Raw genomic sequence first — 56,211 nt, forward strand, 5'->3', positions numbered from 1 at the left:
GTGTCCGTGCTGCAAACGGGGGCAGTTGCACGTTACGGCGGTACTCAAAGGGCAGCCCTCGCTACCAGCGCCTGGCCAGCAGGGGTCCGTAGATTGCCGGGGGCCGCCGTGAGGTGTACTGCGGACTTGGATGGCTGGCTGGCTGGTTTACAGGGCACCGCGTGGGTGTTCGGGGTGCTGCTGGGTGCGTTGCTGGCTTAGACGGTGGCTCGGCACTGCGCCCAGGGACGACGCACACGGCAAACCCGGTGGACCCGTCGGTTTGGTGCATGCGTCACAGAAATAGCCACCTGAACGGCCCCCCAATCACGCCATAATTTGCACCATAGGCAGGGGGAGTTTGAGTAATCCCCTATCCCTCTCACCCACTACCAACGGCCATTGCGGGCGTTGGTTTCAGTCCAACAAGGTTTATCCGCCGCGTATGACCAGCGCCATCGTCTCTTGCATCGCTGCGCGGCGGATAAACGCTATTCGTTAGGCGCATATGAGCGAATCGTGGTGGTCTTCCGTTGAGTCAGCTCTAGTCGTCGGCAAGCAGCTGACAACCTCAAGCAGCGAGCTAAATCAAGCTTGCGAGCACATTGTTCGCCTTCTTTGCGATGCTTCTCTGTTGCTCGAATGTGGGTCGCATGCAACCGCCTCTTTTCTGGCTATCACCGCACTTGAGGAGACTGCCAAGGTTCACATTGGGATGTACCGTCGGTCGGGCGTCGACATCAAACGATCCAAAGACCCATTGTTCAATCACACCGAGAAGCATCGGATCGCTGGAAGTCCCACCATTGCCATGGGCGAGCGCTTACAGAAGGCCATAGGAGATCATCGACTTACAGAGCTACTTGAAACTGCACGCGCCGGTGGGCTGATCCCACTGCGCGAGTCATCGCTTTACGTCGACAGAAGGAACGGGACTCTCTCCATTCCGATCAATACTGTGTCCGCCTTGCAAGCGAGGGAGCTGTTGCTGCTCGCCATCGAAGGATTCGACGATGCCCTTGTGGGCTATACAGACTGGACCTTTGATGCCAGCCGGACAACAGATCAAATCTTCGAGCGGTGGGCAGCAAATGCGCCTAACCCCTCCTTCAAGCGGACGCCTGACGGCGCCACTTAAGTCAAACGTTAACCCCCATGCGCAGAACAGCCCTCAAACACCTCGCCCTACTCGGTCTCACCGCTTCGGCGGCATCTCCATCCACGCGGGCGATGCCGTTGGAACCACGGCTGCTCGGCGCCTGGGTTTCGGACCGGGAGAAGACGGTGGCGCTTTGGCGTTTTCGCCCAGAAGCCAGTCCCGAGACACGCGACAAAGTGGCGGCCCTGTTTGGCCGGTTGCGCCTCACCTTCACAGCGACCGATGTCCGTGCCATACAGGACGGTATCGAGACCGTCCACGCCTACCGCGTGCTTGCGTCCGATGCCCGGTCTGTCGTGCTGGAGACCAATGCCGATAGGGATCGCGTGCTGGAGCAGGTCTTCTTCGAGGGCGACTACTGCTACAAGCTGGCCGGGTACAACCTGGAATACTTTCGCCGCACTGCGGCCTAGGCTCCTAGAGCCTCGTACACGGGGTGGGCCCACACCCCCTAATCCAAATCCCCCCCCACAGGCAACATCGCCTGCGCCTCCGCATCCGGCAACGCCTCCACCACCTTCAGGGCACGTCGCATCTGCCGGGTACGGGTATCCGCCTTATCCAACGTATCCGAGGCTTTCTGCACCTGTTCGCGGATGCGGGCGACCCATTCGCCGTAGCGCTCGAACTCGGTTTTCACCGCGCCCAGCACCTTCCATACCTCGCTAGCCTGCTGCTCCAGCGCCAGGGTGCGGAAGCCCATGTGCAGGCTGTTGAGCATGGCCAGCAAGGTGGTGGGCCCGGCCAACGTCACGCGGTAGTCGCGTTGCAGGCTGTCCATCAGGCCGGGGCGGCGCAGCACCTCGGCGTATAGGCTCTCAATCGGCAAAAACAGGATGGCGAAGTCGGTGGTGTGCGGCGGGGCCAGGTAGCTCTCGGCGATGGACTTGGCCTCGGCGCGGATGCGGGCCTCTAGGGCTTTGGCGGATGCCTCGGCCGCCACACCGTCGGCACGTTCGTGGGCATCGAGCAGGCGCTCGTAGTCGTCGCGCGGAAACTTGGCATCTATCGGCAGCCAGACCGGCGCGCCGTCGGCACTGCGGCCGGGGAAGCGCACCGCAAAGTCCACCCGCTGGTTGCTGCGCGGCTTGGTTTCGATCTGCTTGCCGTACTGCTCGGGGGTGAGCACCTGCTCCAGCAGGTTCTCTAGCTGCACCTCGCCAAACATGCCGCGCGTTTTGACGTTGGTCAGCACCCGCTGCAAATCGCCCACGCCCTGCGCCAGCGACTGCATTTCGCCCAAGCCTTTGTGGACTTGCTCCAGCCGGTCGGCCACCTGCTTGAAGCTCTCGCCCAGGCGGGTCTCTAGCGTGGTTTGCAGCTTTTCGTCCACGGTTTGGCGCATTTCGTCGAGCTTGGCGGCGTTGCTTTGTTGGAGTTGCAGCAGTTGCGCCTCCAGCGTGGCGCGCACCTCGCCCATGCGGCGGGCGTTGGACTCATTCAGGGCGTGTAGCTGGGTGCTCAGGGTGTCGCTGACCGAGCGTTGCAGCAGGGCGAGTTGCTGGGCCAGAGCGTCGATCTGGGTGTTTTGGGTGCGCTGGAAGTGGGCGAAGCTGGTGCCCAGCTCTTGGCGGTCGGCGCGGGCGGATTCGCGTTGGCTGTGTTCCAGCCGGTCCAGGGCGGTGGTGTCGGCAGCGGGCGGTTTGCGCAGCAGCAGGGCCAGCAACAGCGCAAAGTTCAGCACGGCCAGCGCTAGCAGGCCCCATTCGGTCAGAGTCATCAATGCTATTTATTTAGTAGCTACTTGCGCAGCGTTTATGGGCGTAAGAGGCTTATTGTTTATAAGAAATCCGACCAAATTGTCGGCCGCCAGCTGGGCCATGGCGGTGCGGGTGGCCACGGTCGCACTGGCGATGTGCGGGGTCAGCACCACATTCGGTACGGTGAGCAAATCCGGGTGGACGCGGGGCTCGCCCTCGAACACGTCCAGCCCGGCGGCGGCGATGCGGCCCTCGCGCAGGGCCACGGCCAGGGCCGCGTCGTCCACGATGCCGCCACGCGCGATGTTGACCAGGGTGGCAGTGGGCTGCATCAGCGCCAGCTCAGTCGCGCCGATGGTGTGGTGCGAGGCGGCGGAGTACGGCACTACCAGCACCACGTGGTCGGCGGTTTTCAGCAGCTCTTCTTTCGACACGAACCGGGCCTTGCAGGCGGCCTCGGTGGCGGCATCGAGCTGGCTGCGGTTGTGGTAAATCACATTCATGCCAAAGCCATGCGCGCCACGTTTGGCAATGCCTTGGCCGATGCGGCCCATGCCGATGATGCCCAGTGTGCTGCCGTGGATTTCGGCCCCGGCGAACATGTCGAAGCTCCACTTTTGCCACAGCCCGGCGCGCAGAAAGTGCTCGCTCTCGCAGACGCGGCGGGCGGTGGCCATCAGCAGGGCAAAGCCGAAGTCGGCGGTGGTCTCGGTGAGCACGTCGGGGGCGTTGGTGGCCAGCACGCCTGCGGCGCTCATCGCGTCCACGTCGAAATTGTTGTAGCCCACGGCCATGTTGGCGCAGATGCGCAATTGCGGGCAGGCGGCCAGCAGTTCGGCGTCAATGCGCTCGCTGCCAGTGGTGAAGGCCCCCACCTTGCCTTGCAGCCGGGCGATGAGCTCGGCCTTGCTCCACACCGTGTCGGTCGGGTTGGATTCGACCTCGAAGTGCTGCTCCAGATAGGCAAGGGTGGCGGGGAAGACTTGGCGGGCAACCAGGATGGCGGGCTTATTCATAGCGGACTTTCAATTTCAAACACTTGGCGCAGGTAGCCCACGTACTTTTCGTCTTCGCACATGTTCTTGCCCGGTGAATCCGACAGCTTGGCCACCGGCTGGCCGTTGCAACGGACCATTTTGATGACGATTTGCAGCGGCACGTGCTCGGGCTGGCCAGGTGCATTGCCCATGTCGTTGGTCAAATTGGTGCCAATGCCAAAGGCCAGCAGGCAGCGGCCCCGGAACTGCTGGTATAGCTGGATGGTGCGCGGCACGGTCAGGCCGTCGCTGAAGATCAGCACCTTGGTGAGCGGATCGACGCGGTTATTTTTGTAGTGCGCCAGCAGGCGTTCGCCCCATTCAAACGGGTCACCGCTGTCGTGCCGCGCGCCGTCAAACAGCTTGCAGAAGTACATGTCGAAGTCGCGCAGGAAGGCATCCATGCCGTACACGTCGCTCAGGGCAATCCCTAAGTCGCCCCGGTACTCTTTGGCCCACATCTCAAAGCCAAACACCTGGCTGTCGCGCAAGCGCGGGCCCAGCGCCTGGCAGGCTTGCAGGTATTCGTGGGCCATGGTGCCCAGCGGGGTGAGTCCTAATTGCATAGCAAACAACACATTGCTGGTGCCCGCTAGCTGCCCCTGCGGGCCTGAACCCAGGCCGTCCACCAGCGTGCGCAGCACCTCTTCATGCCAGGCCTTGCTGTAGCGGCGGCGGGTGCCGTAGTCGGCAATCTTGAGCTCGCCCAGGCCGTCGCCGCGCAGCTGGGCGATCTTGGTGTGCAGCCGCTGGCGGGCCTGCGCCATGTCAGGTGCGGGCTGGGCGTGGCGAAAGTACACCTCGTTGACGATGGCCAGCACCGGAATCTCGAACGGAATCACGTGCAGCCACGGCCCCTGGATGGAGATGTCTATCTCGCCATTCGGTAGCGGGGTGACGGAGATGTACTTCTCGTTGAGCTTGAACAACCCCAAGAAGTCTACAAAGTCGCTTTTGATGAAGCGCATGGAGCGCAGATAGCCCAGCTCGGCTTCGCTGAATTGCAGGCGGCACAGCGCCCGGATTTCGGCCTGGATCTCGGCCACCAGCGGGGCCAGCGCCACGCCGGGGTTGCGGCATTTGAAGCGGTACTGCACCTGGGCGGCGGGGAAGTGGTGCAGCACAACCTGCATCATCGTGAACTTGTAGAGGTCGGTGTCGAGCAGGCTGGTGATGATCATAAAAAGCTGGTCTGGTGGCGCGCAAAGTGTAGGGGATACACCCTTGCGACCACCACCACGGCGCTAAAGCCCGCGCGGCTAATGCGCAAGTGCACCTGAGTTTCGCTATTGTTTCAATAGCTGCCTCCGCTTGTGCAAATTGGGCTAAGTGCACTTTTCATTCATATTTACCCGACTACGACTCGCATAAAAGTACCAGCTTTTTGTTAATTTCCTAGGGTTTTCGATAACTAAAGCAACTTGATTTAGTAAGCTGCGGCGTTTTATAGTCCACTGCCAGCGTGAAAAAATACACATTACCGCTGGCACCCGTTCCCCAACCGAACCCTTGCGTTCACCCCTCTCTAGGAGACAACATGAAAAAATCTACCGCCACCCTGGTGCTGTCTGCATTGGCTTTTGCCGCCACCACCGCGTGCGCAGCAGAGCCCGTAATCGGCCTGATCACCAAGACCGAAACCAATCCGTTTTTCGTGAAGATGAAGGAAGGTGCGCAAGCCGAGGCCAAGAAACTCGGTGCCAAGCTACTCAGCGCCGCAGGCAAGCAAGACGGTGACAACGCAGGCCAGATCACCGCCATCGAGAACATGATTGCGGCCGGTGCCAAAACCATCATGATCACGCCCAATGACTCCAAGGCCATCATCCCCAGCATCAAGAAAGCCCAAGCCCAAGGCGTGATGTTCATCGCACTGGACAGCCCGACCGACCCCGTGGAAGGCACCGATGCGCTGTTTGCCACCGACAACTACAAGGCCGGTGTCTTGATCGGCCAGTACGCCAAAGCCGCTATGGCTGGCAAGCCCGCCAAGATCGCCACGCTGGACTTGTTCCCCGGCCACCCCGTGGGCGCACAACGCCACAACGGCTTCTTGTCCGGCTTTGGCCTGACCGCGCTGGATGCAAAAAGCAATGAACTCTCCAAGCCCGCCGAAGTGGTGTGTATGGCCGACAGCTTTGGCGACCAGGCCAAGGGCCAGACCGCGATGGAAAACTGCCTGCAAAAGAACCCCGACATCAACGTGCTGTACACCATCAACGAACCCGCAGCCGCCGGTGCTTACCAAGCCCTGAAGGCCGCTGGCAAGGAAAAGCAAGTGCTGATCGTGTCGGTAGACGGCGGCTGCGCCGGCGTGAAGAACGTCAAGGCCGGCATGATTGCCGCCACCTCGCAACAGTACCCCCTGAAGATGGCCAGCATGGGCGTGGCCGCTGGTGTTGCATTCGCCAAAGACGGCAAAAAAGCCAGCGGCTACACCGACACCGGCGTGACCCTGATCACCGACCACCCACAAAAAGGCGTGGACAGCAAGGACACCAAGGTCGGCATGGACCTTTGCTGGGGGAATAAGTAACACCCCCAGGCTTGCTCACTGCGTGTAGCAGCGCCAACCCCCTTGCAGGGGGCGATACCTACGGCCCGGCAAAGCCGGTTCCGTGGTATCCCTGGAAGGTGTGCGTTCTGGCTGATGGCTGGGGCGCGACACTTACCCGGTCCAAATAGCATCCGCCGGGGCAACCGCACATACGGGTTGCCCCGTTTTTCAACCCTTTTTCCCCCAAGGCTTTCCCGTGAGCACACTCAAAGAAAAACTACCGCCGATTGGCACGCTCGGGCCGTTTATTGCCCTGCTGATCGCTTGCGTCTTCTTCGCTAGCCAAAGCGACAGATTTTTATCAGCTACCAATTTTTCGCTGATCCTGCAACAAGTTACCGTCGTGGGCGTGATCGCCATCGGCCAAACCCTGATTATTTTGACGGCCGGTATCGACCTGTCGTGCGGCATGGTGATGGCGCTGGGCGGCATTGTCATGACCAAACTGTCCAGCGATTTGGGCCTGCCCCCGGCGCTGGCCATCCTCTGCGGCATTGCGGCTACGGCCTTGTTTGGTTTATTGAACGGGCTGCTGGTCACGCGCATCAAGCTGCCGCCATTCATCGTCACGCTGGGCACGCTGAACATTGCGTTTGCCATCACCCAGCTGTACTCCAACGCGCAAACCATCACCGATGTGCCCCCCATGATGACGGCGCTGGGCAACACCTTTCGCATTGGCGATACCGCAGTGGCCTACAGCACGCTGCTGATGCTGGCGCTGTATGCGGGCATCTGGTTTTACCTGCGCGAAACCGCTGCCGGTCGCCACGTGTACGCCGTGGGCAATAACCCCGAAGCCACCCGCCTGACCGGCATCCCCACCGAGCGCGTGCTGCTGGGTGTGTATGTGCTGGCCGGTGTCTTGTACGGCGTGGCCTCGCTGCTGTCGGTGGCGCGCACCGGTGCCGGTGACCCGAACGCCGGGCAAACCGAAAATCTAGACGCCATCACCGCCGTGGTGCTGGGCGGCACCAGCCTGTTTGGCGGCCGTGGCGTGATCTTGGGCACCCTGGTGGGCGCGATCATCGTGGGCGTGCTGCGCAATGGCCTGACGCTGATGGGCGTGCAGTCGGTGTACCAGGTGCTGATCACCGGCATTTTGGTGATTTTGGCGGTCGCTATCGACCAGTTGTCCCGCAAAGGAAGCCGTTAACCATGTCTACCGACTACAAAATCGTGATGAAGGCCACCGGCCTGGTCAAACGCTACGGCCAGGTGACTGCGCTGGACGGAGCAGATTTAGAGCTGCGCCAGGGCGAAATTTTGGCCGTGATTGGCGACAACGGCGCAGGCAAGTCCTCGCTGATCAAGTGCCTGAGCGGTGCCACCATTCCAGACGAAGGCGAAATTTTGCTGGACGGCAAAAAGATTAACTTCAAAAGCCCGATGGACGCACGCCAGGCCGGGATTGAAACCGTCTACCAAGACCTGGCCGTGGCAGCGGCCATGAGTATTTCGGAAAACCTGTTTCTGGGCCGCGAGATCCGCCGCCCCGGCTTTGCGGGCAACGTGCTGCGCATGCTGGACAAAAAGAAGATGCTGGAAGAGAGCATTTCCCGCATGCAAGACCTGAAGGTCGGCATCCGCTCGATGACGCAGGCGGTGGAAACATTGTCTGGCGGCCAGCGCCAGTGCGTGGCCGTATCCCGTGCGGCAGCATTTGCACAGCACGTGGTCATCATGGACGAGCCCACCGCCGCGCTGGGCGTGAAAGAGGGCAATATGGTGCTGGACCTGATCCGCCGGGTGCGCGACAAGGGCTTGTCGGTGATTTTGATCTCGCACAACATGCCGCACGTCTTCGAGATTGCCGACCGCATCCACGTGGCCCGCCTGGGTAAACGCGGCTGCGTGCTGAATCCGCACAAGATCAGCATGGCCGATACCGTGGCCGTGATGACCGGGGCCATCCGCCCGGACGAGCTGCCCGCTGAATCCCTGGCGCACTGACATGCTCAAAGGTATAGATCCGCTGCTCACGCCCGAGCTGTTGAAAGTGCTGGCCGAAATGGGGCACGACGATGCGGTGTTGCTGGCCGATGCCAACTTCACCGCCCTGCGCCTGGCCGCTGGCAAGCCGGTGTTGTACCTGCCAGGCGTGGGCATGCAGCGCGCCGTGCAGGCGGTGGAATCGGTGCTGCCGCTGGCCGCTGACGTGGAAGCCCCCGTGGCCTTCATGCAGGTGTCTGGCACTACCGCACCCTACCGCTCGGCCTTACAGCGCGAGGTGCTGGACATGCTACAGCCCAGCCTGCTGCCCGGCCAACAGGCCGAGTCGATTGAGCGATTTGCGTTTTATGAACGCGTGGCGAACGTCTACGCCATCGTGCTGACGGGCGAGTTGCAGCCCTTTGGCAACTTCATTCTGCGCAAAGGAGTCATCGGCGAAAATCTGCGCCCATGACCCCACTTGCCCCTCCCCTGCTGCGCCCGCGTGGCTCCAACCACGTCGGGATGCGGCAGTTCAACGAGCGGGTGGTCTTGCAAACCATACGGCAGCACGGCAGCCTGCCCAAGGCCGACCTGGCCCGGCTGACCCACCTCACCGCCCAAACCATCGGCCTGATTACCGCCCGCCTCGAAGAAGACGGGCTGCTGCTGCGCCACCAACCGGTGCGCGGGCGCATCGGCCAGCCCTCGGTGCCGCTGGCGCTGAACCCGGACGGCGCGTTTTCCATCGGCATCAAAATTGGCCGCCGCAACACCGATTGGCTGCTGGTGGACTTCACCGGCCAAGTGCGCCAACGCCTTACCCTGCCCTACGCCTTCCCGGACACCGCCACCCTGCTGCCCGCGCTGTCCACCCACCTGCACACCCTGCGCGATAGCCTGGGGCCGCTGGAGTCCCGGTTGGTCGGCATCGGCGTGGCCGCGCCCTTCCAGATGGGGGGCTGGCACAAGATGCTGGGCCTGTCCGATACGCAATCCAGCGACTGGAATGCGCTCGATCTAGGGGCAGCGGTGCAGGCCATGACCGAGCTGCCGGTGAGCTTTGCCAAAGATGCCAGCGCCGCCTGCGTGGCCGAGCTGGTGGCGGGCCGGGGCCGCGACCTGAAGACGTTTTTGTACCTGTTCATCGACACCTTTGTGGGCGGTGGGCTGGTGATCCATTCGCACCTGCACGGCGGCCTGCACGGCAATGCGGGCGCAGTGGCATCGCTGCCCATGCAACTCCCCGCCACGCCGGGTACTGCACCCGACCAACTGGTGGCCCATGCCTCGCTGTGGGAACTGGAACAGCGGCTGCTGAGCAGAGGCCTGGACCCCACCGCCGCCTACGACGACCGCGCGCTGATGGCCCCCTTTGCCGTGGAGACCCACGCCTGGCTGGCCCAAGCCGCCACCGCTCTGGCGCATTGCGTGGTCAGCGGCACCGCATTTCTGGACCTGGATGCCGTGGTCATCGACGGATCACTATGCCGCCCGCTGTTGCAGCAACTGCTGGAGCGCACCCGCCTGGCCCTGGCCGATTTCAACTGGGAGGGCCTGTGGCGCACCGAGCTGGTCGCTGGCAGCATTGGCTCAGACGCGCGGGCCCTGGGGGGGGCGCTGCTGCCGCTGCACGCCAACTTTGCACCAGACCGGGACTTATTCCTAAAAAGCTAGCAGCCCATCGTCGCGGTGCTGCTCTTCCAGAAAATCCAGAAACCGGCGCACCGCAGGCACCATGCCCCGGCGCGATGGAAACACCGCATGGAACACGCCCGGGTGCGGTGCCCAGCCCGGCAACACCGACACCAGTTGGCCTAGGCGCATCTCTTCGGCGCACATATAGGCAGGCAACACGCAGATGCCTGCGCCGCCCAGCACCGCCAGTTTTAAAGTTAGCAAATCATCGGCTACATAGCGCGGCTGGTGCGGCACGGTACGTACCCCGCCGTCCGGCCCCAGCAAATGCCACACCGCCCGCCCGTCGGTGGCCGACATGCTAATCGAATCCAGCCGGGCCAAATCTTCCACCGTGCTGGCGTGGCCCTGGCGCGCCAGCTGCTGCGGGCTGGCCACCAGCAGCGAGCACGTCATGCCGAAGTTTTTGACCACCAGGCTGCCGCTGTCGTCCAGCGTCAGCCGTACCCGCAGGGCCACGTCTACGCCCTCTTCCACCAAATCGACCACGCGGTTGCTCACCCGCAAGTCCACCTTGACCAGCGGGTAGCGGGCCAGAAACAACGGCATCACCACACCCAGCGTGGTTTGTGCCAGTGTGACGGGGCAGGCGATGCGAATGGTGCCGCGCGGCTCGGTCTGCGCCTGGGCTACAGCATCGCCCGCCGCATCGGCCGCGTCGCGCATGGCCATGCAGTGCCGGTGGTAGACCTCGCCCACCTCGGTGAGCGAGAGCTTGCGGGTGGTGCGCTGCAATAGGCGTACACCCAGCCGCGCCTCCAGCTCGGCCACCCGGCGCGACAGGCGGGATTTGGGCAGACCCAGCGCCCGCCCCGCCGCTGCAAAGCCGCCGCGCTCCACCACCTCGGCGAAATACGCCATGTCGTTCAGATCTTGCATGTGTTGCCCCATTGTCCCGCCAGTAGAACGATGCATCGCATTTTTACCCACTTATCGGCATATTGTGGTGGTGAGACACTCTATTTACCGTCAACACTGTGGCCATACTTTTGGTAAACCTTATGAAAATCTTGCACATCGACTCCAGCATCCTGGGCACAAATTCCGTTACCCGCGCCCTCACCGCCCAGATCAACGCCCAGTGGCAGGCCAGCCACCCCGGCAGCAGCACCGAGTACCTGGACCTGGCCGTCAACACGCCCAGCCATTTGTCTGCCGAGTCGCTGGGCTTTCGCATGCCGCTCACCGATGCCGCTTTGAGCGACGCGCAACGCGCTGAAAACGCTGTGTCCGAGCAACTGGTGCTGCAATTTTTGGCAGCCGACGTGGTCGTGATTGGTGCACCGCTGTACAACTTCACCATCCCCACCCAGCTCAAGGCCTGGATCGACCGCATCTGCCAAGCCGGCCGCACCTTTAGCTACACCGCAACCGGCCCCAAAGGCCTGGCCGGTGGCAAGACGGTCATCGTGGCGCTGGGCCGGGGCGGTGTGTATTCCACCTCCGAAGGTGGCCGCGCTATGGAACACCAGGAAAGCTACCTCAGCGTGGTGTTCGGATTCCTGGGCATCACCGATGTGCGCTTTGTGCGTGCCGAAGGCGTGGCGATGGGGCCAGATGCCAAAGCGGCGGCACTGGCTTCGGCTTCAACAGAAATTGCAGCCCTGGCTGCTTAACGGGCCGTCCAGCGGCGGGCGTATTCCAAGGCCACGGTGTAGGTGTTGATCTGCACCTGCACGGTTTCTTCCATACGCACGCCGTAGCCACCGGCCATAGCAAACGCCAGCGGTACGCGGCGCTGCCAAGCCCAATCAAACACCCGGCGGTCGCGGGCTTGCAGGCCGTCAAAAGTCAGCTTGAGACGGCCCAGCCGGTCGCCCTCAAACGGGTCGGCACCGGCCAGATAAATCACCAGCCCCGGCGCAAAACGCTGCTCCAAATGGCCTAGCGCTGTCTCCAGCGCCTCCATGTACGCGTCATCGCCGCAGCCGTCGGGCAGGGGCATGTCCAGGTCGCTGGCCTCCTTACGGAACGGAAAGTTCTTGTCGCCGTGCAGCGACAGGGTGAACACGCTGGGATCGTTTTGAAAAATATGCGCCGTGCCATTGCCCTGGTGCACATCCAGGTCGATGACCGCTACCTGCAAGGGTGGGCGCTTGGGTCCGTATGTGCGGCCCCACTCGGCCTGCGCCACACGGGCGGCTACGGCGGCATCGTTGAACACACAAAACCCGCCGCCTTTGTCGGCCGTGGCGTGGTGCGTACCGCCCGCCATATTGGCCGCAATGCCGTGTCCGGCCAAAGCATCACGCACCGCCGCCACTGTGGCTCCGGCGGAGCGGCGCGAACGCTCCACCATCGCCTCGGTCCAGGGAAAGCCGATCTCGCGCATGGCCGACGGCTCTAGCTGCTGGATGCTGCCGTCGGCCATCGTTTGGATATAGGCCGGGTGGTGCGCCAGCGCCAGCTCACCATTGCTGGCACGCGGGGCTTCCAGCATTTGCACGCCGGGCAATTCAGCCGCCACCCGGTCGCGCAATAGGCGGTACTTGGCCATAGGGAAACGGTGGCCTTCGGGCAGGGGCAGCACAAAGTGGTCGGAGTAGTAGGCGCGCATACCCAGATTGTGGCGGAGCCATGGCAGCCGCTAGCCCGTAGAGTGCCGAATCTAATAGTGTTTCAGTGCAACAAACCCCCTTGCCAGCGCGGGTGGGCTGCCTATAATTTGTTTCATGCTGCACTGCAACATAACCGCCAAGCGGTCAGATTCAGCGCAGATAGAAACCCTTTTCATTTTTTAAACTGGAGATATCTACATGCTGACTACCGAACAAATCCTGGCTTCCCACAAAGCAACCGTTGAAACCCTGTTTGGCCTGACCACCAAGGCTTTTGAAGGCGTAGAAAAGCTGGTCGAACTGAACCTGACCGCTTCCAAGGCTGCTTTGACCGAAGCCTCCAGCCACTCGCAAGCTGTTCTGAGCGTGAAAGACGCACAAGAATTGTTGGCTCTGCAAGCCAGCCTGCTGCAACCTTTGGCTGAAAAGACCGCCGCCTACAGCCGCCACCTGTATGAAATCGCCCAAGGCACCAGCGCTGAGTTCAGCAAGGCCATCGAAGGCCAATCCGCTGAAGCACAAAAGAAAATCGCGGACTTGATCGAATCCGCCACCAAGAACGCACCGGCTGGTTCCGAGTCCGCTGTGGCCGTGATGAAGAGCGCCGTGTCCGCTGCCAACAACGCTTTTGAATCGGTTCAAAAGGCCGTCAAGCAAGCCTCTGACGCTGCCGAAGCCAACTTCAAAACGGTGGCCGCCCAAGCCGTGACCGCTGCTGGCACCGCCACCGCAACGGCCACCAAGAAACGCTAAATTTTTCCAATTGTCTCCTCGGATTCTTTCGACGCCATCAGGCTCAGGAATCCTTCCAAGCCCTGTTGGCAACAACAGGGCTTTTTTTGGGCCTGGACTATTTGGATTTAGCCGCCATCGCCGCGCGTAGCGCCGGTAGCGCCTGCAACATCGCCGCCCGTCCCGCCTCAATCGCCCGGCGGCGGCTGCCGAAGTCGGCGCTTTTCATGCCTAGCAGCACGGGGCGCACCACCAGGTCGGCATCGCGCAGCGCGTAGGTGTTGATGCTTTTGCCCATGATGGCGAAGGTTTGTAGCAGGATTTGCAGCGTGCCATCGGCCGGGTTTCCCTCTGGGGCGCTGGAGATGTCTACCGCGATCACCAGCTCGGCCCCCATCTGCCGGGCAAAACCTACCGGCACGGGCGACACCAGGCCGCCGTCCACATACTCGTGCCCGGCAATCTTCACTGGCTGGAACACGGCGGGCACGGCGCTAGAGGCCCGCACCGCCGTGCCGGTGTCGCCGCGCTGGAACAGCACCGCCTCGCCGCTGTTCAGATCGGTAGCCACCACCCCCAGAGGCAGCGGCATTTGCTCGATGGGGCGATTCGCCACCAGGGTGTTGACGTAGCGGGCCAGCGCATCGCCGCGCAGCACGCCCCTGCTGAAGATGGGCAGGGTCCAGTCGGTGAACGCGGCCTCTTCCATCGTCTCGGCCACCTGTTGCAACTGCGCGCCGGTTTTGCCGCTGGCATAAAGCGAAGCCACCAAACTGCCCGCCGATGTACCTACCACCAGATCGGGGCGGATGCCCGCTTCTTCCAGCACCTGGACCACGCCCACATGTGCAAATCCACGCGCCGCGCCGCCACCCAGCGCCAGGCCAATGCGTGGCAGGCGTTTGATGGCGGGCGGGTTGGTGGCAGGCGGTGGGTTGGGCTCTATCGGAGCCGTCACACAGCCTGCCAGCAAGGCCGCCAGCAGGCCGATGGCGGCGCTGCGCCGCCCCATAGCGGGCGAAAGGATAAATGTCATAGGGAGAGGTGCGTTGTAATTCACTATTATTAATATAGCAATAAGTCTTTACAGAACATGCGCTAGGCAGGTATTTTATGCACAAAACAAAAGCATTCGCCCTGCGCTAAACTGCCCGCCATGCAAGGCCAACTCGAATTCCACGACTCCGAAGTCCGCAGCACCACCCTGCTGGCGGACACGCTCACCGTCGCCTTCTCTGCGGCTTGTGTGCAGGCAGAAAACGCGGGCTATGTGCAGTCGCTGGTGCTGGAGTTGACCGAAGCCGCTGTAGACGGCCCGCTGACCGATGGCATCGGTCGCTTGTTGCACGGCACGCTGTGGGTGGACGGCGTGGCCTTGCCCGCTGTGCGGTTTCCGTACACCGTGTCAGGTCGGGTGCGTATGGAGTTGCAGTTCGCCAACGGTATCCATCTGGCCATCTCGGCCACTTCTTTGGTGTGCCGATTGACCGGTGACCCGCGATTTATCGAGTCGTTTGCTTGCTAAAAAAAAGCCGCATCGCTGCGGCTTTTGGGGTGCGGGCAGTACCCGGTCAGGCCTGGGTTTTTTGCCGCATATGCACCAGGGTGGCCACGCGCTTGAGCAGTTCGCGGTCGTTCCAGGGTTTTTTGAAGATACCGTACAGGCCCTGGCAGTCGTGCACGCGGGCCTGCATTTCGTCGTGGCCGGTGATGGCAACGATGGGCATGTCCTCGGTGTCCATATTGCCCTGCACCGCTGCAATCAGCTCAAAGCCGTTCATGTTGGGCATTTCCAGGTCGGTAATCAGCACCGAGAAACTGCCCGTGGCCAGCAGCTCCAGGGCGTCGGCGCCGTCGTTGGCCAGCGCCACGGTGTAGCCCGCGCCTTCCAGCAGTTTGCGCAGCTTGGCGCGCGCCACGGCGGAGTCGTCCACCACCAGCAGGTCGGTGCGCGCCAGGTCGGCCTGGACGGGCTGCGGCACGGGCGGGCGGACTACCGGTGCGACTATGGTCTTGGTGGTTAGGGGCGTGGGCCGCAGTGTCACAAACCCAGAGGCCACCTCCAGCGCATCGTCTTGCTTGCCCAGGCCACGCAGCAACATGTACAAACCGACCATCGCAATACCGATAGCAAACGGGACGAGGTAAATGTGAAACAGGTCTAAAAAGGAGTTCATCAAAATATCCATAGCGTGCCGACTCTGGTGCCCCGAATCGGCAAGTTTTTCTTACAAGGCCAGCGGTTCACTGCCTGCGTGTGGTGTCAAGAGCTGTGCAGCATACAACAGGCCATCGACCCAGTCTGCATGGATAACGCTTTAAAAAGAGCACATCCCACCCACGATTTACGCCTCCGGGGTGGAAAAGAACCGGTAGCTGTCCCGCCCGGCCAGTTTGGCGTTGTACATGGCCTGGTCGGCGGTGGCCAGTATCTCGGCGGCGGTTTGGCCGTCTTGCGGGTAGCGGCTAATGCCGATGCTGGCAGTGACTCGCAGAACCTGGGACGGCGCGGGAATGGGCTCTTTGGCGGCGGCGAGCAGCTTGCTGGCGATGGCTGCCAAGTGGTCGTGCGATACCGCTGCCCCCAGCAGCACCACGAATTCATCGCCCCCTAAACGGGCCACGGTATCCACCTCACGCACCATGTATTGCATGCGCTGGGCCACGGTTTTGAGCACCTCGTCGCCCGCGTCGTGGCCGTGTTCGTCGTTGATGGTCTTGAATGCATCCAGGTCGATGAACAGCAGGCACACCGGTTCGCCATAGCGGCGGGCGTGGGCCAGGGCCTGCTCCAGCCGCTCCTGGAACAGGCGGCGGTTGGGCAGGCCGGTCAGCATGTCGTGCTGGGCCATGTGTTCCAGTTCTTCCTGGTTGTCGTGCAGGTCGGCCAGTTGCTGGGTGATTTGCTGGTGCATCTGCTGAAAGCTGCGCGCCAGGCTGCCAATTTCGTCCCGCCGCAACAGGGGCAGGTCGCCCGGCGGCAGGCCATTGGCAAAGTGCTGGGCGGCGGCGGTCACGGCGTTGATGGGCCGGGTCCAGGCGCGGGCCAGCAGCATCGCCAGCAGCACGCAGGCCAGACACAGGCCCACCACAATTTGCAGCACCGTGGTCCCCAGCGCGCGGGTTTCTTGCAATATCAGGTTGCGGGGCTGGACCAGGCCGAGGATCAGCCGGGCTTCATCGGGCGGGGTTTTGGTGCTTTGCGTAATGAATGCACCCACCACCGGGACGGCGACCGTGCCATCGTCTTGCGCCTCGAACACCACCTGGGTCTGTCGGCCTTCCACCACGCTGCGGGTATCGGGAAGCTCGTCTTGCAGCAGCACACGGCGGCCCCGGTCAAAGCCAAAGGTTTTACGGGCATCGGGGTGGACCAGGATGTCACCATCGGTGTTGGCCAGAATCAGGGTCAAGGCGGCGGGCAGGTCGGCCGATAGCAGCTCAAACAGGCTGTTGAGCCCGTAGTTGATCACCACCACGCCGATCGCACGGCCCTGGGCATCGACCACCGGCATGGCCAATTGCAGCGTGGGCTGGCCAGCACCGCCCGTCGACTGGCTTGCGTCGTTGATTTCGTGGTTGATGGTGATGCGCGACACGTAGGTGGCACCCGCAGGCAGTTTGAGGGTTTCTGCAACATAGGCGTAGTGGCCTTTTTCTTGCAGATCGTCGCCCTGGATGCGCACCGTGGACAGCTTGCTGCGGTCCAGCCGCACCCGCTCCAATCCGTAGTCACTGGCAGAGATCAAACGCAGTTGCAGGTAGGCGGGATGGGCCGCCATGACCAGCCGGAACAGCGTGGCCAATTCGTCTGCCGGGGCGTTCGATGCCGCCGTGGGCGGCTGCAAACTGGCCAGGGCTGCGGGGTGGTTGACCAGCACTTGCAGCTCGCGCGCAACATCGTCGCGGCCTACATCCATGCGCCGGGAGAGCACCTGGGCCGAATTGAGCAGCTTGTTTTTGGCCGAATCCACCAGCAGATCGCGGCTCGCCTCATAGGTGTAAAAACCCGTCACCCCCGCCGCCAGCACGCCCACCAGCGCCAACAGCACAGCCAACTTGGCGAGCAGACCGAACTTCATGGCAGCATCACTTTGCTGGCGCGGTCACCGGCCACGATACGGCTCCAGAGCCGGTTGCGCCGCGCGTCGTTTTCGACCGGCTCCAGCCAAATCAGGTTGCTGCCCTCATCCGGGCCGACCGAAGTGGTATTGGCCAGACCTTGCCGGGTCAGCAGCACATTGCCGGGCTCGGGCTCCAACAGGTAGTTGATCCAGGCGGTGGCCAGCGCGGTATTGGGAGCTCCACGCGGAATGGCCCAGCAGTCTAGCCAGGCCAACGCGCCCTCTTGGGGGATGGTGTAGCCCACATCCAGCCCGGCCGCGCGGAACATCTGTAACTGCTGGCGACCGTAGTTGGCAAACATCAGCGCAGCATGGCGGCTTTTGAACAGGGCCAGCGACTCCTCCGGCTGGGTATAAAAACCGCCCGCATTGCGGCGCAGCGCAATCAGCCGCTCCACCGCCGGTGACCAGCTGCTGTCGGCCAGACGAAATGGCGACGGCAGGCCCAGCGACAAGGCGGCCAGGGAAAAATTATGCGTGCCAGCGTTGTAGGCGATCATCTTGCCCTGGTAGCGTCGGTCCCACAGGGCAGCAATCGAGGTGGGGGCTTGCGGGATTTGCTGGCGGTCGTACACCAACCCCATCTCGGCGTAAGTGTACGGAATAGCGTAGGTGGCCCCGCCATGCACCAGGCCGGGAATGCCCGCACGGTTTTGAAACCGGGGCAATTGCCGCGCCAGATGGGGTAGCGTGTGGGTGGCGATGGGCTGCACCATACCCTGGCGGATATAGCGTTGCAGCTCAGCGGTATTGACCGCAAACACATCGAAATACGGGCTTGGGCCTTGGCTGATTTTTTGCCACAGATCCACATCGGAGTCGATCACCGTGACCTCGACACGGCATTGCATGCGCTGCTCGAAGGTTTTAACGATGTCGGGGTCGGCATACCCGGCCCAGGCCAGCACCCGCAGGGTGTCAGGGTGGGCTGCCCGGGCACTCGTGGCCAACGACCCCCACGCCACAGCCGCCATAGCAAACTGCCGTCGATTCAAGGGTGGCCACGGATTACAAAGAGAGGGGAAGTGGCGCATCAATTTCACTTTAGCCAAGCCCTATTACACCAGCCTGAACCACCATGTGAAAACTCTGGTTAATGGCTATTGACGGATCATGGGGCCCTGGCCTTCATTGCAAGTCAGGAAGCGCAATTGTATGGCAATGTAAAGCACCAAAAACAAAGCCGACCGCTTGTATGGAGTGCAGATAATGCTACTTATTTAATAGCACGCATCGCTGTATGTGCAACCTCCCGGTGATAGCGCAGCATCTCCTTCGGCGATGACCCGCCCACCCTACTCGGTCCCGTGCATCTGCCCGTCGATGTAGTACCAACGCCCGTCCTGGCGCACAAAACGGCTGGTTTCGTGCATGCGCTGGGCTTTGCCACCGTCGCGGCAGCGGGCTACGAATTCGACGATACCGGCATCGCCCGCCTCCACCGCGCTGCGCACCTCCAGCCCCAGCCACTTGACGGGCGGCAGCTCCAAATCGCCGGGCGCGGTGGACACGTGCCAGGTGAACAACAGGTAGTCCAGCTGGCCCAGTACATAGCCGCTGTAGCGCGAACGCATCAAGGCCTCGGGCGTAGGGGCGTAGCGGCCGGCAGCCATGCCGGTGTGCCAAAGGCCGCAGCACTCGGCATACGGCAGGCCGCTATCGCAAGGACAAGGAGCGTGGGCGGGGTGCGGTTTATGGTTCATTTTTGAAGAAATTCCAGTGGGTCGATATGCTAATGCAAAACACATCTACCGCATACTGGACAACGGCATTCAGCTATTTTTTATATAGCGCCCATCACAACCGCCCATAGTCGTCTTGCAGGCGCACGATGTCGTCCTCGCCCAGGTACGCGCCAAACTGCACTTCCACGATCTCCACCGGCCCGGTGGTCAGGTTCGCCAGGCGGTGGACCTGGCCCACCGCGATGTCGCAATGGCCACCGGGGGCCAGGTCAAACTCCCGTGCGTCCAGCGTGACGCGGGCCGTGCCCTGCACCACCACCCAGTGCTCGGAGCGCTGGTGGTGTTTTTGCAGGCTGAGCTGCTGGCCGGGCAGCACCTGGATGCGTTTGATCTTGTTGCCAACGTGTTCCGACACGGTTTCATACCAGCCCCAGGGGCGGTGGGTGCGTTCAGGAGGGTGTAGAGGGATGGACATGGCAACAATTCTAAATTGTTTAGTAAACAAATGTCAAACCCATCAATTTACTAAACAAACCTCCGGCACTGGCTATACTGGCAGCCCTTCCCACCACCCGTACCCGCATGACGATCCGCGACATTGCCCAAGCCGCAGGCGTATCACCCGGCACCGTCTCACGGGCGCTCAAAAACCAGCAAGGCATGTCGGAGGCCACCCGCGCCAAGGTGCTGGAAGTCGCCGCCCGGCTAGGCTACGGCCTGGACAATCTGCGCAAACCAAGCTTGCGGCGGGTGCTTTTTTTACTGCACAAGCAGCACGACAACGCCCATTCCAACCTGTTTTACGCACCGGTACTGCATGGGGTGGAGGATGCCTGCCGGTCGGCGGACATCGCCCTGTCGTTTGCCGCACTGGGGCCTGGCCAAAACGTGGCCGAGCTGGTGCGCCTCCACGAGGCCCACGCCATCGTCTGCGCGGGCTATTTCGAGGCCGAACTGTTGCAAGCCGTGCAGCGCTGCGGCCTGCCGCTGGTGGTGGTAGACCATTTCACGCCCTTGGCTGCCTGCATCAACGACGACAACTATGCGGGTGCCTACGCCGCCGTGCAGCACCTGCTGGCGCGGGGCTACCAGCGGATTGCTTTTATCTCGGGCCCGGTGAACCACCACTCCATCCGCTTGCGCGAGCGCGGCTACCGCAAAGCCCTGTTCGATGCCCAGGTGCTGGCCGACCCGGACTACGTGGTGGCCTACCCCGAGGGGCTGGACGCGCAGGCCGCCTCCACCCAGTGCATGGATGCGCTGCTGGCCCTGCCCACCCCGCCGGATGCCGTGTTTGCCTACAACGACATGACCGCCCTGGCCGCCCTGCACTGCTGCCAACGCCAGGGGCTGCGCGTGCCCGAGGACATCGGCATCTGCGGCTACGACGGCATAGCGGCCAGCGCCAACGCACACCCGCCGCTGAGCACCGTGGCGGTAGACAAAGAAGCCCTGGGCCGCGCCGCCGTAGCCTGGCTATTGCAGGGCAGCCACGGCACCGCTGAGAGCATGCACCCGGTGCAACTGGTGGTGCGCGAAAGCAGCACCGGGCCACGGGTTTAGAGCCGATTCAGCGCCCTACCAGCGCTGGTGCACCAGCGGCTTGGCGAAGCGGGCATAGACCTCGGCCAGGGCCTGCATGGTGCTGTCGCTCAAAGCGGACAAGTCGGCCGCCGCCACGTTGTCGGCCACCTGCGCGGCGCGTTTGCCGCCGGGGATGCTGCACGTCACCGCCGGGTGCATCTGGATCCAGCGCAGCGCCATTTGCGCCATCGTCATGCCCTCGGGCACCAGGGCGCGCATGGCTTCCACGGCTTGCAAGCCCACGGCATAGTCCAGGCCGGAGAAGGTTTCGCCCTTGTCAAAGGCCGCCCCTTCGCGGTTGAACAGGCGGTGGTCATCGGCTTCAAAGTGGCTCTCAAGCGTCATCTTGCCGCTGAGCAAACCGCTGGAGAGCGGCAGCCGCGCCAAAATGCCCACGCCACGCTTTTGGGTCTCGGCAAACAGCAAATCCGCCGGGCGCTGGCGGAACAGGTTGTAGATGATCTGTACCGTTTGCACGCCGGGGAAATTGATGGCTTTCAGGGCTTCTTCGACCTTCTCCACGCTTACGCCGTAGTGGCGCAGCTTGCCGGCTTTTTGCAAGTCATCCAGCACACCAAACACTTCGGGCATGTAGTACACGTCGGTGGGTGGGCAGTGCAATTGCAGCAGGTCAAGCGCGTCGGTGTTCAGATTAGTCAGGCTACGTTCGACAAAGGCGGTCAGGTTCTCGCGGTTGTAGCCGCCCGCCACGTGGGGGTTCAGGCGGCGACCGGCCTTGGTTGCTATGTAGAAGGGTTCGCTGCGTTCGCGTTTGAGCTGGGCCAGCAGGCGCTCACTGCGGCCATCGCCGTACACGTCGGCGCTGTCGAAGAAGTTCACGCCCAGGTCCAGCGCGCGGTGCAGTGCGCCCATGGATTCGGCATCACTTACTTCGCCCCAGGTGCCGCCAATGGCCCAGGCTCCGAAGCTGACGGTTGAGATGTTCCAGCCGGTGCGGCCAAGGGGGCGGTAGTGCATGGGTGTCTCCTATAGTTTTTGGAGCACCAGTATCGCACCACCGGCGCATTAGTGCGTCGCATCAACAATATAAGCCGAATAAGGATTTAACGCATATGAATACTGCATAAATAGCTATTATTTATATAGCAATACCCATGCACACCTATGTGGGTTAACGAACAGACGCCCCGGCCTGCCCCGCCTAGTGTGGTGTTACACGCGCTGGCCCACCCTTGATCTGCATCAGTACCCAGCCGCTACGCCACGCCCATGATGGAAACCCATCTCAGAGCCCAACAGCGCAACACGACACCGTTTGACATCTGTGTTTTGCGTTGCGTGGCCTGTGCCGCTATTTTCGATAAGGAAACTTTGATATGCCTCTGTTCCATGCCGTCGTCCTGACCGACCACCAATCCGCCCTGGTAGTGCAATTTGATGCCGAGCAGGTGCTGCCGCAGCGCATCCAGGCCCACAAGCACCCCACCGCCCAGCACAATAGCGCCGTGCGTACCGAGCACGCATTTTTCGGCGAAGTCTGCGACGCGCTGGACGGCATCCAGCAGGTGCTGGTCACCGGCTCGCACACCGCCACGGCCGACTTCCGGCACTACGCCGAAAAGCACCGCCCTCTCATCGCCGCGCAGATCGTGGGCTACGAGGTGGTGGACCACCCCACCGAAAACCAGCTGGTGGCCATGGCACGCAAGGCGTTTGACAAGCACAACCTGATGGCGGGCATACCTTCGCCCACCTGATTCAGGCGCATCACAGCCCGCTAAACCGCGCCGCCCGCTTCTCCAGCCGGGCGCGGATGCCCTCGGTCTTGTCCGCCGTGGCAAACAGCAGCTGAAACGACTTGCGCTCGAACTGTAGGCCCTGCTCCAGCGGCAACTGCATGCCTTGCAGCACGGCCTCCTTGATGAAGTGCAGCGCCTGCTGCGGCCCAGCGGCCATTTGCTGGGCCAGGGCCAGGGCACGGGCTTCTACCTCGGCATCGGGCAACACCTCGCTGGCCAAGCCCATCGCCAGGGCATCCTGGGCGGTAATGGGTGCGCCGGTCAGCAGCAGCTGCATGGCGCGGAATTTACCCACGGCGCGGGTCAGGCGCTGGGTAGCGCCGCCGCCGGGCATCAGGCCGATCAGCACCTCGGGCTGGCCGAAGCGTGCGCCCTGCCCGGCCAGCAAGATGTCGGCGTGCATGGCCAGCTCGCAGCCACCACCCAGCGCATGGCCGCGCACGGCGGCAATCACCGGCTTGCGGCAGCTGCTGATCGCGCCCCAAAGTTTGTCCATCTGGCGGGCAATGATCTCGGGCGGGGTGGCATCCACGTATTCATGCAGGTCGGCCCCGGCGCAAAAGGCACGCTCGCTGCCCGCCAAAATGACCACGCGCACTGCCGCGTCGGCATCCAGCCGGGTGAAGGCTTCGGCCAGGGCTTGGCGCAGCGCCAGGTTCAGCGCGTTCAGCACCGCCGGGCGGTGCAGGCGCAGCAGCACCACGCCGGGGGCGGGGTGTTCTTCCAGAAGAATGGGGTCCATACCCGCTTTCAGCCGCCAAACACGGGTGCACGTTTTTCAAAAAAGGCCGCCACTGCCTCCGCATGGTCTGCCGTGTGGTGGGCCTGGCCTTGCAACACGCCTGCGGTGTCCAGCGCGGCGTCCAGCGTGCCGGTGCGGGCCTGTTGCAGCAGTTGCTTGGTCCAGCGCAGCACCTGGGGCGGATTAGCGGCGATGCGGCCGGCCAAGGCCAGTGCCGTGTCCAGCAGGGCATCGGGCGCCACCACGCGCGACACCAGGCCGATGCGCAGCGCCTCGGCGGCGTCAATGGTGTCGCCGGTCAGGGCCAGTTCGGCCGCCATGGACGCGCCCACCACCCGGGGCAACAGCCAGCAGCCGCCGTCGCCCGGCACGATGCCGACCTTCACAAAGCTCTCGGCGAAGCGCGCGGTGCTGGCGGCGATGCGGATGTCGCACAGGCAGGCCAGGTCGTTGCCCGCGCCAATGGCCGGGCCGTTGACGGCGGCAATGATGGGCACTTGCAAGGCCTGGAAGGCACGCGGAATGCGCTGGATACCGGCCCGGTAATTCGCGGCGATTTCCTCCGGCGACCCGGCAAACATGCCCGTGCGGTCGCGCATCTCGGCCACGTTGCCGCCCGAGCAAAACGCGCTGCCCGCACCCGTGAGCACGGCAGCGCGAATGCCCAGGTCGCCGTTCAAGCGATCAAACAATTGTTCAAACGCCGCAAACATGGCCTCGCCACTGAGGGCGTTGCGGGTGTCAGGGCGGTTCAGGGTCAGCAGCGCGATGGGACCGCGCTGCTCGAAGAGGATGGGTTCAGAGTGCATGGTGTTTCCTTAAATTCTCTCGATGGCCAGCGCAATGCCCTGGCCCACGCCGATGCACATGGTGACCAGCGCACGGCGGCCCCCGGTGTGCTCCAGCTGGCGCAGCGCCGTCAGGGCTAGGCGGATGCCGGACATGCCCAGCGGGTGGCCCAGCGCGATGGCGCCGCCGTGCGGGTTCACATGGTCGCCGTCGTCCGGCAATCCCAAAGCGCGCAGCACGGCCAAGCCCTGCGCGGCAAACGCCTCGTTCAGCTCGACCACGTCAAAGTCGCCTATCGCCAGCCCGGTCTGCAACAGCAGCTTTTGCACGGCAGGCACGGGGCCGATGCCCATCACGCGTGGAGCCACCCCGGCCGTGGCCATGCCGATGATGCGGGCACGCGGCACCAACCCCGCGCGGGCGGCACCGGTTTCGCTGGCCAACAGCAAGGCGGCAGCGCCGTCGTTAACCCCGGAGGAATTGCCCGCCGTCACCGTGCCACCGGTGCGAAAAGCAGGTTTCAAGCGCGCCAGGCTGTCCAGCGTGGTGTCGGCACGCGGGTGCTCGTCTTGGGTGAAGCGTAGCGTTTCACCCTTGCGCAGCCCCGGCACTTCCACGGGCACGATCTCGCCGTCGAACCAGCCCGCCGCCTGGGCCCGGGCATAGCGCTGCTGGCTGCGCAGGGCAAACGCGTCCTGGTCGGCCCGCGAAATGCCGTGCGCCTGGGCCACGTTTTCCGCCGTGTCGCCCATCACGTCCACGCCGTGCAGGGCCTGCATGCGCGGGTTCACAAAGCGCCAGCCGATGGTGGAGTCATAGATTTCTGCCTGGCGCGAGAACGCTGTGGCGGCTTTGGGCATGACCAGCGGCGCGCGGCTCATGCTCTCCACGCCCCCGGCGATGGCCAGGTCCAGCTGCCCAGCGGCAATGCCCCGTGCCGCGCTGGCAATCGCCTCCAGGCCGGAGCCGCAAAGCCGATTGACAGTGGCGGCCGCCACCGTCACCGGCAGGCCCGCCAGCAGCGCCGCCATGCGGGCCACGTTGCGGTTGTCCTCCCCTGCCTGGTTGACGCAGCCCATGTAGACCTCTTCCAGCCGGTCCCAGTCCAGGCCCGGATGGCGCGCCACCAGGGCCTGTAGCGGCAGTGCGGCCAGGTCGTCGGTGCGCACGCCCGACAAAGCGCCACCGTAGCGGCCAATCGGGGTACGGATGCCGTTGCAGATAAAAGCGGTGTGCATAAGCATCCTGGTTAAAAAGGCAAAGCCCGCCCGAGGGCCTGGGTGTAGAAGGCATCAAAGAAGTCCAACGCCGGGCGAAACGGCACCGCCGCCGGGGCGATGGTGTCGCCGATAAACAGCGCCGGGCTGCTGGCCCCGGTGAACGCGGGCCAGGCCACCAGATCACCGCCGTTCGGGTTGCCGGTGCGGGCAAAGTTGACCAGGTAGCTGGAGGCCGCCTCGGCAATACGCCGGTCGGTGGTGTCGTAGGCCCGGGTGGGCACACTGCGGTCCAGGTTGTTGTAGAAGTACACCTGCTCCAGCGAGTGGTAGGCCCCGTACTTGGCAGGCGGATTTTGCTCGGTGAACGTCTGGTCGGCGTGGTAGGCCGGGCGGCGGTTGAAGTGGTACAGGTAGGTGCTGGACTTGCGCTGTGCCGCATGGGCGCGGGCCAGCGCCCAGGGCTGCCAGGCAAACAGGCTGTCGCGCATCGGCTGGTAGGCCATGGCCAGCACATCACTGTCGCTGGCCGCCGGGTAGGCCGCCTTGAACTGCGGGGCCAAAGCACCGTAGCGCGCCGCCGCCGTGGTGTTGTAGCCCGCCAGCGTGGTGGCAAACGCCGGGTATGGCGTGCCCTCGTCGGCGTTCCAGCCCAGCAGCAGGGGCACGTCGTGGACCTTGCCTTGCGCCAACAGCAGGTCTAGCTGGTCGGGCCAGACCACGCCGTCGACGATGGGGCCGATGAACGAGCCGGTCCCGACCATGATCTGCTGCGGTGTCTTACCGCGCAGTGCGGCCAGGTCTGCCGCACCCACATTCGCCGCAAACGTGCTGCCTGCGGCTTCGGCCTGCGCCAGGGTGGTGTTCTGCGTACCGGCAGGCAGGCTGCCCAGGCTTTCGATCACCAGCTTATGGAACAGGTTGGCCGCCAGTGGCGAACCCAGCAGTACGCTGGACAGGCCCGAACCAGCAGACTCGCTGTACAGCGTGACGTTGGCCGGGTCGCCACCAAAGGCGGCGATGTTGGACTGCACCCATTTCAAGGCCGCAATCGCATCCAGCAGGGCGTAATTGCCTGAGACACGGTCGGCCGATTCGGCGCTGAGTGCCGGGTGCGCCAAAAAGCCCAGCGGGCCGAGGCGGTAATTCAGCGTAACCACCACCGCGCCCTTCTGGGACAAACCAATGCCGCTGTAGTTGGCCTGCGAGCCCGCGCCGAGCTGGTAGCCGCCGCCGTGCAGCAGCAACATCACCGGGCGCTTCTCGCTGGCCCGGGCGGCACCGGTCCAAACATTCAGGTACAGGCAGTCTTCACTTTGCGCGTCGATAGGCTGGTAGAGGATGGAGCCGGGCAGGCCAAAGGGCCGATTGCCCTGGTAACAACCGGCAGAGAACGCATCGTTGCGGCGCACACCGGACCAGGCGGCGACGGCGGCGGGCGCGGCCCAGCGCAAAGTACCGACCGGCGGCGCTGCAAACGGAATGGCCTTGAAGACACGCGCAGTGGCGGTCGATTCCGAAGCGGCGGCCAGCGTACCGCCGGTGACGGCAACGGTATCGTTCGCGGCGGCATAAGGGGTATCAGAGCCGCCGCAAGCCACGGCCAGCCAGGACGCCAGCAATGCCGGGAAAAAAGTGCGTAAAGGATTCCGCATCACAGCCCCAACACCCGTTCGGCATTGCCGTGCATGATTTTCTCCATCACCTCGGGCTTGTAGCCCAGCTCGCTCCACTCTCGCAGGATGCGTTCGTACGGCAGGCTGGGGTAGTCGCTGCCGAACATGATCTTGTCTTGCAGGCGGCCGCGAATGTCGACCTTGAGGTTGCCGGGGAAGTGCTTGGGCGCCCAGCCGGACATCTCCCAGAACACATTGCCTTTGTGCAGGGCCACGGCGGTGGTCTCATCTACCCAGGGCCAGCCGGGGTGGGCCATGATGATTTTCAGATTGGGGAAGTCGGCGGCCAGGTCGTCGATGGCACCGGGGTGGGCGTGGCGGATGCGGGCGCCGTGGCCGCCGGGCATGCCTGCGCCCATGCCGGTGGTGCCTACGTCGATCATAACCGCCGCACCCAGTGCATTGATCTCTTCAAACAGGTCGTAGTGCCGCCGGTCGTTGACGGCGAAGTGCTGCATGATGGGGTGGAAGTGAAAGCCGACGAAGCCCAGTTCGGTCACGGCTTGCTTGACCTGGCGGATGGCGATTTCGCCCTTGGCGGGTTCCACCGCACCCCAGCACTGGATGACGCGCTGGGGGTGGCGCTGCCACATGCCGTGCACGTATTCGTTGGTACACGGCGGGGTGGCCACCGTGGTTTCCAGGTCCAGCGCCACCAGGCAGGCGTCCACCCCGGCGGCGGTGAACTCGGCAATCACGTCCTCTTCGGTCTTGGCCACCCAGTCGCGCTTCCAGTAGCTGGCCAGGGCTTCGGGGTACGGGCCTTGGGCGTCGATCCAGGTTTGGGTTCCGGGGTAGCAGTGCAGGTCAATGATACGCATAATTACTCCTAAATTTATAGCTACCTGCGCATGTTTAATATGCGTTGGACTCGGTTTTTATCTGTAAAGCCACCATTTCGCCCAAGGCCTTCTTGGACACCTTGCCGAAGGTGGACACGGGGAAGTCGGGCAAGATTTCCAGCCGCTCGGGCAGCTTGAACTTGGCGATCTCCTGGGTGTGCAAAAACGCCACCAGCGCGGGCAGGGTCAGCGCTTGGCCTGCCTTTAGCACCACAAAAGCGCACATCTTTTCGCCCATCGCAGCGTCCGGCATGGGCACGCAGGCCACGTTCTGCACGGCGGGGTGCATGAGGACCAGGTTTTCCACCTCTTCGGCGCTGATCTTTTCGCCGCCCCGGTTGATCAGGTCCTTTTTGCGGCCCTCCACGATGTAGTTGCCCGACGGGTGCTGGCGCATCAGGTCGCCGGATCGGTAGAAGCCGTCGGCGGTGAACTGGCGGGCGTTGTATTCGGGTACGCCGTAGTAGCCGCGCAGGGTGTAGGGGCCACGGCAGGCCAGTTCGCCCACCTCGCCCTGGGGCACGGTGTGGCCTTCGTCGTCAATCAGCTTGACCTCGTCATCGGCGCAGACCGGGCGGCCACAGGTTTCCAGCAGCACGTCTTCGGCATCGCCCTGGCGCACAAACATCAGCAGGCCTTCGCTCATGCCGAAGTTTTCTTGCACAAAAGCGTTGGCAAACAGCTGGCGGGTGCGGATGCGCACCTCGGGCTGCATGCGCTGGCCGCCGCTCTGGATCTGCTGCACCGAAGTCAGATCAAAGTCGCCAATCGCCGGGTCGTTAATAAGGCGGATCAGCAGCGCGGGCACCACTTTCAGGTGCGTGACGCGGTGCTGCTGGATGAGCGCAAACATCTCCACCGGTTTGGTGTTGGCGTGCAGCACCACCGTGGCGCCGTTGAACAAGAAGCCCTGTATGCCCGGGCAGGCCAGCGGCAGGTTGTGGGCGATGGGCAGCACCAGCAGCAGCACTGAGTCAGCCGTCACCCCGGCCACCTCGGCGGCCACCTTGGAGTTGTAGGCGTAGTCGTTGTTGGTGCGCGGAATCAGCTTGGGGATGCCGGTGGTGCCGCCCGAGAGCTGGAAGATGCAGGGCGTGGCCGGGTCAATCTCGATAGCGTCCAGCGTGCTCAGCGGTAGCGTGGCCGGGCGCTCGATCAAGTCCACCAGCGAATGTTCGCCCGGCCCGGCCTGGCCCAGCACGATGCGCAGTTGCAGGCAGGCGTGGTCGGCCTGCACCCGCTCGACCATGGGGCCGAAGCGGAAGTCGCCCAGCTGCTCGGGGTAGACGCAGCAACGGGCTTGCGACAGTTGGGTGAACTGGCTGATTTCGGTGAAGCGGTGCGTCACCAGCGCGGCAATCGGGATGCAGCCGATTTTTTGCAGCGCAAAGTACAGCACCACGAACTCGACCACGTTGGGCAGCGTGGGGATCACCCGATCCTGCGGCTGTAGGCCCAGCGCCAGCAGGTTCAGCGCCAGGTTGCTGCTGTGCCGGTCCAGCTCGGCATAGGTATAGCGGCGCGCGCCGTCCACCAGCGCGGTGCGCTCGCCAAACGTGTCGAACACGGTGGCGAACTCTTGCGCCAGCGACTGGTCGCGCCAGTAGCCTTGGGCCCGGTAGCGCTGGGCGAAGTCTTCAGGGAAGGGGACAAATCCATCGAGCATGGTGTTCTCCTCAGGTCGAGCTGGTGAAGCCGCCGTCGATGACGACAATCTCGCCGGTGACGAAGCGGTTGGCGGTGAGCAGGTTGAGCATGGTTTCGGCCACGTCGTCGGCGGTGACGCAGCGGCGCAGCGGGGTCAGCTTGGCGCGCTTGCCCATCAGGTCGTCGTATTTGTCGCCCAGCATGCGTTCCATCCATTCGCCCTCCATCCAGCCGGGGGCGACGGCATTGACGCGGATCTCCGGGCCCAGGTTCCAGGCCAGCATCTTGGTCATGCTGACGATGGCGGCCTTGCTGGCGGCATAGGGCAGCGGCTGCGGGCCGGGGCGCAGGCCGACGATGCTGGCGGTAAAGACGATGGCGGGCTCGGTGCCTTTTTTCAGCAGCGGCACGGCGGCGCGGGTGACCTGGAAGTTGCCCCGCACGTTGACGGCAAAGGTGCGGTCCCACTCGTCCAGGTCCAGGCTTTCCAGGTCTTTCACCTTCCAGGTGGCGGTGATGCCGGCGTTGTTGATCAGGCCGTCGAGGTGGCCCCAGGCCGCGTCGATCGTGTGCAGCATGGCGCGCACCGCCGTGTCGTCGCTCACGTCGCATTGCAGCAGCAGGGTTTGGGCCCCCAGGGCTTGTGCCTCTGCGGCCACGGCCTGCGCAGCCTGGGCGCTGGAGGCGTAGTTGATGGCCACGTCAAACCCGGCGCGGGCCAGGGCCAGCACCGCGCTGCGGCCGATGCCGGTGGCACCGCCGGTGACCAGGGCTTTTTTGCGTGTTGTCATGCGTGTCTTTCAAAAGTAGATGGCAAAGGGAGTCCCCGCCCCGGCTTGCGCGGGGTTTAGGAAAACGGAAAACAGGGAATTACTGCGGCTGCAGGCCGAGGTCGGTCACGACCTTTTTCATCAGCAGCCGCTGGCTGGCGAAGAATTCTTTGGCCGAAGCCGGGCTGCTTTGCTGGGGGTAGATGCCCAGCTCGTGCAGTTGCGCCACCACCTCGGGCTGGCGCAGTACCTGGTTCAGGTCACGGCTGACGCGCTCGGTCTGCGCGGCGGGGAAACCGGTGGGCACGAAGATCTGGAACCAGCCCATCGCCAGGTAGCCGGGGTAGGTCTCCGAAGCGGTAGGAATACTGTCAAAACCCGGCAGGCGCTTGTCAGAAGTTACAGCCAGTGCCTTCAGGCGGCCGCCTTTCACGTGTTGCAGCACGCCGGGCAGGCCGTCGGCGGTGAGCATGGCATCGCCCGCAATCACGGCGGTAATGGCAGCCGGTGGCCCGGCGTACGGCACGGTGAACAGGCCCATGCCACCGGTCTTGCTGAGCATCTCGCCTGCCAGGTGCGGTAAGGAATTGAGCTGCGCGGCGGCAAAGTTGACCTTGCCGGGGTTGGCCTTGGCGTAGCGCTCCAGCTCGGCCAGGTTGGCAAACGGCGCGTTGGCGGGCGCCACCAGCATCATCGGGCTGGTGCCCACGGTGGCGATGGGCTGTAGCTCGGTGTCGATGTTGAACTGCGGGTTCTTGAACACCAGCGGCGTAATAGTGGCCATGGCAGCGGGCACAAAGCCCAGGGTGTGCCCGTCACCCGACAAGCGCGCCAGCGCAGACATGCCGGGGATGCCGCCCGCGCCGGGCTTGTTCTCCACAAACACCGACTGTCCCCACAGCGTGCCCAGCTTGTCGGCCAGCAAGCGGGCCACCACGTCAGGCGCCGACCCGGCGGTCAGCGGCACGATCAGGCGCACCGGTTTGGTGGGCCAGGTTTGGGCCAGGCTAGGTAAGCAGGCGAGGGCCAGGGACGCCAGCAGCAGGCTGCGGCGCAGGGTTTTGAAAGTCATTTTTGTCTCCTATAGGCTCTATTTTTGGTGGCCTTGGCTGCACTGTAGGCAGGCTATCCGATTCGCCAAAGATGGCAAAATCAAAAACATGATTCGATTTCAGCATCCCCCCACCCTGCCCCGACCATGAAGCTCGACCAATTGCAGCATTTGGTGGCCATCGTCGAGCATGGCAGCCTGCGGGCGGCCTCGCGGCGCTTGCAGATTCCGCAGCCTGCGCTAACACGCAGCATCCGCGCGCTGGAGAAAGAGCTGGGCGGCGCAGTGTTTCTGCGCGAAACCACCGGTATGGTGCTGACCGAGCTGGGCCGGCGCTTCCATGTGCGGGCCAGCACCATGATCCACGAGGCGCGGCGGGCGCTGGACGAGATCGCCCAACACAGCGGCGACGACCGGGGTACTGTGGTGCTGGCCTTGTCCATCATGCCGCACGTAGGCATGTTGCCGTATGCGCTCAAGGCCTTCCGCCAGCGCTACCCCAAGGTACGCATGCAACTGATAGAGGGCCTGTTTCCCGACGTGGAAAGCGGGCTGCGCAACGGCACCATCGACTTCTACCTGGGCGCTGCACCGCGCAATCCGCCCGCGCCTGGCCTGGCGGTGCAAAAGCTGTTTGACAACACCCGCGCCGTGGTGTGTCGCAAAGGCCATCCGTTGGCGGGCACCACCACGCTGCACGGTCTGGCCGGGGCCGACTGGGCCATCACGGCGGTGGATTACGACGCAGAAGACGACCTGGCCCGGCTGTTCGCCAGCCACGGCCTGCCCGCGCCGCAGGTGGTGCTGCAAGCGCGCTCGGCCATGTCAATCATGGTGGCGCTGGCGCACAGCGATTTGCTGGCCATGCTGCCGGTGCAGTGGAGCGAATTTCCGCTGACCCGCGACACCTTGCAGACCCTGCACATCACCGAGACGCTGCCCGCACCGGCCATCGTGCTGGTGCGCCGCCCCGATCTGCCGCTAACCCCAGCAGCCGAGTTTTTGTGCGATGTGCTGTTGAGGCATGGACATTGAAATAATGTGTCTTTTAAGCCTCTAGCCCTTATTTGACAAGCGCAAACAGCTATTTTTTTTATAGCACTGACACCTCTGCGACAAAGACTCCCCCCGTGGCATGGAATCTGCTGACAATGGCATGGGCAGACGCTGGGGGTATCTACCCATCCCTGCGCCGCACGTTGCGAGCACCATTGCAGTGCACGTCTGCTTTAGCGTTTTGACATCTTTGGAGCACCATGAAAAATTTGAGCAAACTGGTACTGGCTTTGGGCCTGACCGCCGCCGCTTTGGCATCCCACGCCGCAGGCACTATGGTGTACTGCTCCGAGGCCAGCCCCGAGGGGTTTGACACCGCGCAGTACACGGCGGGGCAAACCTTTGACGCCGCCGGCATGGCGCTGTTCAACCGGCTGGTCGAATTTGAGCGTGGCACCACCAAGGTGGTCCCGGCCCTGGCCGAGTCGTATGACTCCGCCCCCGACGGTCTGACCTACACCTTCCACCTGCGCAAGGGCGTGAAGTTCCACACCACCGAGTTCTTTACCCCCACGCGTGCCTTCAACGCCGACGACGTGGTGTTCACCTACATGCGCATGTTCGACAAGGGCAACACCTTTGCCAAGGCCTACCCCGCGCAGTACCCCTACGCCGGTGACACGGGCCTGGACAGCAACGTCGCCTCGGTGCGCAAAACCGACGACAACACCGTCGTCTTTCTGCTGAAAAAGCCCGACCCCGACCTGCTGGCCAAGATCGCCATGCCGGTGTTCTCCATCCTGTCCGCCGAGCACGCCGCCAAGCTGCTGGCCGCTGGCACGCCCGCGCTGATCAACCAGCAGCCCGTGGGCACCGGCCCCTACATCCTCAAGCGCTACCAAAAGGATTCGCAAATCCGCTACGTGGGCAACAAGGAATACTGGAACCCGAAAGACGTGAAGCTGGACAACCTGATTTTTGCCATCACCACCGACGCATCGGTGCGGGTGCAGAAAATCAAGGCCGGTGAATGCCAGGCCATGTCCTACCCCAAGCCGCAAGACCTGGCCAGCCTCAAAGCCGACCCCAAGCTGAAGGTGATTACCGCCCCCGGCTTCAACATCGGCTACCTCTCGTACAACACCGAAAAGCCCACCACCGGCAAGCTCGAAGTGCGCCAGGCACTCGACATGGCCATCAACCGCAAGGCCATCATCGACGCGGTCTACCAGGGCCAGGGCCAGGAAGCCACCAACCCCTTCCCCTCGTCGCTGTGGTCGTATAACCCGGCTTTGAAGAACCCCCCGATGGACATCGAAAAAGCCAAAGCCCTGCTGAAAAAAGCCGGTTACCCCGATGGCTTTGAGATCACCCTGTGGAGCATGCCGGTGCAGCGCCCCTACAACCCCAACGCCAAGCTGATGGCCGAAATGATCCAGGCCGACTGGGCCAAGATCGGTGTCAAAGCCAAGATCGTCAGCTACGAATGGGGCGAATACCTCAAGCGCATGAAGGCCGGTGAGCACGAAGCCGGCCTGGTCGGCTGGAGCGGCGACTACGCCAGCCCCGACAACTTCCTGGGCGTGCTGCTGACCTGCGAGGCCGTGAACGGCTCCAACTACTCGCGCTATTGCAGCAAAGAGTTTGACGGCATGGTCTTGAAGGCTCGCAACAGCCTGGACCCCAAAGAGCGCACCGCCCTGTACATGAAGGCGCAAGAAGTCTTCAAGCGCGACCTGCCCTGGTCCACCATCGCCCACTCCACCGTCAGCCTGCCCATGACCAAGGGCGTGGAGGGTTTAAAAATCAGCCCGTTTGCCGTGTTTGACTTCGCCGGTGTGAGCAACAAGTAAGCCCTTCTGTGTTGGACTAAAAGCAAGGTGGCGAGCCCGTTTCGCCACCTTGTTTCGTTTTAAGCGCCCTATGTTTTTCTATATTCTCAAACGCCTCGCCGTGCTGGTGCCCACCTTTTTGGGCATCACGCTGCTGACCTTTTCGCTGATCCGCATGGTCCCCGGCGACCCCATCGAAGTGATGATGGGCGAGCGCACCATTGACCCGGTGATGCACGCCGCCGCCTTGAAGCAGCTGGGGCTAGACCAGCCGCTGCCAGTGCAGTACGCCCACTACCTGGGCCAGCTGCTGCAAGGCAACCTGGGTGCATCGCTCAAAACCCAAACCCCCGTGTGGACCGAATTCAAAATCCTCTTCCCCGCCACGCTAGAGCTGGCGCTGATGGCCCTGCTGTTTGCGCTGGTGCTGGGCATCGTGGCCGGGGTCACGGCGGCGGTAAAACGCGGCTCGTTTTTAGACCACGGGGTGATGACGGTGGCGCTGACCGGCTACTCCATGCCGATCTTCTGGTGGGGCCTGGTGCTGATCATGGTGTTCTCCAGCGGGCTGGGCTGGACCCCGGTGTCCGGCCGCATCGACCTGGCCTTCGACATCCCGCCCGACACCGGCTTCATGCTGATCGACGCCTGGCGCGCCGAGCGGGCCGACCCCAGCCTGAACGCCGGGGCGCTGTGGGATGCCGCCCGTCACCTGATCCTGCCGACCATCGTGCTGGGCACCATTCCGCTGGCGGTGATTGCCCGCATGACGCGCTCCAGCATGCTGGAAGTACTGCGCGAAGACTATGTGCGCACCGCCCGCGCCAAGGGCCTGTCGCCCACCCGCGTGGTGTTCATCCACACCCTGCGCAATGCGTTGATTCCGGTGCTCACGGTAATTGGCCTGCAAGTGGGCACGCTGATGGGCGGCGCGGTGCTGACCGAAACCATCTTCTCCTGGCCCGGCATCGGTAAATGGCTGATCGACGCGATTGGGCGGCGCGACTACCCCGTGGTGCAAAGCGGCATCTTGCTGGTGGCCACGCTGGTCATCGTGACCAATTTCATCGTTGACATTCTTTATGGCGTGGCGAATCCACGGATTAGAAACAAATGAACGCAAGCACCGCATTGGTGGAGCCCGACTTCACCCCGCCCTCGCCCCTGCTGGAATTCTGGCGCGGGTTCTCCAAAAACACCGGCGCCGTCATTGGCCTGGGCTTCATGGCCATCGTCTGCATCGCTGCGCTGCTGGCCCCCTGGGTGGCCCCGCACGACCCGATCGAGCAGTTCCGCGACCACTTCCTCACCCCGCCCGTCTGGCAGGCCGGGGGCAACGCGCAGTTCCTGCTGGGCACCGACGAAGTGGGCCGCGACATCCTTTCGCGCCTGATCCATGGCGCACGGCTGTCGCTGTTTGTCGGCTTCTGCTCGGTGCTGCTGGCGTTGGTGCCCGGCGTAGTGCTGGGGCTGGTGGCGGCCACTTTTGGCCGTGCGCTGGACTCCATCGTCATGCGCGCTATGGACATCATGATGGCCCTGCCCGCCCTGCTGCTGGCGGTGGCGATTGTGGCCATCCTCGGCCCCGGCCTGGGCAACGCGCTGGTAGCCATTGCCGTGGTGTCGCTGCCCGCCTACGTGCGGCTCACCCGCGCCTCGGCCATGACCGAGCTGAACCGCGACTACGTCACCGCCGCCCGGCTGTCGGGCGCGGGCACGCTGCGGGTCATGTTTGTGACCGTGCTGCCCAACTGCATGGCCCCGCTGATCGTGCACGCCACGATGGGATTCTCGGCCGCCATTTTGGAAATCTCGGCCCTGGGTTTTCTGGGTATGGGCGTGCAACCGCCCGCGCCCGAGTGGGGCACCATGCTGGCCTCTGCCCGCGACTACATCGAGCGCGCCTGGTGGGTCGTCACCCTGCCCGGCCTGACGATTCTGTTCTCGGTGCTGGCCATCAATCTGATGGGCGACGGCCTGCGCGACGCGCTCGATCCGAAGCTAAAAACCGCTGCATAAAAACTAACAAGAACCACGATGGCATTGCTCACTATTCAAAATCTCTCGGTCGAGTTCGGCCCACTAGGCCGGGCTTTCCGGGCGGTAGACGGACTGGACCTGTCTATCTCGCAAGGCGAAATCGTCGGCATCGTCGGCGAATCCGGTTCTGGCAAATCGGTCACCATGATGGCCTTGATGGGCCTGCTCGACGGCCAGGGCCGTATCACCGCCGACACCCTGAACTTCGACGGCCAGGACCTGCTGAAGATCAGCCCCGCGCAGCGCCGCAAGTTGCTGGGCAAAGACATGGCGATGATCTTCCAGGACCCCATGACCTCGCTCAACCCCAGCTTCACCGTGGGCTACCAGATCATCGAAGTGCTGAAGCAGCACATGGGCCTGCGCGGTGCAGCGGCCACCGCCCGCGCCGTGGAGCTGATGGAGATGGTGGAAATCCCCGCCGCCAAAAGTCGCCTGGGCGTGTACCCGCACCAGCTCTCGGGCGGCATGAGCCAGCGGGTGATGATTGCCATCGCCATTGCCTGCAAGCCGCGCCTGTTGATCGCCGACGAGCCCACCACCGCCCTCGACGTAACCATCCAGGCGCAGATCATGGACCTGCTGGTAAACCTGCAAAAAGCCCACAACATGGCCCTGGTGATGATCACCCACGACCTGGCCGTGGTGGCCGAGGTAGCGCACCGCGTGGCCGTGATGTACGCCGGGCAGGTGGTGGAAACCGGGAGCGTGGAGCGCCTGTTCGACCACCCCGCCCACCCCTACACCGACGCACTGCTGCAAGCCGTGCCCGAACGCAGCCACGGCGCGCGCCGCCTCAGCACCTTAAAGGGCATGGTGCCCGGCCAATACGACCGCCCCAAAGGCTGCCTGCTGTCGCCGCGCTGCCCCCGCGTGCAAGACCGCTGCACCACCGAGCGCCCGGCGCTCACCGCGCACAAGGTCGATGCCGTGCGCTGCTTCTTTCCGCTGAATGCGGAGGTGGCAGCATGAGCACTATCGTTTTAGAGGCAAAGAACCTCACCCGTTACTACGCCGTCAGCCAAGGCACCTTCAAGCCCAAGCTGCAGGTCAAGGCGTTGAACGGCATTTCCTTCCAGTTGCAAGCCGGTAAAACCCTGGCCGTGGTGGGCGAATCCGGCTGCGGCAAAAGCACGCTGGCCCGCGCACTCACGCTGATCGAAGCTCCCACCTCCGGCACGCTGGTGATGGACGGCCAGCCGCTGGATACCGCCAACGCGGCCCAGCGCAAAGCCATGCGCAGCAAGGTGCAAATGGTGTTCCAAAACCCCTACGCCTCGCTGAACCCGCGCCAGAAGATCATCGACCAGCTGGCCGAGCCGCTGCTACTCAACACAAAACTGACCGCCGCCGAGCGCACCGCCAAGGTCCATGACACCATGCGCCGCGTGGGTCTGCGGCCTGAGTTTGCGCAGCGCTACCCGCACATGTTCTCCGGCGGCCAGCGCCAGCGCATCGCCATCGCCCGGGCCATGATCTTGCAGCCCAAAATCTTGGTGGCCGACGAGCCCACATCGGCACTTGACGTGTCCATCCAGGCCCAGGTGCTAAACCTGTTCATGGACCTGCAAGAAGAGTTCAACACCGCCTACGTATTTGTGTCGCACAACCTGGCCGTGGTGGAGCATGTGGCCAACGATTTGATGGTGATGTACCTGGGCCGCGCCGTCGAAGTGGGGGCCAAGGGCCTGGTCTTCGCGCGCCCGCTGCACCCGTATACGCAAGCCCTGCTGTCGGCCACGCCGTCGATCGACCGCAGCCAGCGCCGGGTGAAGATCAAGATCACCGGCGAGCTACCCAGCCCGCTCAACCCGCCCAGCGGCTGCGCCTTCCACAAGCGCTGCCCGCACGCCAGCCCACGCTGTTCGGCGGAAGAGCCTTTGCTGCGCCCGCTGCTAGGCCGCGAGGTGGCTTGCCACCATGCAGAGAGCATAAATACATAAGAAATAAGCCTCTAGCGCATATTCCACATGCGCATGCAGCTATTGATTACATAGCGATACTAAGGGCTCCTGTGTAGACCGGTGCAGGTCGCTTTACTGCCGCTGATCGCTTGGGGCACCGGGCTGTGTGCGCTGCCGCACAGACCCCATCGGCAGGTGCTGCAACCATGCTGTTCACGGCCCGCGCTTGCCACGCGCATGGGGCCGCTACACCAAGGATCTGCGATGACCACGATTCGAACCGGGCAGGCCCCCGCGCCGCTGACGCGTGCAGCCTTCCACGAACGCTTCACCCTGCGGTATTACGACCCGGCTTTTGCCGTGGAAAGCGAGGCGATTGCCCGGCTGGAAGAGATTGCCTGGCTGGCCGTGCAAGAGGGCCGCAAGGCACCCATCACCCAGCCTGCGGGGCCCGGCTTTGCCGACCCAACCTACAAAATATCGGTGCAGTGGCTAGACACCTACACCCGCTTACGCACCGCGCAGCAGCGCTGGCAAGACAGCGCCACGCCATCGCGCGTGCTGCTGGTCTGCGGCAGCGCCCGCAACGATGGCACCTGCCCGGGCGAGATATCCAAGACCTGGCGCTTGACCCAGCTGGCCCAACAGGTGTTACAGGCGCAAGGCATGGAAACCGATGTGCTCGACCTGAGCCTGGTTACCTCGGAATACGGACGCAGCATCCACCCCTGCAAAGGCTGCGTGTCCAGCGCGATGCCGCTGTGCCATTGGCCGTGCACCTGCTACCCCAACCATGCGCTCGACCAGGCGGACGACTGGATGGCCGAAATCTACGAGCGCTGGGTGGCCGCGCACGCCGTCATCATCCTGGCGCCCACCTACTGGTACCAGTCGCCCAGCCCCTTGAAGTTGATGATCGACCGCATGGTCTGCGCCGACGGCGGCAACCCCGACCCCACCACCACCCACGGCAAGCATGTAGCCGAAGCCAAAAGCATCGAACAAAACGGCTGGAACTACCCCAAACACATCGCCGGGCGGGCATTTGGCGTGGTGGTACACGGCGATGTGGCGGGCGTAGAAGACCACCGCCGCAACCTGACCGACTGGCTGGAGTGGATGGGCATGGTCGATGCCGGTGCGGCCGCCAAGCTAGACCGCTACATCGGCTACTACGCGCCCTACTACAACAGCCACGATGTGCTGGACAAAGACGAGGCGGTGCAAGAAGAAGTGCGCAACGTGGCGCGCTCGGTGGCCACGGCGGTACAGCAACTGCGGGTGGGCCAGCTCACCCCTCCCGGTAAGCCTTTAAAGCCACCCCGGCCCAAGTGATGCCCCTGCGCAACGCCCACCCACTCCCCCAACCCACCCGAAAGGACACCCAATGATCGAAAAAACCGCCTCTATCCACTGGGAGGGCCCCGGCAAAAAAGGCCTGGGCCAGATCAGCACCGAAACCGGCGCACTCAAGATCTACCCCTACGGCTTTGGCAGCCGGTTTGAAGACGACCGCAAGGGCAGCAACCCCGAGGAAATTCTGGCGGCGGCCCATGCGGCCTGCTTCACTATGGCGTTTTCCTTCGCCTGCGACAAAGCGGGTTTTGCCACCGCCACGGTGGACACCCAAGCCCAGGTGCGCCTGGTGCAGCAAGGCGAGGGGTTTGTGATCGACAAGATCGCGTTGACCTTGCAAGCCAGCGTGCCCGGCCTGGAGGAAGCGCAGTTCCAGGCACTGGCGCTGGCCGCCAAGAGCGACTGTCCCTTGTCCAAAGCCCTGGCCAGCGTGCCCGAGATCAGCCTGCAAGCCACCCTGCTGCCCCGCACGGCGAAGGTGGCAGCATGAACCCAATGGACACCAACGAGCCCACCGAGGCAGGCCTGTCCGCCGCCGACCACCTACTGGGCGACCCCGATGCCAAGCTCACGCTGCTGGAATACGGCGACTACGAATGCCCCGCATGCATCCAGGCCGAGCCGCTGGTGCGGCACCTGCTCGACACCGAGGGCCACAGCCTGTGCTTTGTGTTTAGGCACTACCCGCTGGTCGAAATACATCCGCACGCCGAACTGGCCGCCGAGGCCGCCGAAGCGGCTGCCGCGCAAGGCCAGTTCTGGCCCATGCACCACCTGCTGTTTGCCCAAAAGCAGCATCTGGATGCCGCCGCGCTGGCGGGTTACGCCGAATCCATCGGCCTGGACATGCTGCGCTACCACGGCGAGATGAACGACCGCATCTACACCCAGCGGGTGCAAGAGCACCGCCGCGCAGGCGACCGCAGCGGCGTGCGCACCACGCCGACCTTTTTCCTCAACGACGCGTTGCTCGATGTGTCGTTTGGTATCAACAAACTCACCGAGGCGGTCCATGCGGCGTTAAACGGCCACTGAGCGCCAAGTCCCAAAGGAGCCCATATGCCCAAAGCCTGGAGTGCCAAGCGCGAACGCCAATACGCGCACATCAAAACCAGCCTGCTGGAGCGCGGCAAGTCCGAGCCCCTGGCCGAGGAAATCGCGGCCCGCGTCGTGAACAAAGAGCGGGCGCAGCACGGTGAGTCGGTAACGGCCAGCGCTTCGTCGCTCAACGACATGTCCGCCAGCCGACGCGGCGGCCTGCGCTCGCACAAGGGGCCGGGTGGCCGCACCCTGCTGCAACTGCGCAACGAGGCCCGCCAGCATGGCATCAAGGGCCGCTCCAAAATGAACAAGGCCGCGCTGGAAGCCGCCTTACAGCGGTAAGTGCCTGCACCGCAAGTGGAGGGGCACGCCCCTTCAGCCCACCATGCTGATGGCATCAAACGGGCAGCGCACGGCGCATTTGCGGCAACCGGTGCAGGCATCGATGTCGCTCAACACCGAAAACTTCTTCCAACCCTGCGGCTCCAGCGACAGCAAATGCAGGTGGCAGGTGGGCACACACCAGCCGCAGCCGGTGCAGCGGGCGGTGTCGATCACGGGTTTGGGGACGGGGCGCGGGGACGGCATGACCAACATCATAGGCAGTGCAGAATCGCCCCCTCTATGCAACGACACCCTCCTCAACACGCACTTCCACACGCAGTCTCCCGGCTACGCGACCAGCGGTTAGCGCGCAGCGCCAAACCCTTCATCGCCCGGGGAGCCCGCGCCCCGCGCTGCCCCGGCTGCCGGGTGCTGTTTAGCCACTGCCTGTGCCACCTGCGCCCCGATGTGCCCACGCAGGCGGGCATGTGCCTGGTCATGTGCGACATCGAACCCCTCAAACCCAGCAACACCGGCTGGCTGATCGCCGACGTGGTGCAAGACACCGCAGCCTTCGGCTGGACCCGCACCGAGGTAGACCCGGCCCTGGTCGCCCTGCTGGCCGACCCGCAGTGGACGCCCTATCTGGTGTTTCCCGGCGAAACCCTGCCCGCCGAGCGTGTGGTGACCGAGGTGCCCGTGGTGCCCGGCAAACGCCCGCTGTTTGTGCTGCTGGATGCCACCTGGCCCGAAGCCCGCAAGATGTTCCGCAAAAGCCCGTACTTGGACCACCTGCCGGTGCTGAGCCTGCAGCCCGAGCAGCTTTCGCGCTACCGCTTGCGCCGCAGCACCCGCACCGACCACCTGTGCACATCGGAGGTCGCCGCCCGCTGCCTGGCCCTGGCCGGCGAAGAACACGCGGCTGAGACGCTGGATGCCTACCTGGACGTGTTCACCAGCCATTACATGGATGCAAAGATGTCGGTGCTGCCGAATCTGGAGGATGAGGTTCACCTGCGCTTGCGCGCGCTGGCATCGGAGTGAGCCAAACCAACCCTACACCATGTGTGCAATGCTTTACCGGGGCTTGATTCCACTATAAAAGAGCATGGCTGCGGCCATATCGCGGTAAATTCGTCTTTATAGGATAGGAAAACAGAGGGGTAAATATGCCCCGGCGATCAACGACAATAATTTCTGATTTCTGACCTCAAAAATTGACAACAGCCTTCACTGGAACTGCCCATGCTTACCCAAGATCCGCTCTCCAAGGCCATAACCCGAAACAATGTCAAAGTGATGGGTGCTGCAGGCCCGGTACTTCTATATGCCCATGGCTTTGGCTGCAATCAGACCATGTGGGATGGTGTGACGCCCGCCTTCACCGCCACCCACACACAAGTTTTATTCGACTATGTGGGCAGCGGCAAATCGGACATCGCGGCTTTTGATCCGGAAAAATACGCCAGCCTGAATGGCTATGCACAGGACGTACTGGATATTTGTGACAGCCTTGGTTTAAAAAGTGGGGTCACTTTTATTGGCCATTCGGTGAGCTGTAGCGTCGGACTACTTGCCTCGATAGCGCGCCCCGAGCTGTTTGAGAAGTTGGTGCTGCTGGGGTCAAATCCGTGCTTCATCAACCATCCACCTGACTATGTAGGCGGCTTTGAGTCAGAGGACCTTGAAGGCTTGCTGGACCTGATGGACCAAAACTACATTGGCTGGGCCAATTACCTGGCACCGGTCGTATCGGCGCAGGGTGAAGTAAGTGTTGTTACCGCAGCACTCTCAAACAGTTTTTGCTCAACCGACCCAACGGCAGCAAAAATTTTCGCCCGGACCACATTTTTCTCAGACAACCGGACTGATCTGGCTAAAGTTTCCAGACCTTGCCTGATTCTTCAACACCAAAATGACACCTTGGCACCCACCAATGTCGGTGAATATCTGCACGCACAATTAGCGGGTAGCACCCTGAAAGTATTGGATGTACACGGCCACTGTGCGCACATGAGCCATCCATCCTTGGTCGTTTCTGCTATACAGGAATTTGTGGGTGGAGTGGGTTAGCACCTAGCCACTGTGCAAAATTTTGATCAGCTACCTTGCCCAGTTCTTGTCACGGACAGCACGGGATTGGTTCAATCCATCAACGAAAGCTTGCTTGAGCTTGTAGGTGGAATCGCAGACACCTGGATCGGGAAACCAATGGATGGCCTATTTCCCATAGCAAGCCGGATTTTCCTTCAAACACACATCTGGCCGATGTTGATGCGTGAAAGCCATGTCCGCGAAATTCGTTTGCAAATCCTCGGCATCGACAAGCGGATGCCGGTGTTCGTCAACTGCAAGCAAACCACGTACAACGGTATTGACAGCTATGTGTGGGTTCTCTTTGTCACGGTGGAGCGCAGTCTCTATGAGCAAGAGCTGTTGATCGCCAAACAAAGAGCAGAAGCCGTATCCGCCGAGCTTGTTAAAAGCACACGGTTCATACGCACGATTACCGATGGTTTGCCCAGCATGATCGCCTACTGGGACCAGCAGATGCTGTGTCAATTTGCCAACCAAGCCTGCATGGACTGGTTTGGCAGAAAGCCCCACGAAATTCTGGGCGAGTCGATGTCGAGCATCTTGGGTGAAAAGCTGTTTTCCCTGAACTTTCCCTTTGTTCAAAAAGCCTTGGCGGGCGAAGAGCAGGAGTTTGAACGGGCCATACCCAAAGCCGATGGCGGCGTGCGCTACGTGCTCACCCACTATCTTCCCGACGTAGACACCTATGGCACGGTCAAAGGGGTTTTTGCGCTCGTCACCAACATCACCATTCTGAGAGATGCAGACACCGCTATCCGCCTGTCTGCCAGTGTGTTTGACGCAACAATGGAAGGCATCATGGTCACGGATGTCGATGCCAATATCGTGTCTGTGAACCCTGCATTCACAAAACTCACCGGCTACGCACCGGAGGAATTTATAGGAAAGAACGCCCGACTCCTGCGATCAGACCGACATGACGCGGCATTCTTCTGCAATATGTACCAAGAGCTGCGCACGCACAAACTCTGGAAAGGTGAGGTTTGGAGCCAACGAAAGAACGGCTCGGTGTTCCTGGAACGGCTTTCAATCGCGGCCATATGCAACGACCAAGGCGAGATCATTCGCTATGTCGGCGTGTGCGATGACATCACCGACCAGTGGGACAAAGAGCAGTTGATGCAGAAAATGGCTCTACATGACAACCTGACCGGGCTTCCCAATCGATCACTCCTGATGGAACGCTTCAACCAATTGATCGGCTTGTCGCTGCGCGAGCCGCGTCATATTGCCTTGATGTTTATCGACTTGGATGGCTTCAAATTGGTGAATGACACCTGGGGCCATACGGTGGGTGACGAGGTTCTCAAGACCGTTTCAACGCGCCTATTGGGCATATTCCGGGTGTCAGACACCGTGGCCCGCCTTGGGGGCGATGAATTTGTCATCTTGCTCGACAACCCCACGAGCCGAGATAGCGTGTCCCTGCTGGCCGAGCGCCTTATCTCCGTGGTGAATGCGCCGATCAACTTAGAAGAAAAAACCGTGCATGTTGGAACGTCTATCGGTATTGCGTTCTTCCCGGCGGATGGCACGTCGCCAGATTCCCTGATCAAAAAGGCCGACAACGCCATGTACGCGGCCAAAGTATCAGGAAAAAATTCGTACCGTTTCTCGGCCTGACCACTCCAACACTCGGCGCTTTGGGGGAAAGTTGTGGTGCGTGCAATCTGCCCCCCTGTAGCGCGCGTCCGCTTTGGCACCTAGGCCAGCTTGTCCTGGGTATGGGTGTCGAAATCGCTGGCCGCATGGCGCTCATGCAATTGCTCTGAAGGCTCGCCCCAGGCGCGGTTGACCATGCGCCCGCGCTGCACCGCCGGACGTGCGGCAATCTGCTTGGCCCAGCGCAGCACATGGGTGTATTCGTGCACAGCCAAGAACTCGGCCGCGTCGTACAGCTGCCCCAGCACCAGCGCGCCGTACCAGGGCCACACCGCCATGTCGGCGATGGTGTAGTCGACCCCGGCCAGATAGGTGTGCTCGGCCAAGCGGCGGTCCAGCACATCCAGCTGGCGCTTCACCTCCATCGCGTAGCGGTTGATCGGGTATTCCAACTTGGCCGGTGCGTAGGCGTAAAAGTGGCCAAAGCCGCCGCCCAAAAACGGCGCACTGCCCATCTGCCAAAACAGCCACGACAGGCACTCGGCCCGTGCTGCGCCGTTGGCGGGTAAAAACGCGCCAAACTTCTCCGCCAGGTGCTGCAAGATCGCCCCCGACTCAAACACCCGCACCGGCTCGGCCCCACTGCGGTCCATCAAGGCCGGAATCTTGGAATTCGGGTTCACCTCCACAAAGCCGCTGCCAAACTGGTGGCCTTCGTTGATGCGGATCAGCCAGGCATCGTATTCAGCCCCGCTGTGCCCCAGCGCCAGCAGCTCCTCCAGCAGGATCGTGACCTTGATGCCGTTGGGCGTGGCCAGCGAATACAGCTGCAACGGGTGCTCGCCCACCGGCAGCACCTTGTCGTGCGTGGGGCCGGAGATGGGGCGGTTGATGTTGGCAAATTGCCCGCCGTTTTCCTGGTCCCAGGTCCAGACTTTGGGGGGCGTGTAGGTGGTGGTGTCGGTCATGTGGGGTTCCTTGGAATGGGTAAGTGGTTATGTCGGAATGGGTGGCAGGTTAGCGGCGGTGCGATGACCTGTGGGATTTAGGGGTTTGGTGGAAAGTGGTAGATACACCTGTTTGGCTAGGTGTACTTTCGATAAATTTCCCGTACAAGATATTTTTACCAACAAGTAGCCCATTGCTTCATTAATTTCCCGAACGGGGCATTTGTTTGCTCTTCCACCTTTATTCCACATAATTTCCCGAACAGGAAATTACCGTGACCGCCATCCCATCCCCCGCCGCCCTCGGCATTGCCACCTGTGCAGCCCGCAAACAACTCGGTCTGACCCAGCCCCAACTGGCACTTGTTTCCGGTGTGGGCGTGCGGATTGTGGTGGAAATGGAAGCGGGCAAACCCACGCTGCGGCTGGAGCATATTTTGCGGGTGCTGCACGCGTTGGGGGTAACTTGGTGGTGGATGGGCTGCCTTCTGCATCGGAAGGTGCATACCAAGTGCGCAACGCCCTGAAAGCCCACAACGCCAGCGGCGACACCGCCCCGGTGAACCTTAGGCCGTTTGAAATGGCCTACCAGGCACTGGGCGACAAGTTGCGCCGCCAGGTTTTTAGCCTAGGGTTTTTGCGCTGAACGCTATGTATTAAATAGCTGCTAACGCACGCTCCACCTGCACCAGAGAGCGATTTCTCTTTACAGACTTCACGGATCTAGCCCTGTGGGGTCGGATCACAATTGCGCGTTAGATGGGGCAATGCGTGAGGGGCGATGGCCCGCATTTGTGCTCTGACCCCGCTGGGCGGTTCTACTTGCCGCACCGCACACCGACAGCCGCTCTTCCCATGTCGCCCCGCAATACCTCAAACGCCGAGCACGTCTATGGGGTGCTTAACCACCCAGAGGGGTCAGAGCACGAATGCGGGTTGCTTGCGTTCAAAAACAAATTTTTCAGCGCGCAATCGTGATCTGACCCCACTGGGCTACCGGCCGTGGCGGCTGGCGCATTCGCTATTCTTTTTGAATATAAAAATCATAGCTGCATGTGCAGACTCTACCTGCGCCAGAGGCCGATTCGCTTCACAGATTCCACGGATCTAGCCGAGTGGGGTCAGATCACAATTGCGCGCTGGATGGGGCAATGCGTGAGGGGCGATGGCCCGCATTTGTGCTCTGACCCCGCTGGGCGGTTTTATGCGACGCACTGCAATCCGGCAGCCGCGCTTCCCATGCCGCCCCGCAATACCTCAAGCGCCGAGCACGTCTATGGGGTGCTTAACCGCCCAGAGGGGTCAGAGCACGAATGCGGGTTGCTTGCGTTCAAAAACAAACTTTTCAGCGCGCAATCGTGATCTGACCCCACTGGGCTACCGGCCGTGGCGGCTGGCGCATTCGCTATGCTTTTTGAATATAAAAAACATAGCTACTTGCGCATATTAAATGTGCGCTAGAGGCTTATTTAATACTTAAAAAATGGTCTAAAAATACGATTTCATGCCCGGGCGCTATACCGGCACTCCGCAAACCCCGCCCCATCGCCCAGCACAAAGTCCCGAAACGCCGCCCCCAAATCCGACGGCACGGCATCCCTTCGGTGTAGCAGGCACCAGTCCAGCATCTTCGGCATGTCCTGCAAATCCAGCACGGCCAGCATGCCGGCGGCCAGCTCGACCTGGAACACGTGGGCGGATAAAAAGCTGATGCCCATGCCGACCATCACGGCCTGCTTGACGGTCTCGTTGCCGGACAGCTCCATCGACACATTTACCTGCAACGACTGGGATTGCAGCAGGTGCTCCAGAAACTGGCGGGTGGCCGAGCCGGGCTCGCGGAAGATGAAGTCCTCGTTGCGCAGATCCGCCCAGGTGAGCTTGCGTTTGGCGGCCAGGGGGTGGTTCGGCGGGGCGACGATGCAGTGGGGGTTGCGGGCGAAGGTTTCGGCTTCTACGTCGGCCTCGCTGGGCGGGTAGCCACCGATGGTCACGTCCAGCTGGTGCTCTTGCAGCATGGCCAGAATCTTCTCGCGCCGCTCCACCGTGAGCTTGAAGCGGATGCCGGGGTAGCGCGCTTTAAAGGCCATCAGCAGCGCGGGCGCAAAGTAGTGCGCCGTGGGCACCACGCCCAGGTGCAGCAGCCCACCCTCGCCGCTGCGGCTGGCGGCCATCGCCTCGTCTGCAATGCGCACCTGGTCGAGGATGCGGCGGGTGTGGCGCAGCAGGGCTTCGCCGGGCGGGCTCAGCACCAGGCGTTTGCCGGTTTTGATGAACAGCGGCTGGCCCACGTCTTCTTGCAACTGGCTGATCTGCATGGACACCGCTGGCTGCGTCAGGTGCAGTTGCTCAGCGGCCCGCGAGTAACTCAGGGTGGTGGCCACGGCCTCAAAGATGCGCAGCTGGCGCAGGGTGGTGTTTTTCATGCAGGGTTTGACCCGCAACGCGGGCTTTCAACGGGTGGATAAATCAGCGTGGCCGCACCGGGTTTGCGGGGAGTTTCCCTTAGCTGCACCGCAGCATTTCCGACCCAACAGGCAGGTAGAACAACTCCATACCGTTGCACCCCCAAAGTATAAGAAAAACTTTGCCAAATCATCAATAAGCATGGGTTGCGGATATGTACGCCGGTTTCTAGACTTGCGCCATTGCCAACCCTTTCACCCCCCATGCCTAACACCACCATTGCCCCCTTCCCCGTCTGGAACGATGCCCAAGCCGCCACGCTGGATGCCCCCGGCCTGCTGCTGTACCGCTCGAACCTACTGGGTTCCGACCTGCGCATCACCAACTACGGCGGCGGCAACACCTCTGCCAAGCTGGTGCAAAAAGACCTGCTGACCGGGCAAGACGCCACCGTGCTGTGGGTCAAGGGCTCGGGCGGCGACGTGGGATCTATGCAGCTAGACGGCTTCAGCACCCTGTACATGGACAAGCTGAACGCGCTGCAAGGCCTGTACCGTGGCCCGCAGTTTGAAGACGAAATGGTGGCCTATCTGCCGCACTGCACCTTCAATTTGAACCCGCGCGCCGCCAGCATCGACACGCCCCTGCACGCCTACCTGCCCTTCGCCCATGTGGACCACATGCACCCCGACGCGGTGATCGCCATTGCTGCAATGGCGAACAGCGAAGCGCTGACCGCCCAAATTTTTGAAGGCACCGTGGGCTGGCTGCCCTGGCGCAAACCCGGCTTTGAGCTGGGCCTGATGCTGCAACGCTACCAAGCCGCGCATCCCGACCAGCGCGGCTTGGTTCTCGCGGGCCACGGCCTGTTCACCTGGGGCGACACGGCCAAGAGCTGCTATGAGAACACCGTGGGCGTGATCGCCCATGCGCAAAACTGGCTGGGCCGCGAAAGCGTGGCACGCAAGGCCGTGGCCTTTGGCGGTGTGGCGCAAGAGTCGCTGACCACGCCTGAGCAAGATGCCACCCTGGCCCGCGTGCTGCCGGTGCTGCGCGGCCTGGCCTCCCAAAGCGGCCACAAGCTGCTGCATGTAGACCGCCAGCCTGCGGTGATGGAATTTGTGAACAGCCTGCAACTGGCCCCGCTGGCGGCGATGGGCACGTCCTGCCCCGACCACTTTTTGCGCACCAAAATCCGCCCGCTGATTCTGGAAGCCGCCGTCTACCAATTGGAAGGTGCCGCCCTAGCCACCGCGCTGGAAGAAAAATTGGTCGCTTACAGCGCCGACTACGCCGCCTACTACGACCGCTGCAAGCGCCCCGACAGCCCGGCCCTGCGCGATGCGAATCCGGTCATCATTTTGTTGCCCGGCATCGGCATGGTGTCCATCGCCAAGGACAAGGCCACGGCACGGATTGCCGGTGAGTTCTACGTCAACGCCATCAACGTGATGCGCGACGCCAACGCCATCGACACCTATGTGGGCCTACCCGAGCAAGAGGCGTTCGACATCGAATACTGGCTGCTCGAAGAAGCCAAGCTGCAACGCATGCCCCGGGCCAAACCGCTGGTGGGCAAGGTAGCGCTGGTGACCGGCGGCGCAGGCGGCATTGGCCGCGCCATCGTCGAGCGCTTTTTGACCGAGGGGGCCTGCGTGGCGCTGCTGGACATCGACGTGGAAGGGCTAGAGGCCACCCGCGCCGCGCTGGCCAAGCGCTTCGGCAAAGATGTGGTGCGCAGCATGGTCTGCGACGTGACCTCTGAGGACTCGGTGATCGCCGCCTACGTGCAGGCCACGCTGGAGTTTGGCGGGGTGGACATTCTGGTGTCCAACGCCGGTATCGCGTCTGCCGCGCCGATCGAAGACACCAGCTTGGCGCTGTGGATGCGCAACCAAAACATCCTGGCCACCGGCTACTTCCTGGTGGGCCGCGAAGCTTTTCGCTTGATGAAGGCCCAGGCCATCGGCGGCGCGATGGTCTATATCGCCAGCAAAAACGGCATGGTGGCCAGCGCCCAGGCCAGCGCCTACTGTGCAGCCAAGGCGGCCGAGATCCAACTCTCGCGCAGCTTTGCATTGGAGGGCGCACCGCTGGGCATTCGCTCCAACGTGGTCAACCCCGACGCGGTGATTCGCGGCAGCAAGATCTGGACGGGCGCCTGGAGCCAGGAGCGCGCCGCCGCCAACAAGATCAGCGAGGAAGAGCTGGAAGCCTTCTACCGCGACCGCTCCATGCTCAAACGCAGCGTGTTCCCCGAGGACATTGCCGAAGCCACCTACTTCCTGGCCAGCGATCTGGCGGCTAAATCGACCGGCAACATCATCAACGTGGATGCGGGCAATCTGGCGGCCTTCCCCCGATGAATGCACGATGATTGCGCGTTAATTCGACGGTTCAACAAAATAAAGAGACAAGCATGACCACAACCAAAATTACTCCTGAATTAATAGCTTCCCACGCAGACTCATCAAGCGCTAGAGTGCATTTAGACTATGAAAACCTGGGCGAGCAACTGGCCCGCCGGGGCGTAGACATAGACACCCTGAAAGCCGAGGTGGCGAAGTTCGCCGTGGCCGTGCCCAGCTGGGGCGTAGGCACGGGCGGCACACGCTTCGCCCGCTTCCCTGGCACAGGCGAGCCGCGCCATGTGTTCGACAAGCTGCAAGACTGCGGCGTGATCCACCAGCTGGTGCGCTGCACGCCCACCGTGTCGCCGCACTTCCCCTGGGACAAATGCAACGACTACACAGAACTGCGCCAGCACGCCGCGTCCTTTGGCCTGGGGTTTGACGCGGTCAACTCCAACACCTTCTCGGACCAAAAGAACCAGCCGCTGTCGTACAAGTTCGGCAGCCTGACCCATGCCGACGCAGGCGTGCGCGCCCAGGCCGTGGCGCACAACATCGAGTGCATCGAAATCGGTAAGCAGATCGGCAGCAAGGCGCTGACGGTGTGGATTGGCGACGGTGCCAACTTCCCCGGCCAAAGCCACTTCCGCCGCCAGTTCGACCGCTACCTGGACAGCAACCGCCAGATTTACGCCGCGCTGCCCGATGGCTGGCAGATGTTTTTAGAGCACAAGATGTTCGAGCCCGCCTTCTACGCCACCGTCATTCAAGACTGGGGCTCCAGCCTGCTGGCCGCACAGACCCTGGGCGACAAAGCCCGCTGCCTGGTGGACCTGGGCCACCACGCGCCCAACACCAATATCGAGATGATCGTGGCCCGCCTGGTGCATGCGCAAAAGCTGGCCGGTTTCCACTTCAACGACAGCAAATACGGCGACGACGATCTGGACAGCGGCTCAATTAACCCCTTCCAGCTGTTCCTGGTGTTCAACGAACTGGTGGACGCGGCGCAAAGCAAAGCCCCCGGCTTCGACCCCGCCTACATGCTCGACCAGTCGCACAACGTGACCGACCCGATCGAGAGCCTGATGACCAGCGCCGTGACCGTGCAACGCTGCTACGCCCAGGCGCTGCTGGTGGACCGCGTGGCCCTGACCGCCTACCAGGACAGCAACGATGTGCTGATGGCCGCGCAGACCCTGAAGGCCGCCTTCCACACCGACGTGACCCCGCTGCTGCAAAAAATCCGCATGGAAGCGGGCGGTGCGGTGGACCCTGTGGCCACCTACCGTGCGTCGGGCTACCGCGCCGACATGGCGGCGATTCGCCCCGCCAGCGGCCCCAGCAGCGGCATCGTCTAAGCAGCATTTGCACAGGCAAAGCGCACTCCATCGACACTGGCGGCATCCGTGCCACCGGTAGCGACTCCGGCCTTCAAGGCCACCTTTGATACCAACAACGACATCCAGGAGACAAGCATGCAAAAACACCTCAAAACCCTGCTCACCGTGGCCCTCGGCGCAGCCTTGGCCAGCCCGGCCTTTGCGGCAGACAAAATCGCCCTGGTGGTGAAGAGTCTGGGCAACGGCTTCTTTGACGCCGCCAACCAAGGCGCGCAAGAGGCGGCCAAAGAACTCAAGAATGTGGAGATCATCTATACCGGCCCGGCCAAGGCCACGGCCGAAGGCCAGATCGAAATCGTCAACGCGCTGATCGCCCAAAAAGTGGCGGCCATCGTCATCTCTGCCAACGACCCCGACGCGCTGGCCCCCGTGCTCAAGCGCGCCATGGACCGTGGCATCAAAGTCATCTCGTTCGACTCGGGCGTGCGCAAAGACGGCCGCATGATGCACCTCAACCCCTCCAGCAACCCGCTGATCGGCGAGAAACTGGTGAAGATGACGGCAGACGCGATTGGCGCTACGGGTGAAATAGCGGTGCTGTCGGCCACCGCCCAGGCCACCAACCAGAATATCTGGATCGAAGAAGCCAAAAAAGTGCTGGCCCAGCCCGCCTACAAGGGCCTGAAGCTGGTCAGCGTGGTCTACGGTGACGACCAGACCGACAAAAGCTACCGCGAAGCCCAAGGCCTGTTCAAAAGCTACCCCAACCTGAAGGCCATCATCGCCCCCACCACCGTGGGTGTGGCCGCTGCCGCCAAGGCGGTGCAGGACGAAAAAAAGGTCGGTGCCATCTTCGTGACCGGCCTGGGTTTACCGTCTGAAATGGCCGGCCACGTGAAGAGCGGCGCGGTCAAGTCCTTCGCCATCTGGAACCCCATCGACCTGGGCTATTCGTCCATCATGGCCGCCAGCCAGTTCATCTCGGGCAAGGTCACCGGCAAGGCAGGCGACAAGGTGTCGCTGGGCCGCGTGGGCACAGTGACGCTGGATGCGAATGGTGAAGCGGCGATGTCGGAACCGTTTACTTACGATGCCACCAACGTCGAGAAATTCGCGAAGTTTTTCTAAACGCAGGCTGCGGGTGGCGGCCCGCCCCCACCCCAACCCTCCCCCGTGGGGGGAGGGAGCCATGCGGGGCCCTGACTTACCCCCTCCCCTTCCGGGGGAGGGTTGGGGTGGGGGTCTGCAAGGGCAAGTTAGTTTTCAGGGGCATCTCTGTCAGGGTAGGTGCCCCTTTTTTAATGCGATTTGGGTTTGATATGACTGATGCGTTGCTGAGCCTGCGCGGTGTCCACAAGCGCTACGGCGCTACCTATGCGCTGCGCGGGGTGGACCTGGAGCTGCGAGCCGGGGAAGTGCTGGCGCTGGTAGGCGAGAACGGGGCGGGCAAATCCACCCTGGTCAAAATGTTGACAGGGGTGATCCCGGTGGACGAGGGCACGATCTCGCTGCGCGGCGTGGCCCATACCTTTGCCAACGCCCAGGCATCCCAAGCGGCGGGCATCCTGGCGGTGCACCAGGAAACGGTGATGTTTGAAGAACTCAGCGTGGCCGAGAACATCTACGTGGGCCGCCACCTCATGCGCGGCCCCTTCATCCATTGGTCGGCGATGCACACGCAGGCCCAGGCCGTACTGGAGCAGATCGGTGCGCGGTTCTTTGCTACCACCCTGGTCAAAGACCTGAGCCTGGCCGAGCGGCATCTGGTAGAAATTGCCCGCGCCTTGTCGCAAAAGGCCGCCGTGGTGATTCTGGACGAACCCACCGCCGCCCTGTCGCAGGCTGAAATCCGCGACTTCTACGGCATCGTGCGCAAGTTGCGCGACCAAGGCGTGGGCGTGATCTTCATCACCCACAAATTCGACGAGATTTTTGCCGTAGCCGACCGCTACCTGGTGCTGCGCGATGGCACCGCCGTGGGCAGCGGCGCGATTGCCGATGCCACCGAGCAAGCGCTGGTCAAGCTGATGGCCGGGCGCGCCATCGACCAGATTTACCCGCATATCGCCTCCACACCCGGCGAGGTGGTGCTGGCGGTCAAAGACCTGTCGCATCCCACCGAATTCAGCCAGTTGTCGTTCGCGCTCCGCCGGGGCGAGATTCTGGGCTTTTACGGCCTGGTGGGGTCGGGGCGCAGCGAGGCGATGCTGGCCATCATGGGCCTGAACCCGGCCGCCACGGGCAGCCTGGTGGTCAACGGCCAAGCGCTCCAGGTCCGCAGCCCGGGCGATGCCATTGCGGCGGGCATTGCCTACGTGCCCGAAGAGCGCCAGCGCCAGGGCGGTATCCTCAACTTTTCGGTGGAGCACAACATCAGCCTGGCGGGTCTGGGCCGGTTTTCACGTGGCATTTGGCTGTCGAAGCTGCGCGAGTCGGCGCTGTGCCAGCGCATGATCGAGCGTCTGCGCATCAAGACCGAATCGCCCGACACCTTGCTGTCCGGCCTGTCGGGCGGCAACCAACAAAAGGTGGTGATCGCCAAATGGCTGGGGCTGGAGCCGCGCATCGTGATTCTGGACGAGCCCACCAAGGGCATTGACGTGGGGGCCAAACAGGCCGTGTACCAGTTGATTGCCGAGATGGTGGAGCAAGGCCTGGCGGTGATTCTGGTGTCCAGCGAGCTGCCCGAGGTGATGCACCTGGCGCACCGCACCATCGTCATGCGCCGGGGTTTGCAGGTGGCTGAATTTACCCGCGCAGAGGCCCAGGCCGAGACCATCGTGGCGGCGGCTTCAGGCCTGGCCCATGCTTCCTAGAACAAGATAAACATCCCCATGAAAAACCTCTCTTCCATCCGCCGCGAGTGGCTGCTGCTGGCCATCATCGCCGCCATCGCGCTGGCCGTGGGCGCACGCGCCCCGGTGTTTTTAACCTGGCGCAACGGCCTGGATATTGCCAACGACTCGGCCATCCTGGCCATATTGGTGATGGGCCAGATGCTGGTGCTGTTGACGCGTGGCATTGACCTGTCGGTAGCCTCGAATCTGGCGCTCACCGGCATGGTCTGCGCACTGCTGGGCAAAGCCTGGCCCGAAGCATCGGTGCCGGTGCTGCTGCTGGTGGCGCTGGCCGTGGGGGCGTTGCTGGGCGCGGTGAACGGCTGGCTCATCACCCGCTTTGACCTGCCGCCCATCGTGGTCACGCTGGGCACGATGTCGGCCTACCGGGGCGCGATTTTTGTGGCCAGCAAAGGCGCGTGGGTGTCCGACCAGGACATCCATGCCGCCATCAAGGGCCTGCCGCGCGAAACCTGGCTGGGCTTGCCCGCGCTGGTGTGGTTTGCCCTGGTGGTGCTGGCGCTGACCGCCGTGTTTCTCAACCTGCGCCGCGAGGGCCGCGAAATCTACGCCCTGGGCGGCAACCCACATGCTGCCGCCTACGTGGGCATCTCGGCCCGCAAGCGGCTGATGATGGTCTACACCCTGTCGGGCATGCTGGCCGGGCTGGCCGGGCTGCTATGGGTGGGGCGCTATTCCATCGCCTACACCGAGTTGGCGGCGGGTTTCGAGCTGACCGTGGTGGCCGCCTGCGTGATTGGCGGGGTGAGCATTGGCGGCGGCGTGGGCTCGGTACTGGGTGCGGGCTTAGGCGTGCTGTTCATCGGCGTGGTCAACGGGGCGCTGCCGGTGATCCAGGTGTCGCCGTTCTGGCAGCAGGCGATTGCCGGAGCGGTGATCTTGATTTCGGTGGCGGTGAATGCCCGTTCTGAACGCCGTGCGGGCCGCCAGATTCTGGAAACTTCCACAACGACTTACGCAGCACCCACTGTGCGCCCGGCGGGCAGCACAGTGGGCGCGGCGTAAGTCTTCACATTTTCAAAGGAGCCACGGCATGAAGGCCTGGAACACATGGGAACGGGTATTGCTGGCCCTGCTGGTGCTGCTGCTGGCGGGCTTTGGCTGGGCGCAGCCGGGCTTTATGTCGGTGGACGCGCTGGCCGACAGCACCTTCAACTTCAGCGAAAAAGGCATTCTGGCACTGGCCTTGGCCTTGCTGATCATCACTGGCGAAATTGATTTGTCGATTGCCGCCATCCTGGCGCTGAGTTCGCTGGCCATGGGCTACGCCATGCAGGCCGGGGCTGGGCCGCTGGGCATGGTGCTGGCGGCGTTTGCCACCGGCGGCGTGGCCGGTGCGGTCAACGGCGTGCTGGTCACGCACTACAAGCTGCCGTCCATCGTGGTCACCATTGGCACCCTGTCGCTGTACCGGGGCCTGGCCATGGTGGCGCTGGGCGACAAATCTATCTCCGGCTACCCGGAGGTGTTTTCCACCCTGGGCAATAGCTACGTGGGCGAGGTGATCGGCGTGCGCTGGCTCACCCTGCCGATTGAATTTGCCATCCTGCTGGTGGCCGCCGTGGCGGTGGGTATTACGCTGCACCGCACCGTGCTGGGCCGCAGGCTGTACGCCATTGGCGCGAACCCGGTGGCGGCGCGCTTCTCGGGCATCCAGGCCGACCGGTACCGGCTGGCGCTGTTTGTGTTTGCCGGGCTGATGGCCGCGCTGGCCGCCATTTTGTTGACAGGGCGCATCGGCAGCACCCGCCCCAACATCGCGATGGGCTGGGAGCTGGACGCCATCACCATGGTGATCCTGGGGGGCGTGGCGATTGAGGGCGGGCGCGGCAGCATCGTGGGCACCATGCTGGCGGTCTTGCTGCTGGGCTTGTT

At 62.8% G+C, this 56,211-nt stretch carries 56 protein-coding genes (1 of these 56 only partly in view); 33 read left to right on the forward strand and 23 right to left on the reverse strand.

The window, feature by feature from the left end; translation table 11 throughout:
• Positions 1–487: 487 nt before the first annotated feature.
• Together AC0969_RS00005 and AC0969_RS00010 are read left to right on the forward strand one after the other, a co-directional pair.
• Complete coding sequence (locus AC0969_RS00005) at positions 488–1,117, forward strand: AbiV family abortive infection protein (RefSeq protein ID WP_479622074.1); 630 nt, start codon at positions 488–490, stop codon at positions 1,115–1,117.
• Between the two features lie 146 nt (positions 1,118–1,263).
• Complete coding sequence (locus AC0969_RS00010) at positions 1,264–1,551, forward strand: hypothetical protein (RefSeq protein ID WP_479622075.1); 288 nt, start codon at positions 1,264–1,266, stop codon at positions 1,549–1,551.
• Positions 1,552–1,589: 38 nt separating this feature from the next.
• On the opposite strand, the gene AC0969_RS00015 is transcribed toward AC0969_RS00010, so the two are convergent.
• The 3 genes from AC0969_RS00015 to pncB are packed head-to-tail and all read right to left on the reverse strand — an operon-like array spanning position 1,590 to position 5,056.
• The gene (locus AC0969_RS00015; RefSeq protein ID WP_479622076.1) at positions 1,590–2,858 is read right to left on the reverse strand and encodes a DNA recombination protein RmuC; all 1,269 of its coding nucleotides are present in this window, start codon (positions 2,856–2,858) and stop codon (positions 1,590–1,592) included.
• A 9-nt stretch (positions 2,859–2,867) separates the two neighbouring features.
• Positions 2,868–3,854 carry a 2-hydroxyacid dehydrogenase gene (locus AC0969_RS00020; RefSeq protein WP_479622077.1) on the reverse strand — a complete coding sequence of 329 codons (987 nt, stop codon included), beginning with the start codon at positions 3,852–3,854 and terminating at the stop codon, positions 2,868–2,870.
• A complete protein-coding gene (gene pncB / locus AC0969_RS00025; RefSeq protein ID WP_479622078.1) occupies positions 3,851–5,056 on the reverse strand; it encodes a nicotinate phosphoribosyltransferase in 1,206 nt (401 codons plus the stop codon). The genes AC0969_RS00020 and pncB overlap by 4 nt, the downstream gene beginning before the upstream one ends.
• Positions 5,057–5,412: 356 nt before the next feature.
• On the opposite strand from pncB, the gene AC0969_RS00030 reads away from it, so the two are divergent.
• The 5 genes from AC0969_RS00030 (at position 5,413) to AC0969_RS00050 (ending at position 10,041) form a co-directional block, all read left to right on the forward strand.
• Entirely contained in the window at positions 5,413–6,411 is a 999-nt protein-coding gene (locus tag AC0969_RS00030) for a substrate-binding domain-containing protein (RefSeq protein WP_479622079.1), read from the forward strand.
• A 217-nt stretch (positions 6,412–6,628) separates the two neighbouring features.
• Positions 6,629–7,588 carry an ABC transporter permease gene (locus AC0969_RS00035; RefSeq protein WP_479622080.1) on the forward strand — a complete coding sequence of 320 codons (960 nt, stop codon included), beginning with the start codon at positions 6,629–6,631 and terminating at the stop codon, positions 7,586–7,588.
• A gap of 2 nt (positions 7,589–7,590) precedes the next feature.
• Positions 7,591–8,385: an ATP-binding cassette domain-containing protein gene (locus AC0969_RS00040; RefSeq protein WP_479622081.1), complete on the forward strand. Its 795-nt coding sequence runs from the start codon at positions 7,591–7,593 to the stop codon at positions 8,383–8,385.
• Between the two features lies 1 nt (position 8,386).
• On the forward strand, positions 8,387–8,839 hold the full coding sequence (locus AC0969_RS00045; protein WP_479622082.1) for an RbsD/FucU family protein: 453 nt from the start codon (positions 8,387–8,389) through the stop codon (positions 8,837–8,839).
• Complete coding sequence (locus tag AC0969_RS00050) at positions 8,836–10,041, forward strand: ROK family transcriptional regulator (protein ID WP_479622083.1); 1,206 nt, start codon at positions 8,836–8,838, stop codon at positions 10,039–10,041. Before AC0969_RS00045 ends, AC0969_RS00050 begins: the two co-directional genes overlap by 4 nt.
• Here the strand turns inward: AC0969_RS00050 and AC0969_RS00055 are convergent.
• Positions 10,030–10,941, reverse strand: a complete 912-nt coding sequence (locus AC0969_RS00055; RefSeq protein WP_479622084.1) for a LysR family transcriptional regulator — start codon at positions 10,939–10,941, stop codon at positions 10,030–10,032. The two genes, AC0969_RS00050 and AC0969_RS00055, sit on opposite strands and share 12 nt — an antisense overlap.
• A gap of 122 nt (positions 10,942–11,063) precedes the next feature.
• On the opposite strand from AC0969_RS00055, the gene AC0969_RS00060 reads away from it, so the two are divergent.
• A complete protein-coding gene (locus tag AC0969_RS00060; protein WP_479622085.1) occupies positions 11,064–11,678 on the forward strand; it encodes an FMN-dependent NADH-azoreductase in 615 nt (204 codons plus the stop codon).
• Here AC0969_RS00060 and AC0969_RS00065 read toward each other — a convergent pair.
• Positions 11,675–12,619 (reverse strand): histone deacetylase family protein, encoded by a 945-nt coding sequence (locus tag AC0969_RS00065; protein WP_479622086.1) that lies wholly within the window; start codon positions 12,617–12,619, stop codon positions 11,675–11,677. The genes AC0969_RS00060 and AC0969_RS00065 overlap by 4 nt on opposite strands.
• A gap of 199 nt (positions 12,620–12,818) precedes the next feature.
• Between AC0969_RS00065 and AC0969_RS00070 the strand changes: the two genes are divergently transcribed.
• Positions 12,819–13,373, forward strand: coding sequence for a phasin family protein (locus tag AC0969_RS00070; RefSeq protein ID WP_479622087.1), 555 nt, complete (start codon positions 12,819–12,821; stop codon positions 13,371–13,373).
• A 97-nt stretch (positions 13,374–13,470) separates the two neighbouring features.
• On the opposite strand, the gene AC0969_RS00075 is transcribed toward AC0969_RS00070, so the two are convergent.
• Positions 13,471–14,388 carry a patatin-like phospholipase family protein gene (locus tag AC0969_RS00075; RefSeq protein ID WP_479622088.1) on the reverse strand — a complete coding sequence of 306 codons (918 nt, stop codon included), beginning with the start codon at positions 14,386–14,388 and terminating at the stop codon, positions 13,471–13,473.
• A 120-nt stretch (positions 14,389–14,508) separates the two neighbouring features.
• Here AC0969_RS00075 and AC0969_RS00080 point away from each other — a divergent pair, with 120 nt between their 5' ends.
• Positions 14,509–14,877, forward strand: a complete 369-nt coding sequence (locus tag AC0969_RS00080) for a hypothetical protein (RefSeq protein ID WP_479622089.1) — start codon at positions 14,509–14,511, stop codon at positions 14,875–14,877.
• 46 nt (positions 14,878–14,923) lie between these two features.
• On the opposite strand, the gene AC0969_RS00085 is transcribed toward AC0969_RS00080, so the two are convergent.
• The 5 genes from AC0969_RS00085 to AC0969_RS00105 form a co-directional block, all read right to left on the reverse strand.
• A complete protein-coding gene (locus tag AC0969_RS00085) occupies positions 14,924–15,529 on the reverse strand; it encodes a response regulator (RefSeq protein ID WP_479622090.1) in 606 nt (201 codons plus the stop codon).
• Positions 15,530–15,697: 168 nt separating this feature from the next.
• A complete protein-coding gene (locus AC0969_RS00090; protein WP_479622091.1) occupies positions 15,698–17,434 on the reverse strand; it encodes a diguanylate cyclase in 1,737 nt (578 codons plus the stop codon).
• Positions 17,431–18,450, reverse strand: coding sequence for an ABC transporter substrate-binding protein (locus AC0969_RS00095; protein WP_479622092.1), 1,020 nt, complete (start codon positions 18,448–18,450; stop codon positions 17,431–17,433). The genes AC0969_RS00090 and AC0969_RS00095 overlap by 4 nt, the downstream gene beginning before the upstream one ends.
• Before the next feature lie 321 nt (positions 18,451–18,771).
• A complete protein-coding gene (locus AC0969_RS00100) occupies positions 18,772–19,179 on the reverse strand; it encodes a YchJ family protein (protein WP_479622093.1) in 408 nt (135 codons plus the stop codon).
• Positions 19,180–19,273: 94 nt separating this feature from the next.
• On the reverse strand, positions 19,274–19,636 hold the full coding sequence (locus AC0969_RS00105) for a phosphomannose isomerase type II C-terminal cupin domain (RefSeq protein ID WP_479622094.1): 363 nt from the start codon (positions 19,634–19,636) through the stop codon (positions 19,274–19,276).
• Positions 19,637–19,713: 77 nt separating this feature from the next.
• Between AC0969_RS00105 and AC0969_RS00110 the strand changes: the two genes are divergently transcribed.
• Entirely contained in the window at positions 19,714–20,724 is a 1,011-nt protein-coding gene (locus tag AC0969_RS00110; RefSeq protein WP_479622811.1) for a LacI family DNA-binding transcriptional regulator, read from the forward strand.
• A gap of 15 nt (positions 20,725–20,739) precedes the next feature.
• Here the strand turns inward: AC0969_RS00110 and AC0969_RS00115 are convergent, their stop codons facing one another.
• Complete coding sequence (locus AC0969_RS00115) at positions 20,740–21,723, reverse strand: aldo/keto reductase (RefSeq protein ID WP_479622095.1); 984 nt, start codon at positions 21,721–21,723, stop codon at positions 20,740–20,742.
• A gap of 359 nt (positions 21,724–22,082) precedes the next feature.
• Between AC0969_RS00115 and AC0969_RS00120 the strand changes: the two genes are divergently transcribed.
• Positions 22,083–22,463, forward strand: a complete 381-nt coding sequence (locus AC0969_RS00120) for a hypothetical protein (RefSeq protein WP_479622096.1) — start codon at positions 22,083–22,085, stop codon at positions 22,461–22,463.
• A gap of 10 nt (positions 22,464–22,473) precedes the next feature.
• Here AC0969_RS00120 and AC0969_RS00125 read toward each other — a convergent pair whose 3' ends face one another.
• From AC0969_RS00125 to AC0969_RS00160, 8 genes are all read right to left on the reverse strand, one after another.
• Positions 22,474–23,247 carry an enoyl-CoA hydratase-related protein gene (locus AC0969_RS00125; protein ID WP_479622097.1) on the reverse strand — a complete coding sequence of 258 codons (774 nt, stop codon included), beginning with the start codon at positions 23,245–23,247 and terminating at the stop codon, positions 22,474–22,476.
• An 8-nt stretch (positions 23,248–23,255) separates the two neighbouring features.
• Positions 23,256–24,056 carry a crotonase/enoyl-CoA hydratase family protein gene (locus AC0969_RS00130; RefSeq protein ID WP_479622098.1) on the reverse strand — a complete coding sequence of 267 codons (801 nt, stop codon included), beginning with the start codon at positions 24,054–24,056 and terminating at the stop codon, positions 23,256–23,258.
• A 9-nt stretch (positions 24,057–24,065) separates the two neighbouring features.
• Positions 24,066–25,280, reverse strand: a complete 1,215-nt coding sequence (gene pcaF / locus AC0969_RS00135; protein ID WP_479622099.1) for a 3-oxoadipyl-CoA thiolase — start codon at positions 25,278–25,280, stop codon at positions 24,066–24,068.
• A gap of 5 nt (positions 25,281–25,285) precedes the next feature.
• Entirely contained in the window at positions 25,286–26,908 is a 1,623-nt protein-coding gene (locus AC0969_RS00140) for a carboxylesterase/lipase family protein (protein WP_479622100.1), read from the reverse strand.
• Positions 26,908–27,750 carry an amidohydrolase family protein gene (locus tag AC0969_RS00145; RefSeq protein ID WP_479622101.1) on the reverse strand — a complete coding sequence of 281 codons (843 nt, stop codon included), beginning with the start codon at positions 27,748–27,750 and terminating at the stop codon, positions 26,908–26,910. The genes AC0969_RS00140 and AC0969_RS00145 overlap by 1 nt, the downstream gene beginning before the upstream one ends.
• Positions 27,751–27,784: 34 nt before the next feature.
• Positions 27,785–29,437: a (2,3-dihydroxybenzoyl)adenylate synthase gene (locus tag AC0969_RS00150; RefSeq protein ID WP_479622102.1), complete on the reverse strand. Its 1,653-nt coding sequence runs from the start codon at positions 29,435–29,437 to the stop codon at positions 27,785–27,787.
• Positions 29,438–29,447: 10 nt separating this feature from the next.
• Positions 29,448–30,209, reverse strand: a complete 762-nt coding sequence (locus AC0969_RS00155; RefSeq protein WP_479622103.1) for an SDR family NAD(P)-dependent oxidoreductase — start codon at positions 30,207–30,209, stop codon at positions 29,448–29,450.
• Positions 30,210–30,288: 79 nt separating this feature from the next.
• A complete protein-coding gene (locus AC0969_RS00160) occupies positions 30,289–31,260 on the reverse strand; it encodes a Bug family tripartite tricarboxylate transporter substrate binding protein (protein ID WP_479622104.1) in 972 nt (323 codons plus the stop codon).
• Between the two features lie 126 nt (positions 31,261–31,386).
• Between AC0969_RS00160 and AC0969_RS00165 the strand changes: the two genes are divergently transcribed.
• The 10 genes from AC0969_RS00165 (at position 31,387) to AC0969_RS00210 (ending at position 40,750) form a co-directional block, all read left to right on the forward strand.
• Positions 31,387–32,274, forward strand: a complete 888-nt coding sequence (locus AC0969_RS00165) for a LysR substrate-binding domain-containing protein (RefSeq protein WP_479622105.1) — start codon at positions 31,387–31,389, stop codon at positions 32,272–32,274.
• Between the two features lie 221 nt (positions 32,275–32,495).
• Positions 32,496–34,088 (forward strand): ABC transporter substrate-binding protein, encoded by a 1,593-nt coding sequence (locus tag AC0969_RS00170; protein WP_479622106.1) that lies wholly within the window; start codon positions 32,496–32,498, stop codon positions 34,086–34,088.
• A gap of 70 nt (positions 34,089–34,158) precedes the next feature.
• On the forward strand, positions 34,159–35,184 hold the full coding sequence (locus tag AC0969_RS00175; protein ID WP_479622107.1) for an ABC transporter permease subunit: 1,026 nt from the start codon (positions 34,159–34,161) through the stop codon (positions 35,182–35,184).
• The gene (locus AC0969_RS00180) at positions 35,181–36,086 is read left to right on the forward strand and encodes an ABC transporter permease subunit (RefSeq protein WP_479622108.1); all 906 of its coding nucleotides are present in this window, start codon (positions 35,181–35,183) and stop codon (positions 36,084–36,086) included. The genes AC0969_RS00175 and AC0969_RS00180 overlap by 4 nt, the downstream gene beginning before the upstream one ends.
• 18 nt (positions 36,087–36,104) lie before the next feature.
• The gene (locus tag AC0969_RS00185; protein ID WP_479622109.1) at positions 36,105–37,079 is read left to right on the forward strand and encodes an ABC transporter ATP-binding protein; all 975 of its coding nucleotides are present in this window, start codon (positions 36,105–36,107) and stop codon (positions 37,077–37,079) included.
• Entirely contained in the window at positions 37,076–38,050 is a 975-nt protein-coding gene (locus AC0969_RS00190) for a peptide ABC transporter ATP-binding protein (RefSeq protein WP_479622110.1), read from the forward strand. The genes AC0969_RS00185 and AC0969_RS00190 overlap by 4 nt, the downstream gene beginning before the upstream one ends.
• 225 nt (positions 38,051–38,275) lie before the next feature.
• Entirely contained in the window at positions 38,276–39,346 is a 1,071-nt protein-coding gene (locus AC0969_RS00195) for a flavodoxin family protein (RefSeq protein WP_479622111.1), read from the forward strand.
• 52 nt (positions 39,347–39,398) lie between these two features.
• Positions 39,399–39,857 (forward strand): OsmC family peroxiredoxin, encoded by a 459-nt coding sequence (locus tag AC0969_RS00200; RefSeq protein ID WP_479622112.1) that lies wholly within the window; start codon positions 39,399–39,401, stop codon positions 39,855–39,857.
• Positions 39,854–40,402 carry a DsbA family protein gene (locus AC0969_RS00205; protein ID WP_479622113.1) on the forward strand — a complete coding sequence of 183 codons (549 nt, stop codon included), beginning with the start codon at positions 39,854–39,856 and terminating at the stop codon, positions 40,400–40,402. Before AC0969_RS00200 ends, AC0969_RS00205 begins: the two co-directional genes overlap by 4 nt.
• Positions 40,403–40,426: 24 nt before the next feature.
• The gene (locus tag AC0969_RS00210; RefSeq protein ID WP_479622114.1) at positions 40,427–40,750 is read left to right on the forward strand and encodes a plasmid stabilization protein; all 324 of its coding nucleotides are present in this window, start codon (positions 40,427–40,429) and stop codon (positions 40,748–40,750) included.
• A 33-nt stretch (positions 40,751–40,783) separates the two neighbouring features.
• On the opposite strand, the gene AC0969_RS00215 is transcribed toward AC0969_RS00210, so the two are convergent.
• Positions 40,784–41,008, reverse strand: coding sequence for an ATP-binding protein (locus AC0969_RS00215; RefSeq protein ID WP_479622115.1), 225 nt, complete (start codon positions 41,006–41,008; stop codon positions 40,784–40,786).
• A gap of 24 nt (positions 41,009–41,032) precedes the next feature.
• Between AC0969_RS00215 and AC0969_RS00220 the strand changes: the two genes are divergently transcribed.
• The 3 genes from AC0969_RS00220 to AC0969_RS00230 all read left to right on the forward strand — a co-directional run bounded on the left by AC0969_RS00220 (position 41,033) and on the right by AC0969_RS00230 (position 44,452).
• Positions 41,033–41,776, forward strand: a complete 744-nt coding sequence (locus AC0969_RS00220; RefSeq protein WP_479622116.1) for a tRNA-uridine aminocarboxypropyltransferase — start codon at positions 41,033–41,035, stop codon at positions 41,774–41,776.
• A gap of 201 nt (positions 41,777–41,977) precedes the next feature.
• A complete protein-coding gene (locus tag AC0969_RS00225) occupies positions 41,978–42,805 on the forward strand; it encodes an alpha/beta fold hydrolase (RefSeq protein ID WP_479622117.1) in 828 nt (275 codons plus the stop codon).
• Between the two features lie 12 nt (positions 42,806–42,817).
• A complete protein-coding gene (locus AC0969_RS00230; RefSeq protein WP_479622118.1) occupies positions 42,818–44,452 on the forward strand; it encodes a sensor domain-containing protein in 1,635 nt (544 codons plus the stop codon).
• A gap of 80 nt (positions 44,453–44,532) precedes the next feature.
• Here AC0969_RS00230 and yghU read toward each other — a convergent pair whose 3' ends face one another.
• A complete protein-coding gene (yghU, locus tag AC0969_RS00235) occupies positions 44,533–45,399 on the reverse strand; it encodes a glutathione-dependent disulfide-bond oxidoreductase (protein WP_479622119.1) in 867 nt (288 codons plus the stop codon).
• A gap of 254 nt (positions 45,400–45,653) precedes the next feature.
• On the opposite strand from yghU, the gene AC0969_RS00240 reads away from it, so the two are divergent.
• Together AC0969_RS00240 and AC0969_RS00245 are read left to right on the forward strand one after the other, a co-directional pair.
• Complete coding sequence (locus AC0969_RS00240) at positions 45,654–45,905, forward strand: helix-turn-helix transcriptional regulator (protein ID WP_479622120.1); 252 nt, start codon at positions 45,654–45,656, stop codon at positions 45,903–45,905.
• A complete protein-coding gene (locus AC0969_RS00245) occupies positions 45,890–46,024 on the forward strand; it encodes a hypothetical protein (protein ID WP_479622121.1) in 135 nt (44 codons plus the stop codon). The genes AC0969_RS00240 and AC0969_RS00245 overlap by 16 nt, the downstream gene beginning before the upstream one ends.
• Before the next feature lie 856 nt (positions 46,025–46,880).
• Here AC0969_RS00245 and AC0969_RS00250 read toward each other — a convergent pair.
• Complete coding sequence (locus tag AC0969_RS00250) at positions 46,881–47,804, reverse strand: LysR family transcriptional regulator (protein WP_479622122.1); 924 nt, start codon at positions 47,802–47,804, stop codon at positions 46,881–46,883.
• Positions 47,805–48,047: 243 nt separating this feature from the next.
• Here AC0969_RS00250 and AC0969_RS00255 point away from each other — a divergent pair, with 243 nt between their 5' ends.
• The 6 genes from AC0969_RS00255 to AC0969_RS00280 all read left to right on the forward strand — a co-directional run.
• Positions 48,048–50,150 (forward strand): bifunctional rhamnulose-1-phosphate aldolase/short-chain dehydrogenase, encoded by a 2,103-nt coding sequence (locus AC0969_RS00255; RefSeq protein WP_479622123.1) that lies wholly within the window; start codon positions 48,048–48,050, stop codon positions 50,148–50,150.
• A gap of 53 nt (positions 50,151–50,203) precedes the next feature.
• Positions 50,204–51,496 (forward strand): L-rhamnose catabolism isomerase, encoded by a 1,293-nt coding sequence (gene rhaI, locus AC0969_RS00260; RefSeq protein WP_479622124.1) that lies wholly within the window; start codon positions 50,204–50,206, stop codon positions 51,494–51,496.
• 117 nt (positions 51,497–51,613) lie between these two features.
• Positions 51,614–52,606, forward strand: a complete 993-nt coding sequence (gene rhaS, locus AC0969_RS00265; RefSeq protein WP_479622125.1) for a rhamnose ABC transporter substrate-binding protein — start codon at positions 51,614–51,616, stop codon at positions 52,604–52,606.
• A gap of 191 nt (positions 52,607–52,797) precedes the next feature.
• Positions 52,798–54,294: a sugar ABC transporter ATP-binding protein gene (locus tag AC0969_RS00270; protein ID WP_479622126.1), complete on the forward strand. Its 1,497-nt coding sequence runs from the start codon at positions 52,798–52,800 to the stop codon at positions 54,292–54,294.
• Between the two features lie 18 nt (positions 54,295–54,312).
• Complete coding sequence (locus AC0969_RS00275; protein ID WP_479622127.1) at positions 54,313–55,341, forward strand: ABC transporter permease; 1,029 nt, start codon at positions 54,313–54,315, stop codon at positions 55,339–55,341.
• A 28-nt stretch (positions 55,342–55,369) separates the two neighbouring features.
• Positions 55,370–56,211, forward strand: partial view of an ABC transporter permease gene (locus AC0969_RS00280; protein WP_479622128.1) — the 5' portion only. It continues 130 nt past the right edge of the window; 842 of the gene's 972 nt are visible here — the first part of the coding sequence; its start codon is at positions 55,370–55,372; the stop codon falls past the right edge of the window.

The organism is Rhodoferax sp. LB1P47, from assembly GCF_056521445.1.

Coding starts and splice junctions, on each gene's coding strand:
- AC0969_RS00255 (WP_479622123.1), top strand. CDS start 48,048: ATGCCTAACACCACCATTGCCCCCTTCCCCGTCTGGAACGATGCCCAA.
- pncB (WP_479622078.1), bottom strand. CDS start 5,056: ATGATCATCACCAGCCTGCTCGACACCGACCTCTACAAGTTCACGATG.
- yghU (WP_479622119.1), bottom strand. CDS start 45,399: ATGACCGACACCACCACCTACACGCCCCCCAAAGTCTGGACCTGGGAC.
- AC0969_RS00195 (WP_479622111.1), top strand. CDS start 38,276: ATGACCACGATTCGAACCGGGCAGGCCCCCGCGCCGCTGACGCGTGCA.
- AC0969_RS00020 (WP_479622077.1), bottom strand. CDS start 3,854: ATGAATAAGCCCGCCATCCTGGTTGCCCGCCAAGTCTTCCCCGCCACC.
- AC0969_RS00050 (WP_479622083.1), top strand. CDS start 8,836: ATGACCCCACTTGCCCCTCCCCTGCTGCGCCCGCGTGGCTCCAACCAC.
- AC0969_RS00080 (WP_479622089.1), top strand. CDS start 14,509: ATGCAAGGCCAACTCGAATTCCACGACTCCGAAGTCCGCAGCACCACC.
- AC0969_RS00215 (WP_479622115.1), bottom strand. CDS start 41,008: ATGATGTTGGTCATGCCGTCCCCGCGCCCCGTCCCCAAACCCGTGATC.
- AC0969_RS00105 (WP_479622094.1), bottom strand. CDS start 19,636: ATGTCCATCCCTCTACACCCTCCTGAACGCACCCACCGCCCCTGGGGC.
- AC0969_RS00225 (WP_479622117.1), top strand. CDS start 41,978: ATGCTTACCCAAGATCCGCTCTCCAAGGCCATAACCCGAAACAATGTC.
- AC0969_RS00185 (WP_479622109.1), top strand. CDS start 36,105: ATGGCATTGCTCACTATTCAAAATCTCTCGGTCGAGTTCGGCCCACTA.
- AC0969_RS00145 (WP_479622101.1), bottom strand. CDS start 27,750: ATGCGTATCATTGACCTGCACTGCTACCCCGGAACCCAAACCTGGATC.
- AC0969_RS00220 (WP_479622116.1), top strand. CDS start 41,033: ATGCAACGACACCCTCCTCAACACGCACTTCCACACGCAGTCTCCCGG.
- AC0969_RS00015 (WP_479622076.1), bottom strand. CDS start 2,858: ATGACTCTGACCGAATGGGGCCTGCTAGCGCTGGCCGTGCTGAACTTT.
- AC0969_RS00250 (WP_479622122.1), bottom strand. CDS start 47,804: ATGAAAAACACCACCCTGCGCCAGCTGCGCATCTTTGAGGCCGTGGCC.
- pcaF (WP_479622099.1), bottom strand. CDS start 25,280: ATGCTTATGCACACCGCTTTTATCTGCAACGGCATCCGTACCCCGATT.
- AC0969_RS00070 (WP_479622087.1), top strand. CDS start 12,819: ATGCTGACTACCGAACAAATCCTGGCTTCCCACAAAGCAACCGTTGAA.
- AC0969_RS00075 (WP_479622088.1), bottom strand. CDS start 14,388: ATGACATTTATCCTTTCGCCCGCTATGGGGCGGCGCAGCGCCGCCATC.
- AC0969_RS00270 (WP_479622126.1), top strand. CDS start 52,798: ATGACTGATGCGTTGCTGAGCCTGCGCGGTGTCCACAAGCGCTACGGC.
- AC0969_RS00045 (WP_479622082.1), top strand. CDS start 8,387: ATGCTCAAAGGTATAGATCCGCTGCTCACGCCCGAGCTGTTGAAAGTG.
- AC0969_RS00125 (WP_479622097.1), bottom strand. CDS start 23,247: ATGGACCCCATTCTTCTGGAAGAACACCCCGCCCCCGGCGTGGTGCTG.
- AC0969_RS00170 (WP_479622106.1), top strand. CDS start 32,496: ATGAAAAATTTGAGCAAACTGGTACTGGCTTTGGGCCTGACCGCCGCC.
- AC0969_RS00180 (WP_479622108.1), top strand. CDS start 35,181: ATGAACGCAAGCACCGCATTGGTGGAGCCCGACTTCACCCCGCCCTCG.
- AC0969_RS00030 (WP_479622079.1), top strand. CDS start 5,413: ATGAAAAAATCTACCGCCACCCTGGTGCTGTCTGCATTGGCTTTTGCC.
- AC0969_RS00005 (WP_479622074.1), top strand. CDS start 488: ATGAGCGAATCGTGGTGGTCTTCCGTTGAGTCAGCTCTAGTCGTCGGC.
- AC0969_RS00175 (WP_479622107.1), top strand. CDS start 34,159: ATGTTTTTCTATATTCTCAAACGCCTCGCCGTGCTGGTGCCCACCTTT.
- AC0969_RS00205 (WP_479622113.1), top strand. CDS start 39,854: ATGAACCCAATGGACACCAACGAGCCCACCGAGGCAGGCCTGTCCGCC.
- AC0969_RS00085 (WP_479622090.1), bottom strand. CDS start 15,529: ATGAACTCCTTTTTAGACCTGTTTCACATTTACCTCGTCCCGTTTGCT.
- AC0969_RS00100 (WP_479622093.1), bottom strand. CDS start 19,179: ATGAACCATAAACCGCACCCCGCCCACGCTCCTTGTCCTTGCGATAGC.
- AC0969_RS00055 (WP_479622084.1), bottom strand. CDS start 10,941: ATGCAAGATCTGAACGACATGGCGTATTTCGCCGAGGTGGTGGAGCGC.
- rhaI (WP_479622124.1), top strand. CDS start 50,204: ATGACCACAACCAAAATTACTCCTGAATTAATAGCTTCCCACGCAGAC.
- AC0969_RS00095 (WP_479622092.1), bottom strand. CDS start 18,450: ATGGCGGCTGTGGCGTGGGGGTCGTTGGCCACGAGTGCCCGGGCAGCC.
- AC0969_RS00165 (WP_479622105.1), top strand. CDS start 31,387: ATGAAGCTCGACCAATTGCAGCATTTGGTGGCCATCGTCGAGCATGGC.
- AC0969_RS00130 (WP_479622098.1), bottom strand. CDS start 24,056: ATGCACTCTGAACCCATCCTCTTCGAGCAGCGCGGTCCCATCGCGCTG.
- AC0969_RS00090 (WP_479622091.1), bottom strand. CDS start 17,434: ATGAAGTTCGGTCTGCTCGCCAAGTTGGCTGTGCTGTTGGCGCTGGTG.
- AC0969_RS00150 (WP_479622102.1), bottom strand. CDS start 29,437: ATGCTCGATGGATTTGTCCCCTTCCCTGAAGACTTCGCCCAGCGCTAC.
- AC0969_RS00065 (WP_479622086.1), bottom strand. CDS start 12,619: ATGCGCGCCTACTACTCCGACCACTTTGTGCTGCCCCTGCCCGAAGGC.
- AC0969_RS00060 (WP_479622085.1), top strand. CDS start 11,064: ATGAAAATCTTGCACATCGACTCCAGCATCCTGGGCACAAATTCCGTT.
- rhaS (WP_479622125.1), top strand. CDS start 51,614: ATGCAAAAACACCTCAAAACCCTGCTCACCGTGGCCCTCGGCGCAGCC.
- AC0969_RS00040 (WP_479622081.1), top strand. CDS start 7,591: ATGTCTACCGACTACAAAATCGTGATGAAGGCCACCGGCCTGGTCAAA.
- AC0969_RS00190 (WP_479622110.1), top strand. CDS start 37,076: ATGAGCACTATCGTTTTAGAGGCAAAGAACCTCACCCGTTACTACGCC.
- AC0969_RS00275 (WP_479622127.1), top strand. CDS start 54,313: ATGAAAAACCTCTCTTCCATCCGCCGCGAGTGGCTGCTGCTGGCCATC.
- AC0969_RS00160 (WP_479622104.1), bottom strand. CDS start 31,260: ATGACTTTCAAAACCCTGCGCCGCAGCCTGCTGCTGGCGTCCCTGGCC.
- AC0969_RS00210 (WP_479622114.1), top strand. CDS start 40,427: ATGCCCAAAGCCTGGAGTGCCAAGCGCGAACGCCAATACGCGCACATC.
- AC0969_RS00140 (WP_479622100.1), bottom strand. CDS start 26,908: ATGCGGAATCCTTTACGCACTTTTTTCCCGGCATTGCTGGCGTCCTGG.
- AC0969_RS00200 (WP_479622112.1), top strand. CDS start 39,399: ATGATCGAAAAAACCGCCTCTATCCACTGGGAGGGCCCCGGCAAAAAA.
- AC0969_RS00115 (WP_479622095.1), bottom strand. CDS start 21,723: ATGCACTACCGCCCCCTTGGCCGCACCGGCTGGAACATCTCAACCGTC.
- AC0969_RS00120 (WP_479622096.1), top strand. CDS start 22,083: ATGCCTCTGTTCCATGCCGTCGTCCTGACCGACCACCAATCCGCCCTG.
- AC0969_RS00155 (WP_479622103.1), bottom strand. CDS start 30,209: ATGACAACACGCAAAAAAGCCCTGGTCACCGGCGGTGCCACCGGCATC.